The sequence below is a fragment of the Rothia sp. 27098_8_29 genome (assembly GCF_041432785.1).
In the GTDB taxonomy this organism is placed as follows: domain Bacteria; phylum Actinomycetota; class Actinomycetes; order Actinomycetales; family Micrococcaceae; genus Rothia; species Rothia mucilaginosa.
Genome location: NZ_JAPWAI010000007.1, coordinates 1 through 56,724 on the forward strand (window position 1 = coordinate 1; position 56,724 = coordinate 56,724).

Genomic DNA, 56,724 nt, shown 5'->3' on the forward strand with positions numbered 1-56,724 from the left:
TCCGAACGGGTCAGCACAATATCGGCTGCCTCCGCGGCAACGTCCGTACCCGAACCCATCGCAATGCCCAGCTCAGCAAGAGCCAGCGCCGGGGCGTCATTCACGCCATCGCCGACCATCGCCACGCGGTGACCGGCAGCCTGCAACTTCTCAATCACCTGCGACTTACCCTCCGGGGTCACGCCGGCGTACACGTTCTCAGTCGAAATACCGACCTGCGAGGCGACCGCCTGCGCAACCTGCGGGGCGTCACCGGTGAGCAGGATCGGCTCCATGCCGAGCTCACGCAGCTGCGCCATGGTTTCTGCCGCCTCCGGCTTGGGGGTGTCAGCAACCGAAATCATGCCGACCGGCTGCAGAGCGGAGGTGCTGCTCGGGGCCTCATCAGGGGCCTCGTCAGGGGCCTCGCCGCGGGCGACAACCACCGTCGTCAGACCTGCCCGGCGAGCCTGATCCAGCAGAGCCAACTGAGCCTCGCTCAGCTGCGCACCCGCCGCCTGCAGGTACTCGGGAGTACCCACCACAACCAGCCGGGAGGCGCCGCTCTCGGCACCTTCACCCGCGCCGCTCAGTACGCCGCGCACGCCTCCGGGGATACCCTCGAAGTCGCTCACGCTCGGTGCCGATGCGCCCTCCGCCAGCACGCCCTGCTCACGGGCAAAACCGGCAATCGAGCGAGCAATCGGGTGCTCACTCAGCGCCTCCACGGCGGCAGCATCACGTAGAACAGACAGGGAACGTTCATTCTTGGAACCGGTGGATTCCGGCGAAATACCGGACAAGTCACCCACCGACTCATAATCACCAAACGTGCCGTAGAACGCCACAGACATCTCGCCGGTCGTCACGGTACCGGTCTTATCCAACACCACGCGATCAACCGTGCTCGTCGCTTCCAGAACCTGAGCATTACGAATCAAAATGCCCAGCTGCCAGCCGCGGCCCGTACCCGCCAGCAGAGCCGTCGGGGTCGCCAAACCCAGGGCGCACGGGCAGGCCACCACCAGCACCGACACCGCTGCGTTGAACGCCGCCGCACCGTCACCGGAAATCAGCCACCAGCCGACCAGGGTCAGCGCCGAAATCGTCAAAATCACCGGCACGAACACGGCAGAAACACGGTCCGCCAGGCGAGCAATAGGAGCCTTCGTCTCCTGCGCGCTCGCCACCAGCTCACCCATCTTCGCCAAGGTCGTCTCAGTGCCCACACGGGTGGCGCGCACCGTCAACGAACCAGACGTATTCACCGTCGCACCCGTGACCGCATCACCCGGATGCACCTCCACCGGCACAGACTCACCCGTCAGCAGGGACGCATCCACCGCCGACGACCCCTCAACCACTACACCATCCGTGGCAATCTTCTCGCCCGGGCGCACCAGGAACAGGTCGTCCGGCATGAGATCCTCCACCGGAACCTGCACCTGCTTGGTCACGCCCTGCTTGTCGGTGCGCAGCAGAGTCGCCTCTTTCGCGCCCATGCTCAGCAGGGTGCGCAGCGCCTCCGAGGAGCGGTGACGGGTGCGGTGCTCAATTGCGCGGCCAATCAGCAGGAACAGCGTCACCATGGACGCCGAATCGAAGTATAGCGGCGCGTGGTGGCCGGTAAACATCGACCAGAAACTGCCGCCCGCATGGTGTACGTGCGCCGTCAGTGCCGGGTTCATGAGCAGCTGCGCCAACGAGTAGAAGTACGCCACGACCACGCCGAGGGACACGAGCGTATCCATCGTGGAGGAGCCGTGACGGGCATTGATGAGCGCGGCGCGGTGGAACGGCGCGGCGCACCAGAACGCGACCGGCGCGGTCAGAATCGCCACGACCCAGCCCCAGTTCGGGAACTGGAACGACGGGAACATCGAAATCAAGAAAATCGGCACACCCAAAATCGCCGCATAAATAATGCGGTCAGTGAAGCCGCCCTTCATGCTCGGGGTGCTGTGCTGGTTGCCGCCGCCGGATGCGCTCGCGTTCGTTCCAGCGCCCGCGCGCGGCCCGTTCTTGAGGTGCGCCGTGTAGCCGGCATTGTTGATGGTCTCAACAATCTGCTCGTCGCTCACACCCTCAGGTACGATGACGCGCGCCGACTCCAGCGGCAGGTTCACCGCCGGGTCAACGCCGGGGATTTTGCGGAGCTTACGCTCCACGCGACCCACGCAGGATGCGCAGGTCATACCCTGAATATCCACGTGGATGATTCGGGTTGACTCCGTTGATTTTACGGTCGTTCCGGCGGGATTAAAAAGAGAGCGCTCACTCTGTGATGAGGGCTCACGGGTGCTTGTTGAAGGCTGTGTAGAAGACACAATACTTCCTCAAAACTCAAAAACGGGAGGGTAGAAAAAAGGTACACCAAGCCGGGGGAGGGGCCCCGAAGGACCCCGCCCCGGACGGTGTATGGTGCAGTGTTTAGGGTGCAGTACTGAGGGCGTCGCGGGAGTGAAAGCCGCGGGTAAAACCGCGAGGCCGTAAACGCGGCGGCGGGAGTAATACTGCGGCGGCTCAGTGGTCGCCGGGCAGCCCATCCGGCCTGCTCGTATGCGGACGAATACCGGTCACCTTCGCACCACGATCAGACACACCGTAGGCACGCTTCACGGCAGCCCGCGGGAACGGCGAAGCGTTCGCCTTCTCACGCGCCTTCACGCCCTGCTCATGCTCGGCGGAACGCTTATTCGCGCTCGTGCCGCTACGTCGCGCCGCACCGGGTGCATCCTCACGCGCCGTATATTCGGGGCTCTGCTTCACCCACGAATCGACCAGCGCCGCATCCAGATTCATCTGCCTGGCCACGCGCGCAATCGCGTCGCGCAGGTGCATGTTTTCGACGCCGACAAGGGTGCGAACCGCGCCAACAACCATCGCAATGTACTGCGGAGGGTAAGCCATGATGACTCCTAATCGAGCCGGCTACCGCGCTAGACGGCGGGGGTGAAGCCAGCCTCCACGATAGCGTCTGCAACAGCCTGAGTGTTGAGGGTGCCCTCGTGTTCAATGGTCACGGTGGAGACGCCGTCCTTGACGACGTCCACGTTCACGCCGGTCACGCCGGGAACTTCGCTGACCTCTTCGCTGACGCTCATAGCGCAGTGGTTGCAGGTCAGGCCGGTTGCCTTAACGGTGGTGGTGCTCATGATGATTTCCTTTCGGTAATGGGTTGAAAACTTGGGGCCGCCGAGTGGTTTGCGGCGCGTTTAGCTACGCATGAGGCGCGAGATCGCGGCGGTTGCCTCTTTGACCTTGGCCTCTGCGATGGTCGGGTCGCCGGTGCGTTCGGACTCGACGGCGGCGCCGGTCACGCAGTGGCCGATGTGCTCTTCGAGCAGGTTCAGGGAGACGGCGTGGAGCGCCTTGGAGACCGCGGCAACCTGGGTGAGGATGTCGATACAGTACTTGTCTTCATCGACCATGCGGGCGATGCCGCGGACCTGCCCTTCGATGCGGCGCAGTCGCTTGAGGTGCGCCTCTTTGTTGGAGGCGTAACCGTGCTGGGTTTCGGGCGCCTCACCGCTGCAACATGCGCCGGTGTGTGCCTTGGTGGGCTCCTCAATGGGTTTTTCAGTAGGGGCGCCGGATGCGGTGCTGACCTGGTCGGATGTGCTGTGGCAGCACTGGTTGCTAGTGGTTTCCATGGCTCCAGTATATACCCTAGGGGGGTATACCGCAAGGGGGTGTTACGAGTTGTTACGCGGTATGGGGGCGGGGGTTTGTCGATAGGGGGATTCTTCGATAGGTTACGGCCCTGTCGATAGGTTAGTGTTTTCACTGCGGGTTAAAGACCCACGGCGAAGACACTAACCTATCGAAAACCTCTGTCTAAAAAGTAGGCGACCCCGAATACACCAGGTAGGCGGGTGCTGGTTATGGTTTAGGTTTTTCGGTAATGGGTTAGTGACTTCAGGCTGGGGTTTTAACCATTACCAAAGACGCTAAGTCATGACTGAAATTGCTAGGTCATTACCGAATTTTCACCTGTGTGGAGGTGGAGCCTTCGCAGAAATTTGGTCGTAGTTTAATGTCTTCGACCATGGTTTTTAACTACGACCAAAGACGCTAACCTATGGCACAAATCCGTAACCCATGACCGAATCTCCGGATGCACCAGGTAGGTGTGGGCCGGTTATGGTTTAGCTTTTTCGGTAATGGGTTAGTGACTTCAGGCTGGGGTTTTAACCATTACCAAAGACGCTAAGTCATGACTGAAGTTGCTAGGTCATTACCGAATTTTCACCGGCACTGAGTAGTCCATATGAAACAGGCGGCCCTGAATGTTCAAACATCCGGGGCCGCCTGCTGCGGTTATTCAGCGCCTACGAGGCAATCTTCGCGATCTGGAACATGGACGCCGGCATCGGCCGGTCCAACGACCAGCGAATATGCATCGGCTTAGAACCCTCGTGAGACATGTATTTCACGGTGCCCAGGCACATGTAGGGCTCGGGGCCGAGCCTATTCTCCCTGTGCTGGCGGGCGAAGAGCACGATGCGTCGACCTCGCTCCTCGTGATGCTGGAAGAGCTGACCCGTCGGACTTTCGGGGGTGGTTGCGCTCTGAGAGTCCCACGCGAACTCGTCAGTGCTGATGGCATAGTCCTTGTACATGGTGGCCGGGGAGAAGTGCTTCTCAGATTTCTCCAGCGTCACCAGTAGTGCGGTGGTGTTTGTCGGGTCGAAGGGCACAACACCGTTGACCACGCCGCCGGGTACCTTGAAGTTCTCCTCCTGGCCGCCCAGTCCGGCGAACAGTTCCTCGCGGGAGTAGAGGGCGTGAGTGCGCAGGGGGACGCCTTCGCCCTCAAAGAGAGGCAGGGTGGAGGTGGTATCCGTACCGGCGTTGAAGTTCCAGACGCTCTCCATCTCCTGTAGCATGCCGCGGTTCTTACGCAGAGTTGCCAGGCCCTCGTCGAGGCTGAACTTCTCAGAGGAACCATCCCACTTGGCCTTCGGCCAGATGGAGAACAGTAGCATCCATGCGTGGCGGCGCTGTTCTTCGGTCATGTCCTGCTCCAGGATGTCCGTGTTCAGAAGCTCCAGGTAGGCGTTAATGCGGAACGCGTCGTGCACGTGCGTGAGTGCCTTGACGCGCTTATTCGTCTCGACGGCCACGTTGTCCTGGAAGGGGACCACCAGGTCGGGGTACAGTCCACTTGCGGCCTGGAGGCTGGTCCAGGTCGTTGCGACGGGCTTAGCTACATCGGGCAGGGTCACCTTGCTGCTACGGCCGTAAATCTGCGGCAGTCCCAACCCGTAGCGGTTGATGAAGTCAATGACGGTGGGGCGAATATCGGGTTCCGTGGAGTTTCGGCGCATATCTTCCAGGTAGCTCTTTGCGGTGTCGATGAGGGCGTTCTGGTTCATGCGTAGGGACTCGCGAATCTTCTGGATGACCTGCTTCTGAGTCATTTCGTCCAGGTGGAAGTGACAGCCAGCCGGCAGTTCAGGACTCTCAATGTCCTGCTCGGTCAGGGTACCCTGTCGTGCAAAGGCGCGGTACTTGCTGTGAATCATGAAGTTCTTGTTCTGGTGTCCCACGAAGTCGAGGACCGTCAGAACAGACTTCAATGGTGCACGGCGCAGACCGCGGCCCAACTGCTGCAGGAAGAGGGTGAGCGACTGGGTGGGGCGTAGCATCAGGAGGGTGTCGACGCTCGGAATATCGACGCCCTCGTTGAACAGGTCCACGGTGAAGATCGTGGTCAGCTCGTGCGCTTCGTCTGCAAGGTTTTTCATGACCTCGGCGCGGCGCTCGGCGGAATCTGTACCGACCAAGAAGTCGGCGGGAATACCCACCTCGTTGAATTTCTGCGCCATGTATTCGGCGTGCTTCACGCTCACGCAGAAGCCGAGCGCCTTCATGCGCAGGGGGTTGTCGACCTTCTCGCGTAGCTCCTCCACGATGATGCGCAGGCGGCGTTCAGCCTCGTCCTTGGTGTACAGGTTCTCAAGGGCGTTTTCGTCGTATTTGCCGCCCCGAACGTTGATGCGGCGCAGGTCGGTGCCATCGGCAATACCGAAGTACTGGAAGGGTACGAGGAGGTGGTCTTCGAGTGCGTCCCACAGGCGGATTGAGGTCGCCACGTAGCCGTCAAAGTACTTGTCGGCGATGTTCACCCCGTCTTCTCGCTCGGGTGTTGCGGTCAGGCCGATAAATTCGCGGGGCTCAAAATAGTTGAAGACTTTGTCCCAGCTGGCAGCCTTAATATGGTGGCATTCGTCCATGATGATGACGTCGAAATAGTCCGGCGCGTAACTTTCAAGGGCGGCACCCGACAACGTTTGAATGGTCGCAAAAACAGCCTCGTTATATTCGGGCTTTTTGCCGCCGGTCAGAAGTTCACCAAAATTACCTTTAAGCATGACGTCGCCGAAAGTGCGGCGCGCCTGGTCAAGAATTTCTTTTCGGTGCGCAATAAAAAGCAGCTTCAGCTTTTTGCCGTACTGCTCGCAGAGGCGCCTGTAATCGAGAGCCGAGAACACGGTTTTGCCGGTGCCGGTTGCGGCCACGGCGAGGTTGCGGTGACGACCCTTAGAACGAGCGTTCTGCATTTCTTCAAGCATGCGCACCTGATGCGGGAACGGGTGCACATCCAGCAGGGACGAGTCGATATCGTACTCCAGGCCCTTGCTTTTACGGCCGGTAATATCGGCCTTGGCTAGGGCGGTGTCGAGCTCCTGCTTCTCCTTGTCAGAGGCGGTGTAAGAGGTGAAATCACCGCTCTTCCAGTAGCTTTCAAACAGGCCTTCAAACTGGCGGATCAGGCCGGGCGTAATCGGGTTAGAGATGCGAACATTCCACTCCAGGCCGTCAGTGAGCGCGGCACTGGACAGGTTCGAGCTGCCCACATAGCCGGTGGACATGCCGGTATTGCGGTGGAACAGCCAGGCCTTCGCGTGTAGACGGGTGCTGTCGCCCTGGTAGCTGATTTTCACCTCGGCACCGTACTCTTCAACGAGGCGGTCGATAGCCTTGCGGTCGGTCGCGCCCATATAGGTGGTGGTAATAATACGGAAAGGAATACCGCGATTTTTAATAGCTTTAAGCTGCTCACTCAAACTATTAACACCGGACATTTTAAGAAATGAGCAGAGCAAATCTACACGGTCTGCACTTTCTAATTCTTTCTGAATTTCAGTATTGAGATTCAGGTCTTTAGAAGTATTCGTCATCAGAGCAACGTCGCTCAGAGGAATATCGGGGCGCGTAGTTTTTGCGTCAGTGAGGGCGAGCTCGCGCACCTGAATTACGTTGCTGTCGTCATCGGTCAGCAACGAATCGTTCTGCTCTTCGGCATCCTGCGGCAGGAGCTCCATCATGCGGTTGATGAGTTCCACCTGGTCGGCAGGGGTTTTGAGGCTTTCGAGGGCGGGGACCAGCTGGGTGGCGAAGAACTGGGTGAGCAGTTCGGGGATGTTGTAGTCGTCCTTTTGGAGGATTTCTTCCTGCCATTGCGCGCCTTCGGGGATGGTGCGGCCCATGAGTGAGGTGCTCTTGAGGTGTTCGTAGAGCCCCAGGGGGAGAGTTTCGTCAGTCGTGGTCATAGCAGCAGCCTAGCAGCCCGGGCGGTTTGCCGCTGTCCGGGTGGTCACCGGCTCACGGGGTCGGGGTGGTGGAATCCTGTAATTACAAAAATTCTCTACCCGTCTTCTCCTCGAAAAGCCACATGTGTTTCGAGAAGCCACGTAATATGTTGCTTTTCGAAACACATGTGGCTTCTCGGCGATTAAACTCGGCGCACCAAACACCCCGCCCCGCACGCAGAACACACCAGCCCAAACGCTATTGATTCGCATCACAGGCCGGCGTTCTTAGGTATCCTTGGGGTAACACCCAGACAGAAGCCCGCCCTCCACCTCGAAAGGGGCCGCATGAAAACCTTCTGGACCAACCTACCCCTTACCATCCGCGCGGCAGTCATCTTCTGCTACGCCTACGCCGCGGTGCGCATCCTCAACCTCTTCTCTGAGGCAGGCACCGCACCGTTGACCCCGCGCACGCTCCTCGACGGTGCCCTCACCGCCGCGGTCGTCGTCGGTGCTCTCGCCCTGTATCTGGGTAACGCCCTGGGTGCCGCTCTGCGCGCCCGGCGAGAAGGCTACGAGCCCCGCCCGGTCGGCATCATTGTCGCCTACGCGCTCTTCGTGGCGGTGTGTACCTACCTTGTCTGCCGCCTCATCGCCTACACCGTGGAGGCGGGGCTCACCTGGCTCTTCCCGCCCGCCCTCGACCCGGTACTGGTCGCCGTGGGTATGGCTGTTCTTGGCGTGATCAACTATGTGCGCCTTGACCGCACCCGCAAGGACTAACCGGGGGGGGAGCTGCACCAAAACCCCTCCTTGAGAAGCCACATGTGTTTCGAGAAGCCACGTAATATGTTGCTTTTCGAAACACATGTGGCTTCTCGGCGCATAGAATCGGCGCAATAAAAACAGCACAAGAAACCGCCCCGTCCACCGCACCCACACGGGGGTGCAGCGGCCGGGGCGGCCTCATTCAGCGGTCAAAAACCGGCTTACAGGCTCTGTGCCTGAATTGCGGTGATCGCAACGGTGTTGATGATGTCCTCAACGGTGGTACCGCGCGACAGGTCGTTCACGGGCTTACGCAGACCCTGCAGAACCGGGCCCACAGCGGCAGCACCCGAAGACTGCTGAACAGCCTTGTAGGTGTTGTTACCGGTGTTCAGGTCGGGGAAGACGAACACGGTAGCCTGACCAGCAACCTCGCTGCCGGGCAGCTTGGTCGACGCAATGGACATGTTCGAAGCAGCGTCGTACTGGATCGGGCCCTCAACCGCGAAGTCGGGGTTCGATGCGCGCACGAGCTCGGTTGCCTCACGCACAACGTCTACGTCTGCGCCAGCGCCGGAGGTGCCGGTCGAGTAGGACAGCATAGCAACCTTGGGGGTGACGCCGAACTGGCGTGCAGTCTCCGCGGATGCCTTCGCGATGTCGGCGAGCTGCTCTGCGTTGGGGTTCGGGTTCACTGCGCAGTCGCCGTAGACCAGAACGCGGTCTTCCATCAGCATCAGGAAGACGGAGGAGACGATCTTGGTGCCGGGGCGGGTCTTGATGAACTCGAGCGAGGGGCGGATGGTGTTCGCGGTGGTGTTCACTGCACCGGAAACCATGCCGTCGGCGATGCCCTTGTAAACGAGCATGGTGCCGAAGTACGAGGGGTCGGTCATGCGCTCGCGAGCAGCCTCAATGGTGACGCCCTTGTGTGCACGCAGCTCAGCGTAGGTTGCTGCGAAGTCCTCGGTGTACTCGTTGTTTTCGATGTCGATGATACGAACGGTGCTGGGCAGTTCGATACCTTCGGCCTGGCAAATCTCTGCGATCTTGGCGGGGTTGCCGAGCAGGATCAGGTCGCAGAAGTCGCGGCGAGCAATGATTTCGGATGCACGCAGGATTCGCACGTCGTAACCCTCGGGCAGGACCACGGAGCGGCGGTTTGCGCGTGCGGTCTCGATGAGGTTGTGCAGGAAGCGCAGCGGGGTCATGGATGCGGGGCGCTCAATTTCGAGGCGTGCGAGCAGTTCGTCCTTGTTGACGTGCTCGTCCCAGCCGCCCATTGCTGCTGCGAGCTTGCGCTGGTGGCCGCTTTCGAGGGCGCCGCGGACGCGGGAGACTGCGCGTGCAGACTTGAAGGTGTCCTTGGTGGTGGACAGCACGGGGAACGGTGCGTTGTCGATGAGGGAGCCGACTGCGGTGTTCTTGCCGGGCAGTGCGTCCAGACCGCCGGTGAGCAGCACGCCCGAGGGTGCCGGGAAGGTCGGTGCCAGTGCGGATGCGAGGGTTGCTGCAACGATGTCTGCACGGTCGCCGGGGACGATAACGAAGTCGCCGTCGACGAACTGGTTCAGGAAGTTGGAGACGTTCATTGCTGCGACCTTGATGCCGTGAATATCGCGGCTGAGGTCTTCTGCCTTGATGCCTTCGGTGTCGAGCTTGAGGGCTTCGGCAACTTCACCGACGGTGGGTGCGTTCAGCTCGGGGATTTCGGGCAGTACGTAGACGGGCAGGTTTGCGTCGCCGCGCTTGACGGACTTCTCGATTTCGTCGCGCAGTTCGGGCTCGGCGCGGCCGACGATGATGGCGAGCAGGTCTGCCTTGGAGGCGAGCAGCTCGGTGCGTGCCACGTCAACGGCGGTGACTGCTTCCTCAACGGTTGCTTCCTGTGCGCCGACGATAGCGACGACGGGCAGGCCCAGGTCGCGTGCAATCTGGACGTTCAGGTCGAATTCGACTGCGAGCGCGTTGGCGGGCAGGTAGACGCCGTCAACGATTACGACGTCGCTGTTTGCAGCGACCTTCTCGTAGGCGGAGACCGCACGTGCGGAGATTTCTTCGGTGTCGCCTTCTGCGATGAGTGCGAGTGCGTCGGTCATGGAGACTGCGCCGCCGACCTGCTCTTCGGTCAGGCCGAAGTGTTCACGGATGAGGCGTGCCATGGGGTCGTCGGAGATGGTTGCGCCGTCGAAGACGGGGCGGAAGAAGCCGACGCGGTCTGCGCGCTTGATGAGGGAGTCTGCTAGACCCAGGGCTACGAGGGACTTGCCCGAGTTCTGGGACATAGCGGAGAGGTAAAGACCGGTGGTCATTGTTTTACTGTCCTTCTATGCGATGTTCGGCGCTGGGTCCCGCGGTTGCGCAGGGGTGTATGTGCTCCTGTGCGCGGGTGCGTCGAGCTTATAGGTCTCTTCTATCTTAAGGCGTTGTGGGGGTGGTGCCTAACAGGGGTGCGGTGCGCTGCGTCATGTGGGCGGGCTGTTTCCCTGTTGTGGTGTGCCGTTTAGAGGTTGGGGATGCGCGCGTACCGCACGCTGTGGCCGGGCGCCCAGATGCCGCGTGCCTCAAATTCGATGCTGTTGCGCTGGTAGCCGAGCCGCTCGTAAAAAGAGAGCGCTCGTTCGTTTTCTGCCATGACCCACAGGTAGGAGTTTTCATCCGGGTAGATGACGGACTCGTAGAGTGCCTGACCGAGCCCGGTGCCGTGCGTGTGGTTGAGGGTGTACAGGTGCACGAGTTTGCGGGTGCCTGCGGGCAGCTCGGGGAGGTCGTCGGCGCGTTCGAGTTCCCAGGAGGAGGGTTCGCATAGGGAGAGCGCCAGGCCGACCGGCTTATCCCAGTCGATGCGGGCGCCGATGGAGCAGGAGAGCCCGCCGTCGGGGGTCCAGCCGGGCACCTCATAGGCGAAGAAGCCGCGCACGGTGGGAGAGGAGAGGTGGCGGCGGAAGTCTTCGAGGTATTCGTTGCGTTCGGCGCGGTGGCGGGCGGTGAAGCTTTCCCCGAGCGCGTCGAAGTAGATCGGGTCGTAGGTTTGCTCCATGCAGTCCAGCTGCAGGTTGACGTATTTTTCGGCGTCGGTCGGTTCAATTGGTGCGAGCGCGTAGCGGCCCTGACATACAAATCCCATGGGTTCTAGTCTACTCAGCTGACCTCTGTGGAGGCGGTTTGCCGCGGGTGCGTACGCTAGGGGCGTGCGGGGCTGTTGCAGAGCGCTCTGTTGCCTTGAGGCTTGTCGGCTAGTCTAGTGGGTATGGCGAAAAAGAGCAGGGCACCCAAGAAGTCCCAAAAGGCGCAGAAGAACCAGAAGAACCGCATCGACGATACCGAGAACACCCCCGTGCAGGGTGCCGCCGCTGGCGTGTACCCGATTTCTACGGGTGAGGCGGAGCTGGTCCCTGACGGCTATCACGCTGACGGCTGGCTGCTGCTCATTAATGGTGTGCAGTCTTCCCACGTGATTGTGGGTGAGCCTCGCCAGCTGGATTTTGAGTACATGCGCTGGATTGCGGCGGTCGTCTCCTCGCATGTGGAGGAACACCTGGACGCCGCGAAGCTGCGCATCACCCACCTGGGCGGCGGCGCGTGCTCCATGGCGCGCTATTTCGCTGACCTGTACCCGACCAGCCGCAACACCGTTGTTGAGCTGGATGCCAAGCTCGCCGAGTATGTGCGCGCCTGGTTCGACATCCCCAAGGCGCCGCGCGTGAAGATTCGCGTGGGCGAGGCGGGTGCCGTCACCGCGACCTTCGCGCCCGCATCCCGCGACGTGCTGATTCGTGACGTATTCGCCGGGGACACCACCCCCGAGGCGCTCACCACCGTCGAGTTCACCCGCACCGTTGCCGAGTCGCTGGCACCCGGTGGCCTGTACATCCTGAACTGCGGTGACGGGCCTGCGCTGACCGGTGCCCGCGCGGAGGCGTCCGCCCTGCTTGAGGTGTTCGAGTACGTGTGCATTGTGGCGGATTCCGCCATGTTGAAGGGCCGCCGCCGCGGCAACGTCATTATCGCCGGTTCGCACGCGCCCCTGCCGGAGGCTGGTTCCGTGCAGGCCGCCGCTATCGCCCGTGAGCTCATGGGTGGAGGCGTGCCCGCCCAGTACTGGGACACCGCGCGGGTACGCCAGTTCGTGAGGTAACGGTTTTCGGTAATGACTTAAGTTTTTCGGCCATAGGTTAGTGACTTCGGTAGGGGTTTTTAACTACCGCCAAAGACCGTAACCTATCACCGAATTCGGCGCCCCCTCCACGGCAGACGCTACTATAGTGGCATGCGATACACCTACCTTGGCCCCTCCGGCACCTTCACCGAATCCGCCCTGCTGAGCGTCCCCGGCGCATCCGACGCCGAACGGATCCCCGCCACCAGCGTGCCCGACGCGCTCGCACGCCTCAACGTGGGCGAGGCGGACGCCGCCATGGTGCCCATCGAAAACTCCGTGGAGGGCGGCGTGAGCGCCACCCTGGACGCTATCGCAGCCAGCGAGGGTGTACGCATCATCCGCGAGGTGCTCGTACCGATCCGCTTCGTGCTGGTCGCTGCGAAGCCCCTCAGTATCGAAGACGTCAAGACCATCTCCACCCACTCGCACGCCTGGGCGCAGGTGCGCGGCTGGGCACAGGAGAACGTACCCGCCGCCGCCTACCTGCCCGGCTCCTCCACCGCCGCGGCGGCTGTCGGCCTGCTCGAAGAGGGGTGCACCTACGATGCGGCAATCTGCTCCCCGGCGCTGCTGAACTACCACCCGGAACTGCACGTACTGCAGGACAATATCGGCGACAACAAGAACGCCGTAACCCGCTTTGTGCTGCTCTCCCGCACCGCCGACATCCCCGAACCGACCGGCTCCGACAAGACCACCCTGACCGTGCCGCTGCCCGCCAATCGCGCCGGCGCCCTGCTCGAACTGCTCGAACAGTTCTCCGTGCGCGGCGTGAACCTCTCCCGCATCGAATCGCGCCCCACCGGCGAAGGCATGGGCTCCTACTCGTTCAGCATCGACGCCGACGGCCACATCTACGAGGCACGCATGCGCGATGCACTGCGCGGCCTGCACCGCGTCTCCCCGACGCTGAAATTCCTCGGCTCCTACCCGCGCGCCGACCACGAAAACACCGAAGTCGACGCCATCCACTCCGATGGCTCCTTCGACGCCGCACACGAATGGGTTGAGTCGCTCTTCCCGAACGGCCGCCCCGCACAGCTGCAGCGCCACTAGCCGGCCGCCGCTAGATACCCCCGCACCTACCCGCGCCCCACCAGCGCAAACCCCACCCACAACCCACCGCAAGATTAGGTAGGATAAAACAGTGATTGATATTAACCTCCTCCGCGAAAACCCCGACGTCTTCCGCGCCTCCCAGCGAGCACGCGGCAAGGACGAAACTCACGTCGACCGCATCCTCGAAGCCGACACCGCACGCCGCGCACTCATCGGCGAATACGAGAACCTGCGCGCCGAACAGAACGCCTTCGGCAAGACCGTCGCAAAGGCACCCAAGGAAGAAAAGCCCGCCCTCGTCGCACAGGCGAAGGAACTCGCAGCCCGCGTCAACGAAGCAAAGGCAGCCTCCGAGGCGAAGACCGCCGAATACGAGGAACTGATCAGCAGCATCGAAAACCTCATCATCGACGGCGTACCCGTCGGCGGCGAAGACGACTACGTAGTCGTCAAGGAAGTCGGCACCCCCCGCGACTTCACCACCGAAGGCTTCGAACCGCGCGACCACCTCGAAATCGGCGAACTCGTCGACGGCATCGACATGGCACGCGGCGCAAAGGTCTCCGGCGCACGCTTCTACTTCCTCAAGGGCCAGGTAGCACGCCTCGAGCAGGCACTCATGTGGATGGCGCTCGACCTCGCAACCGAGCACGGCTTCACCATGATGACCACCCCCACCCTGGTACGCCCCGAAATCATGAACGGCACCGGCTTCAACGTCAAGCACGACGACGAAATCTACCGCCTCGAACGCGACGACCTGTACCTGGTCGGCACCTCCGAAGTGGCGCTCGCCGGCTACCACACCGACGAAATTCTCGACTTCGAGAAGGGCGCGAAGAAGTACCTGGGCTGGTCCTCCTGCTACCGCCGCGAGGCAGGCTCCGCAGGTAAGGACACCCGCGGCATCATTCGCGTGCACCAGTTCAACAAGGCTGAAATGTTCGTCTACTGCCCCGTCGAGCAGGCAGAAGAGATGCACGAGAAGTTGCTGTCCCTCGAAGAGGAAATGCTGCAGCGCTGCGGCCTCGCATACCGCGTGATTGACACTGCCGCAGGCGACCTGGGCACCTCCGCAGCCCGCAAGTTCGACTGCGAGGCGTGGGTCCCCACCCAGGGTACCTACCGTGAGCTGACCTCCACCTCGAACTGCACCACCTACCAGGCGCGCCGCCTGAACATCCGCGAGCGCACCCCGGACACCGTGGACGAGGCAGGCAACGTGCGTAAGGGCCGCACCCGCTCCGTAGCGACCCTGAACGGTACCCTGGCGACGACTCGCTGGGTGGTTGCCATCCTGGAGACTCACCAGCAGGCAGACGGCTCCGTGCGTATCCCGGAGGCGCTCCGCCCGTACATGGGTGGCGCCGAGGTTATCCCGGCAGTAGCTGCTGAATAAAGGATGCCTGCTGGAGTGAGTCTCCACTCCGGCGGGGGATTTGGTGCCTCGCGCGCTCGGAATCCCCCGCCTCCGTCCCACCAGCAGGCTGATGGTTCTGTTGTGATTCCGGAAGCACTCCGCCCCTACATGGGTGGTGCCGAGGTCATCCCGGCAGTAGCTGCTGAGTAATCTCACAACCAGCTGAAAAACCCGCTCACCGCGTAAACGGTGGGCGGGTTTTTGCGTATCCCGGTAGTCTAAGAACTATGCCTCTTTACCGTAAACTCCTTGGTGTTTCTGCGGCGGCGGCTCTGACCGCCTCCGTCACTCGTGCCCGCCGTGAAGCGCGCCGACGCGCTATCGAACTGGGGGCACCCTTCGGCGTTCTGCCGACCTTGCTCACCGGTGAGGCGCAGCGCGTGGGCGTGGTGTACAACCCGAGTAAGCCCGGAGTTGCGGCGGCTATTGAGATTCTGGAACGTACCCTCGCGGCGAACGGCCACCCGCAGGCGCTGGTGCGCACCACCCGTGTGGACGAGCCCGGTTCTGAGGCGGCCCGCGAGCTGATTGCTGAGGGTGTTGACCTGCTGATTGCTGCCGGTGGTGACGGTACGGTGCGTGCTGTGGCGGCGGCGCTGGCGCATCATGAGGGGCGCAAGCCGCGTCTGGGTATTCTGCCGATGGGTACCGGTAACCTGCTGGCGCGTAACCTGTATATTCCGGTGAGTGACGTGGCGGCGTGCGTGAATATTGCGCTCAACGGTGCAGGTCAGAGCGTTGATGCGATTGAGATGACGACGACGAGCACCCCCGGCGAAGAAACCGAACACACGTTCTTTGTGATGAGTGGTGCCGGCTTTGATGCGCTTGTCATGAATGATACGAACGAGGAGATTAAGGCGAAGTTCGGCTGGGTTGCGTACGTGCAGTCCGGCATGAAGCACATGCTGGGCAGGTCGCACCCGGTGCGTATTAGTGTGGACGGTGGGGAGCCTCGTATTTTGCCGATGCGTTCGGTGCTGATTGCGAATTGTGGCCGCCTGCAGGGTGGTATTCGTCTGGCGGATATGACGGATGTGAATGACGGCAACCTTGAGGTGATTGTGGCGTCGCCGCGTGACCTGGTGGAGTGGGGCCTGTTGATGGCGAAGGTTACGCGCCGCACGATTTTGGGTTCGCCGCGCATTGAGTTGCCGGTGATTCGTCACCTGGTGGGGTCTGAGGCGGTGTTGGAGTTCCCGGATGGTGCTCAGCCGGTTGAGGTGGATGGTGACCCGGCGCCGTCGGCGTATCGCATTAGCGCGCGCGTGCTGCCTGCCGCCGTGGAGGTGGCGGTCCACCCGGACGTGCTCTAGCCGTCTTAAACGTATAAACGCGGTGGGGCACGACCTAATGAAAGGTCGTGCCCCACCGCGTTTTATTGCCCGTACGGGCTGTTAGCTTTTAGGAACCCCAGGTGATGAACTCGTCGGGGTCAGCCTTGCCAACTTCAGTAGGAGTAGTAGGAGCCCAATAGTGCCAGTCACCATCGTGCCACTCCATCACCATATCGGCAGACCAGTACGTAGCCGACGGGGTCTTGATCAGCAGTCGCACCGTTGCACGCTCCGGGGTGTAGGAGATGTAACGGTAACCGGAAATGTGGAGAACCGGAGCGGTCGTAGTGTCCTTCTTGCGGAGTTCGCGGAGCGTATCGGCACCGGGGCCAACAATAGTCGGCAGGAAATCCTTCGGGGACTCAACCATCTGAATATAAGCCCAGGTCGCGGCGTACAATCCGCCCTCAGCCGAGTGCTCAAAGCAGTTACGAATCGGGGAGTTCGCCATCGGACCGGCGGTCTTCGATACCGGACCCATCCAACCCCCATCAGTGGTTATCCACGTGGTGTCCTTGGGGGCTGCATCCAGTACTGCCTGGTCGTCTGAGGCGCCAGCGCCGCAGGTGCCTGCCGCTACCGTTGAGGTGGCCTTCGACTGAGCCGCACCGTTCGAACCGCCCGCGGCGGAGGTATTGGAATTATCGCCGCCGCGCGGAATAAGCACGATGACCAGTACGACGAGGAGGGCAACGACAGCTGCAGCCAGTCCGAAAGCCCAGCGGGGGATAGTGACTCCACCCTTGTTCTCCATAACAATCTCCAAAATACGTAGACCCCACAATTCGGGGCGCGACAAACCCACCCCCAGCAGGAGGGCAGAGATTGAATGAGTGATGAGAAACTATGCGGTACCGCAGGAAAAGCATCTGAGCCAGAACACAACATCGAGGACTGCAAGACGCAAAAACACGGCGGCACATATTTATCGGTGTCAAAAGATACCCTATCATGCCTACAGATATCCTGCAGGCGCTCGCCCTGAGCTACCATGATATGAGCTGGACTGCACGAAAAAGAACCGAATTCATACCGCTAATCCGGTACCTAACCGTGCACCCACTATGCGTCAACGCCCGACGCAGACACCAACCGCAGGCGGTCGCAACGCTACACAGCCCAGCATATGCCCCGCCTAGACGCATCACACCGATACATAGATACCGTTCATCAGAGAAAGCCCCTCTCCATGACCCGCAAAATCACCGCAACCGCCGCTGCCCTCGCACTGCTCGCTACCGGCTGCTCTGCTAGCACCGATAGCTCCGCACCGGGCGGAACCCTCATCACCAGCGGAACCTCTACCGCCACCAGCACCCCCACCCCCAGCTCTACTACTCCTGCACCCGCAACCACCACCGCAGGCCGCACCCCCACCGTCACCGAGGTGACCGCCTCCCCGAGCGCGACGGAAAGCACCACCGCGGCATCCACCACTGCGGCAGCGACCCCGACCCCGACCCCGACCGTGAGCCTTGACCCTTCACCCCTGGCGGGAACCGGTGGTGGACCCCAGCAGCCCTCCAGCGTTCCTACCCTCAATAGCATCACTGACGAAGACCGTGGTCGCGCGCTTGAAACCGCGAAAGCAATTGTCACCGCCTACACCAGCGGCAAGCCGTACAAGGAATGGTCAGAAGAGCTTTACCCCATGATTGATCCCAAACTGCAAAACCAGTATGGACCTAACTCTCGTATTGATATTTTCAAGGGAACCGTCACCAATGCTGAACTGGTTGATGACCCGACCCTGAAGGTTCCTGGTGGCGACAACCCCTACTGGCTCACGGTTTGTGTGAAGGTCGAAGGAAGTATCAGCCCCGCCTACTATGTGCGGTTGCACCGTACCGCGGAGCGGCCCGACAAGTGGAAGGCGTCTCATATCCTTGAGCCGCAGGGCTTCAACAGCTTTGTGAAGGAACGAATGAAGGAACAGAACAAATAAGCGGTGGGTGCGGCTTCCCACTAGGATGCGCCCCTGCAGGGGTCTAAATCGGGGGAGCCCATCCGGCACCCTAACTGCCTATATGTGACATGGATTATGAAAGAAATCGCGGATTTTTTCACTATTTCCTGAAAATTGGGAGGATAATGAAAAAAACCGCGATTTTTTACACCATCAAGGAGGGCACAGGTGAACACCACCGGCACAAGGTACCGCACCCTCAAAAGCATCTTTCACGAACGCGGCAAAGCCGCCGTACAGGCGGAACTGCAGGCACGCCGTAGCGGCCACTCCACCTACCTCCTCAACGAATTCACGGTAGGGGAGCACCCCCTGTTCTACCTGGCAGACCGCACCGCGCTCGCAGCCTTTGAACGCATTATGCGCCGTGAACGGCACATCGAACAGCTGAGCTCCCAACTGCCCAGCATCGCCATGCAAAGCTACCTACTCGACCTGGCAGTACGCAGCATCGTGGCGTCCGACCGTATCGAAGGTGTGCACACCACACGCCAGCTCATCTCTGAGGCACTCACCTCCGGCGACAGCGAGGACCCCCGCGCCAAGCGCGCCGTCGAATTCGTGAACCTCCTCAAGGATCTGGGGGCAGGCCGCCCACCCGCCACAGTCGAGCAGGTGCGCAGCCTCTACGACACGCTACTCGAAGGGCACCTCGCGGAAGAAGACCGCCCAGACGGGGCTCTATTCCGTACTAAACCTGTGGTTATCCACGACAACACCCGCGAAATTCACCGCGCCCCCGGCAGCGAAGCAACCATCACCGCCAACGTGCAGGCGGCGCTCAACCACGCCCTCAACCCGAACGTGCCGGCGCTATTCTCCGCAATCGCCACGCATTTCATGGTGGAGTACACGCACCCTTTCTACGACGGCAACGGCCGCCTGGGCAGGTACCTGCTGGTAGCCCACCTGGGGCAGACGCTCACCCGGCTGACGACCCTCACCCTGCCGAGCACGCTCAACATTCAGAAGAGCCGCTACTACAAGGCGTTTAGCGCGGCGGAAGAACCCCTCAACTACGGTGAGGTGACCGGTTTTCTGCATGTTTTTCTGGGGCTGATCGAGCAGGCTCAGGAGCACCTGGTAGACGAACTGGAGTCACGCGACCGTGCGTGGCGTGCCCTTGGCAGGCGTATCGCTGAGCTGGAGGGCAACCGCACCTGGACGGGTGGCACCCCCGGGCTGACTTCGAAGAAGTTTGATGATGTTCTGCGGCTGCTGTACCTGCTGGGGCAGGTGCAGATTTTCCGTGCGCCAGTCGCCCCCACTTCGAGCGAGTTGCAGGAGGCGCTGGGGGTTACGGCGCCGACTCTGCGCGATAGGCTCAAACTGCTGCAGGGGCTCGGCTTTGTTAAGGGCGTCAAGGCTGGCCGTACGATGCGCTGGTCCCTCACCGAGGCGGGAACCGCCCTGCTGGGCTTGCCCGCCGTTGATGACGACGAAGAATAGCCCGCAAACGTAGAAACAGGGGAGGGGCCGCACCGGAATGTATCCCGCCTATAACTGGCAGAATCGTGGAATCCATCTTTGCAGTAGCGGAACGGGCCGGTTGCAGACATAAGTATCGGTATGTGGTAATCCATCTGCTCACGCCACCATTGTGTAAGGCTCCTGTAGCCGCCGTGTGATTCATCCCATGTCTGCTACATTAGGGTCAGGCGACATAATGCTTCCGGGTGCTTCCACCACTCAGAACACCAGAAAGTATTCTGGCTATCTATTTTGCGGTTTAACGAGGCCGTACACCTGAACTCGAATACCGAATGACTGGAAACATAATGGTGATTAATCACAAGCGACGGGGCGAAGCACAGAGCGCTCCTAGCCTGCATCTGAGAGACATGCCCATCGAGCACTTGTATGTACGCTATCAAAGGATAGCGCGGAACCTGCCGAGACGGATCCGCTGGCTTGCTTTGATATTCGCGCCAACGAGCACGAGTTTCACCGTCTTCACCGCTGGCCTACTGAATGTTGCAGGGGCTCTGATGATTACGGCAGGTATCGGCCAGGTAACGTCAGGTGAGAGGACCCCAGGCAGTGCTATTTGGTTACTCATCTTCGCTTTCCTGGCTGAAAGCCTAGGGTACTGGGTGAAGGAACGCCAAGAGCTTATTCTCACGATCGCGGTTCGACAGCTCACATACCGCCGTTTCCGGGACATCTTTAGTAGGTCATCCCATCCGCCGGAAGCTCACGGGCATGTTCTCACATACCCAGGACAGATCAGCCAGTTTGCCTTCGTTGTTGATTTCGCCGTTTCAACCGTTCAGATTATTGCCTTTCTCGCGGCTTCGCTCGCGCTATATGGTGCAAGCGGCGCCATCGCTGCGTTGCTCATCACTGGATTGGTATTCGTCAGCGTCCGTCTCATCAACTTGGTGGGCCGACTATGGGAACAGTACGTCGCTCTAGAGGGAGAGCGTAGGCAGTGGATCCAGCGTGTAGCAAACGCGCTGCCTCGAGGGCAAAGCATCCCCAGCTGGGGTACCGCCCTGGACAAGGTCGCTAGCATCCGAAACACCGAAGAGCAGCTTCTGCGCAGACGGGTCCCGTTGCAGGTCCTGAATGGATTCCTTGAACGGGGAGCACTAACTGCGGTGCTCGCTGTGGTTGCGGTCCTCGGCGCGTGGCTCTGGCCATCCGCTCATTTCGGTATTGGAATTATTTTGGCAGCCCGGTACCTGTACGCAGCGGTGCAGAACAACATCGTAAACTATCGGGTTATTCGACTCGCTGTGCCAATGATGCGTGAGCTTGACAAGCTCGAGTCGTCTCCAAATTGCACGGTTAAACAGCAGGACTTGGTGGGGCAGCCTTCAAATTCTAGAGAGGTGCTTGCAGCTACGTCTGAGCGCGCTGAAGCATTGCGCACATCCGTGACCACCCCCGATTCCGCTTTCGTACCACGCAACCCGGAAGTGTCCCATTCGGTGTTGTCAGCGTGGCGAGCTTCTGCTTCGCCACATCAGGTATCCCGGTTCACTAGCCTCGCTTTAGGTATGGGGCTCAGTGAGGATGTGATCGGGCGGTTCTGGCAAGACGCAACAACCTTGTCGTCAGGAGAGAGACACCGTGCTGCTGTCGCTATCGTTTTGGCAGACAAACCGGACTGGCTAATTTTGGACGATACGTTCGCAGCGCTTGATCCTGTAACACGAGAAGTGGTTGCCGAGAGGATCTTAGAGTGCGTGCCAACGTGCACACTTCTGGCAAGCTCGGAGGAGTATGTACCGAGTGCCTTCACCCCCGGCAATGATGCGAGGGTAGACCCTCTTGAGTTGCAGGCTCATAGCCCCGGGGCAGCTAAGGAGGTAGATGCTGGTTCGACGGATGTGAGCGAGGGACAGGACCTTCCTGACCCTGAGCCGAAGCGTGCCACATTCCGACGATCGGCCCTGTTGTTGTTTGGACCGCATTTGGTGTGGATTACGTGTGGCGCCCTACTCTTAAGCGGATCCGAAGTTGCTTTTGCATTGACGATTGCTCACAGTGATGGGCTGTCTGCTCAGGTTGCTGAAGTGTCAGCTGCTTGCGCACTGGCAGCAATTGTTGGGTCCGTCATGTTCTTTGGCCCGCTCTACTGGGCTCCCATCGCTAGGCTGAGCGATTTGCACGACCGGGTTATACGCAGGCTCGATCGATTCGCTACTCCTAGAACAAGCGGTGCGGTCATGGGGCGGATGGGTGAAGACTTCTCCGACCTTCAGATGTCGGTGCCTAGCGCCCTGGGTTCGGTATTTATGGTCATTCTACAGACCTTTATGCTCATCGGAGGCGCAGTGGCCGGCGCCCCGCTGTTCATGATCGTTGTGTTGGCGGTAGCACCCCTAGCGATGCTTGCTATGCGTCAGGGTTCAAAGTGGATTCTCCCTGCCTCGACGACGGCTGCCAATCGCCGAGGTGACTTCATCGGGGTGGCTGGTGCCCAGGCTGGCTTACACGCTGCGCCCGTCAGTGCAGGGCTGCGTCGGGCTGGAGAAGAAGCCTACGCTCATTCGGAGGCTGCATACGTCAGCAGCTCGATTCAGTTGGCGAACGCCTACGCACTGCGTACGGGACTGATTCAGTCGCTTGTGTTGTCACTGAATGTTTCTGCAGTGGTATTGGCACTGATGGTCGAAGGATCGAACTCAGTGGTTGCTCCCGCGGTCGTAATATATTTTGCAGTAACTCTGTCATCTGGCATCCAATCTACGGTGGAGACGCTGCAACAGGTTGGTGTAGTCAGCTTGACTGCGGAGCGTGTTCGGATGCTTGAAGAGTACCGGGCCGACCGTTCTTATCCGCCCGTGCGGTCTGCTGACCTGGCTCTGCTTGAGAGTGCTCTTGACTCTGGGTGTTCTATGGTTGCCTTGATTGGACCAACTGGCGCGGGGAAGTCCGTCATGCTTGATGCTCTATACCGCCGGTATCCCCAAGGCGAAGTGGTAATCGTACCAGATATCGATCCGTTCGCATCTGAAGCATCGAATTCGAGCGGGCTCATGCTTGCGCGTTCCGTGTTACGTGAAGGCGCTGCCCGGCTTGTGTTGCTTGATGAGACCTTGAAGAGTCTCACTCCGTCAGAGGAGCGCACTGAGCTCGAATCGATGGCGTGCGCTATCGAGGGCAGTGACAAGCAGGTTGTGATTGTCCTTCACTCGCGCTCTAACCTTGATTGCTTCAAAGAAGTGGTGAATTTAGATGAGTAAGCTGACCCAAGTACTACGTTTTTCTCCAAGAACTATCGAGGACGAAATGCGAATCTATAGGGCCAAACCTATAGCCTGGACCGATTCGTCGGTGGCAGTTCTGAACGAGTACGGCGCCACACTGTGCACACCCGCCCCTCCTGCCCCCGATGTCACCCCCAGTAAAAACCCCCGTTAAAAACACAGCCGGGGCCGTCTCGCACGCAGGCTCGAAAAGTGCGAGAATGGAGCAGAAAAGAAAACTACGAAAGAAGATACTTTCATGCTTATTCTCGTTGTGAACGCCGGTTCTTCCTCCCTGAAGTACCAGGTGCGTGACACCTCCCTGCCCGAGGCAGAGCAGATGCTGACCTCCGGCCTCGTCGAAAACATCGGCACCGACGTGCCCAACCACGAAGTCGCATTCGACATCATGTCCGAGAAGCTCGAGCCCGTCCTGGCAGGCCGTGAGCTGCAGGCAGTCGGCCACCGCGTGGTGCAGGGTGCAGAGAAGTTCACCCACCCCGCCCTGCTCACCGAGGAAGTTGTCCAGCAGATCGACGACCTCTCCCCGCTGGCACCGCTGCACAACCCCGCACACGCTCAGGGCATGCGCGCAGCAATGCACAAGTGGCCCTCCCTGCCGCAGGTTGCTATCTTCGACACCGCGTTCCACTCCACCATGCCCGAAGAAGCATGGCGCTACGCGATCCCCTACGACCTGGCTGACAAGTACAGCATCCGCCGCTACGGCTTCCACGGCACCAGCCACGAGTACGTCTCCCACGTTGCAGCTGACATGCTCGGCATTGCACGCGACGAGTTCAACGGCATCGTTGCTCACCTCGGTAACGGCGCGTCCGTGACCGCTGTGAAGGGCGGCAAGTCCGTCGACACCTCCATGGGCTACACCCCGCTGGCTGGCCTGATCATGGGTACCCGCTCCGGCGACATTGACCCCTCGGCACTGACCACCATCCTGATTCGTGAGGGCATCGACGGTGCACGCCTGGACACCATCCTGAACAAGGAGTCCGGCCTGCTCGCACTGGCTGGCTCCAACGACATGCGTAAGGTCGTTGAGGCTGCACAGTCCGGCGACGAGCGTGCACAGCTCGCACTGGACATGACCTCCTACCGCCTGATGAAGTACATTGGCGGCTACAACCTGGTTGTTGGCGGCGCGCAGGCACTGATCTTCACCGCAGGTATCGGTGAGAACTCCGGCGACTTCCGTAAGCTGGTCCTGGACCGTCTCGGCGCTCTCGGCATCAAGTACAACGAGGAAGAGAACGCTAAGCGTTCCCCCGAGCCGCGCGTGATTTCCACCGAGGATTCCGCTATCAAGGTGCTGGTCATCCCCACCAACGAGGAGAAGGCTATCGCTGAGGCTACCGAGGAACTCGTCAAGAGCCTCTAAGCCCCACGCACCCCGCCGTATAGGCGGTTGAATATAGGCAGTCCGCTGCAGTTCCCGTTCCGTACGGGTGCTGCAGCGGACTTGTTTTTGAATATCCATTAGAGTAAATGCATATGATTCAACTCACTTTACAAAACAACATTACGCCAATATAGCATGTATTGCATATGTATCATTTATCACATTGAGAACAAGAATGAAATTTAATTAAAAATGTTGGCTTGGGTGCTGCATAGAGTGTAAATTTTTTGCTTGCTTGGGAAAGTTATGTAGAGGTGTGCACTGAGTGCATTGATTCGCAACATTCCAACATTGATGGCAGTTAAGGTTGAAGGTGAAAAAAGGTTGATAATCCTGGATTAATTCTGTTAGGAATTATCTATCGACCCAAGTTTTTGCACAACATGGAACAATAAATACAAATTTTTTGTGCTTTCATATAACGAGTGTTCATCGAAAAGAACTGAAGCGGATTTATAGCCGCAAAAGAATTCTGAGAGCGCACTCTGAATTACACGTTAAACACATACTGCGATAACCTTTATATCTGTATTTTTTATACAGAAATAAAGTGAATCAATGTACAAAACTCATTCCAATTGAGAGAGATTTGGTAATGGATATTCACTCGACTAAGAGCCACTCCGAACAAAGTGGAAAGCTGATGGGCCGTCGCGCCCTGGTCAAGGGTGCAGCATGGGCAACGCCCGTTGTGGCAGCAACCGCCGTAGTGCCCGCCTACGCCGCATCCAAGAACCCTTGCGAATACGGCACCATCGTATCCGTGCCCTGGGGTGAACGTGCCAACCGTCGCCGCTACAAGGGTACCGTGAATGAAGAATACGAATGGGCAGTAATGCCCACCTCCAACTGCAGCCCCCAGCCGCAGACCTACTTCATCGACAACACCACCCCCGAAAATAAGCTTGCTTACCCCTGGGGTCGTTACGAGGGTGTGAGCGACTTCCCGCCGATTTACCCCCCGAACGGCAAGGACACCCCTGACTACACCTCCAAGGACGGCGTTGGTGGCGTTGGTGGCGGCGTTATCATCAACGTTCGTGTTGAGAACGTTGCAGGTGACGTCTCCTACGCACCGACCCCCACCGGTGCGGACCGTTTCGCATTCGGTGAGTCTGACGCAAACCGCAAGAACAACATGTACTACGCCGAAGGCTACAAGGGCAAGGGCGCAAACCCCCCGGTTGTTCGCCTCAACGACAACTACAAGGGCAGCCGCTCTACCTACATCGCTCACGGTAAGTACAACTACCTGCACTTCCCGGATGGTCCCCGTCCTCCCAAGGAAAACAGCCCCCTGTGGACTTACGCATACGGTAAGCACTACACGACTGCTGAAGGCCGCGACGGCTGGTCCTGGGACATTCAGGTGATGGCTAACATTACCCACCCCAATGCTGGTCAAGACGTTGTGTCGTACATGACCTACCTGCGTAAGCACACCTACGGTGACCCCGCGCATAAGTCGGCAAAGGTCATTCCGGTGCAGTACCGCATTATTGTGACTTCCCCCTGGGGTACTGTCACTTATCTTTCGGCAGCTGTTTAATATCAGCTTGCATTAGGTCTGAATGGAGTAGTGACCCATTCGACCTACTTCAATCTTGGATTGAGATTTATATATATGTGATGTTTATTTGAGTATAAAGTTGATAGATTTTTAGTGTATTAGGGAGTGGTGTCCCTAATAAGTAGACGCTATTCTTCTGTCAGCTTTTGGAGGGGCCGGTTCCGCACACGTGGTGCGGAACCGGCCCCTCTGCATGCATCAATAGGGAGAAAAGCTAAGCATTGTATCTCTTGGCGGGCTATTGCAGGGAAGACGAGAAGTGGTGAGCGTTCCGTGAGAAAAAGCGCATTCACATTCACTAGTAAGTGCCCAAAAACGATAGAGTGGAATCAGATAACACTCGATACGAAGCGGACGAGACATGACTCAACCCCCTGAAAACCACCAGCAGCCCGGCGGACAGTTCAACGCCCAGCCCGGCCAGCAGGCATTCCGTGCCCCCGGTGAGCCCCTCCCGCAGGACCTCTCCGCCGGCTGGCTCCCCGAAGACGAGCGACAGAAGCCGGTCAGCCCCCTGCCCCAGCCAAAGCTCTTCGCCTACCAGTCGATGCTACCGCCGAAGGTGCTGCACGCACTGCGTCACCCCTCCGAAATTCCGTGGCTGGTCGCCGCCTATGCAGTCACCGCGGTCGGCTACATTGTGCTATTCATGGCGCTGGCTGACCTGTTCAGCTCGATGATGCGTTACGTCTTCAGCTCAACCGGTGAAGGCTCGGTTCGAGTACCTTCCGGTAGCACCTCCGCAAGCCTGGAAGACCTGATTTTCCAGACGGTTGGCCTGCTCATCCTGGGCCCGATTGCTATCTTTATCGTTCGTGCAATCTACTACGCGCAGCAGCGTGTTCGCGGTGTGCGCATCACCCCGACCCAGTTCCCTGAGGCGTACCAGATGCTCGCCGAAGCAGCGGAGGCGGCAGGCCTGCGCCGCGTGCCGGATGCGTACGTCGTCCTCGGTAACGGCACTATGAACGCTTTCGCGGCAGGTCACGGTTTCCGCCGCTACATCTGCCTGTACTCCGACCTGTTCGAGATTGGCGGTAAGTCTCGTGACCCGCAGGCGCTGCGCTTCATTATTGGCCACGAAGTTGGCCACATCGCCGCAGGTCACGTCGGTTATTTCCGTCTGATTTTCACTACGCTGTTCAACCAGATTCCGGTGCTGTCGAGTGCGCTGTCCCGCTCGCAGGAGTACACCGCCGATAACTTCGGTTACCGCTTCTGCCCCGAGGGCGCTGAGGGTGCCGTCAAGGTGCTTGCGGCAGGTAAGTACCTGAACAAGCAGGTTAACTTCGATGAGCTTGCCGACCGTGCCGTGACCGACCGCGGTCTTGCCGTCTGGTACGTGAACCTGCTGGCAAGCCACCCGATTCTCACCTGGCGTGCGCACGCGCTGCGTGACCGCACCCAGCCGGGCCGCCTGTTCTGGCGCCCGACGGAGAACCCGGTCAAGGATGCCGCACCGCGCGTTCCTGTGCTGATTCCGGCGTCTGAGCCGGTGCACATGTGGCCTGACCCGATTCAGTCCACCGAGTTCATGCGTGAGCACCAGGACACCTGGGCTGACCACACCCTGGAAACCGTGGACGTGTACTCCAAGCCCGAGAACGCCCCCGAGTTCGATGCGAACTCTACGCTGTTCGCTGGCTGGCTCACCGAGCAGGCTCGTGCTTTCCACGGCCAGCGTTGGGATGCGTACGCTGCCGCCGGTGGTGTGCCGGCGCCGGGTGCTCCCGGTGGCCCGCAGATGCCCGCGCCGGGTCAGCCTGCCTACGGTCAGCAGCCCGGCTTCGGTCAGCCTGCCGCAGGTCAGAACGGTGTAGCCCAGAACGGTGCAGGCCAGTCCGCCCCTGAGCAGCCCTCTAATGGCCAGCCTAACGGCCAGCCTTCTCCTGAGCAGTACGGTTACGGCCAGTACGGTAGCGGCTCCTCTGAGGGTGGCTCGTACGGTTACGGCTTTGACGGTGATAAGAAGTAGCCGCTGAGCCTACTCTGAACGCCTCATCTGAGCCGCACAGCTCAATAACCTTCACGAACCCGCCGGGGTGCTAACGCACTCCGGCGGGTTCGGCTGTTAACCGCCTCCTGCACACTCCTAAGCTCTCCCTGCGTGACCCCCAGGTGAGAAGGGGCGCCCGCCACTGCATCCGCCGCATGCCGCAGGCATAGAATGGACAGCATGCTTTCATCACTTCGCTCCATCAAACTCGACCCGCTGCTGACCATGCTCATTAGCGCGGTCATCCTCGCAATTATTGTGCCGGCGCGCGGCGACTTCGCCGAATGGTTCAGCACCGGAACGAAGTTCGCGGTCGCCCTGCTGTTCTACCTGTACGGCGCTCGCCTCTCCACCGCGGAGGCTATTCGCGGCCTGACCCACTGGCGTCTGCACCTGATGATTCTCAGCTGCACGTTCGTGCTGTTCCCGCTGGTCGGTTTGGCGCTTTCACCACTGCGTTTTGTGCTCGGTGATGGGCTGTACATGGGCATTCTGTTCTTGACCTTTGTGCCCTCGACCGTGCAGGCGTCGATTGCGTTCACCTCGATTGCGGGCGGTAACGTGGCGGCGGCGATTGTGAGTGCTTCGCTCTCTTCGATTGTGGGCGTGGTGGCGACCCCGCTACTCGCCATGCTGCTGATGAATACAGGCCATATTGAGTTCTCCGGAACGGTCTTCCTGGACATCGCCATTCAGCTGTTTCTGCCGTTCGTGCTCGGTCAGCTGACGCGCCGCTGGGTGGGGGAGTTCGCCAAGAAGCCGACGACTAAGTGGCTGGATAAGTTCTCGGTCATGATGATCGTGTATTCGGCGTTCTCCGCCTCAGTGGTGCAGGGCGTGTGGACGCGCGTGGCGTGGTGGCAGATCGTGCTGCTGGTCGTGCTCATGGCGATTATTGTGGTGTTCATGCTGTGGCTGACTGACCAGCTGGCTAAGCGTCTGGGCTTCAACCGTGCCGACCGTATTACGATTCAGTTCTGCGGTTCGAAGAAGTCGCTGGCGGCTGGCCTGCCGATGGCGATCATTATTTTTGGTGCGGGCTCGCTGGGTCTGATGATGCTGCCGATCATGATTTTCCATCAGGTTCAGTTGATGATTTGTACCTGGCTTGCGGGCCGCTATGCGCGCCTGGATGTGGTGGGTGCCGCCTCCGTGAAGGAAGCTCAGTAGGGACTTGAACTCTACCTGTCAGGGGTGCTCGGCGGGTACTATTGGGGGCCTCTGAGTCTGTGAGATAAGCCTCTGATGAGGGGTTTTAATGGGGGACTTTGGGCCGTATCAATCGGTTTATGAAGTGATGTGGCGCGCACTGCCAAAAATTCCCTGACTAGTGCATTTGTGTGCAAAATGTGGTATTTGTACTGGTCAGTTGGGTTTTTGTGGGGTATGTGCACTCCACTGCATAAAAGTGACCGAGGAGACAATCAACACTATCGGGCGTTGAGCGGCGAAAAAGCCCCAAATTTGCCCTAGAATGTTTTGTCGTGGGTTAGACAGATTCGCATCCTGTATGCAGGAATTTATGACTCACATGGGAACGGTTGAGATTCACTCCCTCACACCGCCCACGAGCGTTGATGCAGCGGATTCACTCCCCGCCCGCATCCCACATCGGAAGAGATTCACTCACTCAACCGGAAGGAAGCTCAAAACCATTTATTCACTCAAACACAACTGGATACACTCAGCTTAATGACGCGCTTAGATTCTATCTATGCGCTAATCGCTGTTTGTATCCGCCAAGAAAGAGGACACTCCATGGCTACCATCATGAGCGTGAACGTATGCGATTCCAAGTACAACGCTGACCCCACCGGCGTACGAGATTCCACTAGTGCTATCCAGAAGGCTATCGATGATGTTGCTGCGCAGGGCGGCGGCTCTGTGGAGATTCCCGGCGGTATGTACCGCGTCTCCTACCCCTTCATCGAAATGAAGCACCGCGTCGAGATCTTCGGCCACGGTCAGGCAACCCGAATCGTCGCTTTCACCGACAAGGGTATTCCCTCCACCAAGAACGGTAGTTACGAATGCACCGGCGTTTTCCACACCGGTAGCTACACCACCCCCATGAGCGGTGGCACCAACCAGAACAAGCCCATGCGTATGGGCGTGCGTGACCTGTTCATCCGCACCAACAAGTACAACCTGCCGCTGGATTCTAAGAGCAACCAGATTTTCCTGGAGAAGCACACCCAGCCCGTCGACAACGTTGCGGGCGTCATCTTCCACACCCGCATTGCGGACGCTAACCCCGGTGAGCCGGACGCAGTGCCCACCCTGTCCAACATCGAAATCTGGGACACCGCCATTGGCGTTGCGATCCTGGGCCTGGACGATCAGGGCATGAAGATTGACAAGATCCGCATCCGCCAGACCCTGCGCCAGGGCCTGCTGGTCGGTAAGCCTGTCGGCCACCCGCTGCGCCGCCGTGAGGGTGACACCCCCGGCGCGGCAGATAACAAGTTCTCCATGATTGACGTCTCTGACGCAAACATGAGCTTCGGCACCTACGCGGGTATCGAGATTTACACTTCTCAGTCCAAGTTTGAGGCGTCCACCAGCTGGTTCAACAAGCGCAACCAGGGTAAGAACGCCCTGTACGAGGTGAAGACCCGCCATGTGGGTGCAGGCTGGTTCATTCAGGGCACCCGCAACATGTTCATTGGCTGCACCGCCCAGGAGAACGCCGGTCACGGCTGGCTCGTGGAGTGGGGCAACAACCAGTTCATTGGTTGCCTGGGTGAGTCTTCCAGCTTCCAGGACGCTGTTACCGGCGGTGCTCGAGGCGACGAGGCGGCGAACTGGTACATTGGCCGTAACGCACGCGGTAGCCGCTTCGTGGCTCCTCGTTCGCACAACCCTTACAGCTGGGCGAAGGCTTCCCTGTACGGTTTCTACATTGAGAACAACATTCGCGATATGCACATTACGACTGCGTCCGCGAAGGATGACCGTATTGGTGATAACAACATGATCGGCCGCCGTGTTCACGTGACCGGTGCGATGGGCGATAACGTGCTCATCGAGGTGGACCACATCCGCCACGCGACTTTCGCGCCGAAGCAGCTGGAGAAGCGCGGCAACGGCGTGTTCATGGGCTAACCCTCGCGGGTTAGGCTCTGCGGGCTGAGGCTCGTGACCACAAAATCTTAAAACGCATACGTCCGAGGGGCGGGGAGTAATCCCCGCCCCTCGGCGTTTAACCCGCCCACAAAATGGCAGAAAAATAGCCGAAAAACCGTAGAAAAACAGGGCAGGGGAGCATGCATCACAGTGCCCGGTCGTCGCCTCCACACGCGCAATGCGGTACCCTTGAGCAGAAGGCAGGTCTGCCGGTGCACAGACCCACACACGCCAAAACACCCGCAGAAATGCGCCCAACACACCGCACCACACAAACTCAACACTGCACCCACGCAGCACCGTATTCACCGCATACTGCCGTATTCACTCAATTCACTCACCACGCCGCCTTCAGCACCGAACGCGGTATCCATCGAAAGAATTGAGCCCCTCATGCCCGATACGCCCATGAGCATCAACGCCATCAACTACGGCGCAGACCCCACCGGTGCCAAAGACTCCACCGTAGCCATCCAGCGTGCCGTCGACGCTGTCGCCGCACGCGGCGGCGGATCCGTAGAACTACCCCGCGGCATCTACCGCGTCTCCTACCCTTTCATCGACATCAAGCACCGCGTCGAAATCTTCGGCTACGGCTCCTCAACCGTCGTCATCGCGCACTCCGACCGCGCCATCCCCACCACCGCCAACGGCCACACCGAATACACCGGCGTGTTCCACGTCGGCAGCTACACCACCCCCGTCTACGGCAACTACAACGCCAACAAGCCCATGCGTATGGGCGTACGCAACCTGCACATCCGCACTAATGCCGCAAATACCCCCATCAGTAGCTACCCGCTCGATGCGCACACTGCCCCGCTGAATAACGTCGCCGGCGTCATCTTCCACACCCACCTGACCGGCGACATGCTCAACGAACCGGACATCGTGCCCGTTATCGCCGGCGTGGAAGTCTGGGACACCGCCATCGGCGTCGCCGTACTCGGTCTGGATGACCAGGGCATGAAAATTGACGACGTGACCATCCGCCGCACCCTCAACCAGGGCCTGCTGCTCGGCAAACCCGCCGGCCACCCCCGCCGCCCCAATGAAGGACAGAACTCCGGCGCGGCAGACAACAAGCTGCGCGGTATCGACGTTGCCGAGGCGAATCTCAGCGGCGGCTCCTACGCCGGTATCGAGGTGTACGCGGCGCAGGCTAAGTTCGAGAACTGCTCCAGCAACAGCAACCACCGCACCAGCAACAAGAACGCCCTCTACGAGCCCGCCACCCGCCACGCCGGCGCAGGCTGGATCGTGCAGGGTGAACGCAACATGTTCATCGGCTGCACCGCACGCTCCAACGCGGGCCACGGCTGGATTGTTGAGTGGGCGCACAACATCTTTATCGGATGCGAAGCGGAAGGCTCCAGCTGGGCTGGCACCGTCAGCGGTGCCGCAGGCGCCGACGAGGCCGCCAACTGGTACATCAGCCGTAACGCGCGCGGTACCCGCATGGTCGCGCCCGTCTCCTACAACCCGCCGGAGAAGGCGGCCTCCCTGTACGGCTTCTACATTGAGAACAAGATTTACGACCTGCGCATCACCGAAGGTACCGCCAAGGACGACCGCATCGGTGAGGGTAATATGCTCGGCCGCCGCGTGTACATTACTGGCGCAATTGGCGCAAACGTGGTCATTGAGGTTGAGGAACTGCGCCACTCCACCTCGCCCGCCGGTCAGCTCACCAAGGAAGCTTATAACGTGATGCGCGGCTAGTAGAGGCTAGTAGACACGCCCGAACCGGTCCAGGACTTTCCTGTGAATCGTGAGGGAGGCGCGTGTGCCCTAGTGGGCGCGTTATACCGCCACATGTCGGCTAAGAATCAGGGCAGCTGCGAATGGAATACATACCATTCGCAGCTGCTTTGTCGTTTAGAACAATGTTTAATTTTTAGTTGATAAAAGTCTCAATTAAATATTGAATAAAATATTAATATGTACTTTAAACTTTCTATGGCGGTGTAAAACAGTCCATTCACTGTGCACCACCATAGCCGTGCGACAGCATGCGCAACACGCACATCATTGGTACACATCAAAACCGCGTATCGCCGCACGTCAGCTCCTATTCATTGCCGCTTCTCACTATTCCTCAACGACCACTACCCTTCCCCTTTTCTTATTCGCTCCATTGGCGACCCCGCGGTCGACCCAAAAATCGGTTCCTTCCGGCCGGTTCCCAACCACAATTACATAAGGACAGCCCATGCTTCCGGTTATCTCCCGAGTCCTCACACCCACCACTCGCGCACGCCGCACCTTCGCTCTCACCCTCGCCCTCGGTGCCCTGCCCGTAGGCACCTCCGCCATCGCCTCCCACCAGGCTGTAGCTCACGCCGCCGAACCTGCCGCAGCCAACGGCCTCATCAAACTTCACCAGCCCAAGGACGACCCCAGCTACGTCGAATGCGTCGCCAACTTCCTCGGCACCATGAGCGCCACCCCCGGCGTGTGGGCGGTCTGCCACGGCTACCTCGACAGCGAAGAATACACCGTCACCCGCCGCCACAGCACCGCAACCGTCACCCGCGGCCAGCTGGTGCGCATGCTCTACCGCATGGCGGGATCGCCGACCGTCAAGAACCTGCCCAAGACCTCCCCCTACAAGGATGTGGCAACCACTAACCCGGACTACCCCGCCTACATCTGGGCGGCGGATGCGGGCATCACCTCCGGCTGGGATGACGGGCTCTTCCACCCGGACGAGTACGCCACCCGCCACACCCTCGCCGCGTTCCTGTATCGTGCCGCAGGTAGCCCCGACGGTGCCGCACGCCTGCGACAGATCCGCCGTCCACTACGTGCCGAAGCCAAGAAGGCTGAGCAGTTCAAGACCGAAAACCGCTGGGCAGCCCGCACGCTCGGCACCTACCCCGAAGTGGACCGCGACGGTGACGGCGCGGCAGACGTGGTGGACCCCGCCAGCCCCCTGTACTTCTCCGATGCCCTGTACATGCTCAAGGCGTACGGCGATAAGGGTCTGAAGGTTGTGGGCACTCCCGCTGTTGACTAGGAGTAATACCGACCAGCTCAGCGCTAACTAGATTCAGCGCTGACTAGCGCATATATTCACCGCCTGCCGGTGCGACCCAATGGGTTGCGCAGGCGGGCGGTGCGCTGTTAGGTTGCGAGCGCCCATGCCGCTGCGCAATCACCTCCATGCAATGATCTGTGCAATGAAAGGCGCCTGCGCTGCACCCGCTAAGCTAGAAGGCATGAAGATTGCCACCTGGAACATCAACTCAATCCGCGCCCGCGAGAACCGCGTCGAAGACTGGCTCGACGAACACGACGTTGACGTGCTCGCCCTGCAAGAAACCAAAACCAAGGACGAAACCTTCCCCTTCGACCTCTTCGAATTCATGGGCTACGAGGTTGCGCACTTCGGCCTGAATCAGTGGAATGGCGTGGCAATCGCCTCCCGAGTTGGCCTCGAAGACGTGCAGCGCGGCTTCGATAACCAGCCGCACTTCGGCAAGCCCGGCGAACCCGAGGTGCTGGAGGCGCGCGCAATCGGTGCGACCTGCGGCGGCGTGCGCGTCTGGAGTCTCTACGTGCCCAATGGCCGGGGCCTGACCGACCCGCACATGGACTACAAGCTCCGCTGGATGGAGGCGCTGCGTCAGAACGTGCACAACGAACTGGCTGCTAACCCGCAGTCGCAGCTCGCCCTGGTCGGTGACTGGAACGTCGCCCCCGAAGACACTGACGTGTGGGATATCGACTACTTCCTGCGCAACGAAATGACTCACGTTTCCGAACCCGAACGCCGCGCCTTCGCCGCCCTACTCGAAGAGGGCATGGTGGATGTAGTGCGCCCGCACACTCCGGGCGAGTACACCTACTGGGACTACCAGTCGGGCCGCTTCACCAAGGATGAGGGTATGCGCATTGACTTCCAGCTGTTCTCGCCCGCGCTCGCCGCACGCGTGGGACGTGCCTGGATCGATAAGGTGGAACGCGCCGGTGAAGGCGCAAGCGACCACACGCCGATCGTGGTTGAGATTGCTGACTAATCCGAGCGCATAGCTTGCCGTAGAACCGCGTGAAGCAAGGAGGCGGGGAGGGGTCCCTCGCCTCCTTGCTGTATCTGCCGGTGCTTCTGTGTGCCTGTCTCTGGGCGGCTGTTCCTATGCCTGCCCCTGGGTTTCTGCCAATATTTCGGGGTTTTCTGTGTGGCTTAGTTGAAAAGTTCGGCTAGCCGAACTATTGTTAAATTCCGCCCGGGACGACAGGCAAAAGCGCATTATGATGCCTGCGCAGACACAACCGTGTCCCTAGCGTCCCGGCGCGGCAAATTCCACACATCAACCACATACTCAAACCCGTGACTTCCAATGAAGGATGCCTCATGAACGCTTTCACCCCCGCAGGCAGCAACGCACGCCGCCTCGTCCAGGCGCTCTGCGCCGCCCTCGCACTCACCCTGCTACTCGTGCTCACCGGCTGCGGTAGCACCTCCAGCACCACCGAAGGCGCTAAGAGCAGCAGCGGTAAGAAGACCGTGCTCACCACCTTCACCGTGCTCGCAGACATCGCCCGCAACGTGGCAGGCGACGACCTGAACGTCGAATCCCTCACCAAGCCCGGCGCAGAGATTCACGAGTACGAGCCCACCCCCTCCGACCTGAAGAAGGCGCACGCCGCCGACCTGGTGCTCGACAACGGCCTGAACCTGGAATCCTGGTTCGCGAAGTTCGTTGAAGAATCCCATGCTAAGCACGTGACCGTCTCCGAGGGGGTCACGCCCATCTCCATTACCGAGGACGCCTACGCGGGCAAGCCCAACCCCCACGCCTGGATGAGCCCCAGCAACGTGCAAAAGTACGTGGACGTGATGATTCGCGAATTTAGCGCCCTCGACCCGGGCCACGCCGCCGACTACAAGACCCGCGGTGAAGCCTACAAGAAGCAGCTGCAGGGCGTGCGTGACGAGCTCGTCAAGGAAATCTCCACCCTGCCCGAGAACCAGCGCGCACTGGTCACCTGCGAAGGTGCCTTCTCCTACCTGGCGGCAGACGCGGGCCTGAAGGAAAAGTACATTTGGGCGGTCAACTCCGAACAGCAGGCGACCCCCTCGCAGATTTCCTCCGCGATCGACTACGTGCGCGAGAACCAGGTGCCCGCTGTGTTCTGCGAATCCACCGTCTCTGACAACCCGATGCGCCAGGTCGCAGACGCCACCGGCGCACGATTCGGCGGCGTGCTCTACGTGGACTCGCTCTCCGAAGCGAACGGCCCCGTGCCCACCTACCTGGACATGATCCGCTACGACGCACGCACCATCGTTGCGGGCCTCAAGGGCAACTCCTAAACCCGGCATAAACCCCGAATAAACCCGGTAGAAACCCGGGCCAAACCCGGCATCGAAAACCCCGGGTAAACCCTAAACCCCCGATAGGATAGGAGGGGCGGTCGCCTTCATGGCTCCGCTCCTCCCAGCCGTTAGCACCCGCCCACACGGCACCTACTCAGCAATACCCACTCAGCAACACGCAAGCAAGTACACCCGCCCCACGCATACGGTGACCACCAGAAAGAACACAAGGAATGAGCACTCTTCTCAGCTGCGAAAATGTGCACGTGAACTACGGGCCAGTCCGTGCCCTCACCGGCGCATCCTTCACCCTGGACACCGGGTGTATCTGCGGCCTGATCGGCATGAACGGCTCCGGCAAATCCACCCTCTTCAAAGCCATTATGGGGGTCGTGCCCATGCATGCCGGTAGCATCACTCTCGACGGGCAGCCCGTCGGCGGTAACCATGGCAGCCGCGGCAAGAACGCGCACCACCACCGCGCCGGGCTCGTCAGCTACGTGCCGCAGAGCGAAGAAATCGACTGGACCTTCCCCATCTCCGTGCGCGAGGTCGTCAGCATGGGACGCTACCGCAACCTCGGCATCACCCGCCGCCTGCGTGCCGCAGACCGTGCCGCCGTGGATGAGGCGCTCGCCCGCGTGGAACTGACCGACCTTGCCGACCGTCAGATTGGGGCGCTTTCGGGCGGTCAGCGTAAGCGCGCCTTCGTGGCACGCGCTATCGCTCAGGGCGCCCAGCTGCTGCTGCTGGATGAGCCTTTCGCCGGCGTGGACAAGCGCAGCGAAGCGATGCTCATTCAGGTCATCGAACAGTTGCGTGACGAGGGCGCGACCGTGCTGGTTTCCACGCACGACTTGGCGAGCCTGCGCCAGTTCGCCGACGAGGCACTACTGCTACGCGGCGATATTCTGATGCACGACACCCCCGAGAAGGTGCTCGCCCCCGAGAACCTGGTGCGTGCCTTCGGCATGGAAGTGGACGCCGGCGCGTCGGTCGCTACCGGTGCCGCTGCCCCCGGCGCGGCTACCTCCGGCACTACTACGAACAGCTCTGCGGAAGGGAAGAACTAAATGGACATCCTCAACTTTCTGGTGGAGCCGCTGACCCTGCCCTTCATGCTCCGCGCATTCGTGGTCACCGTCATCGCCGCCGCCGTCTGCGCCCTGCTCTCCTGCTGGCTCGTGCTGCTCGGCTGGTCGCTCATGGGCGACGCGATCTCGCACGCGGTGCTGCCCGGCGTGGTGCTCGCCTACATTTTCGGTGCACCCTTCGCGGTGGGTGCGGTCATTGCCGCGCTCGTGGCGGTGGCGCTCATCGGCGGGGTGCGGCGCAGCGGCCGCGTGCGCGAAGACGCCGCGATCGGCATCGTGTTCACGACCATGTTCGCGTTCGGTCTGGTGCTGATTTCGGTCACGCCGTCGAATACGGACCTGAACCATATCCTCTTCGGTAACGTGCTGGGTGTGTCCTGGTCGGACGTCTGGCAGGTCGCCGTCCTCGCGGTGGTGGTTGCCGCCGTGCTGATGGTCAAGCGCCGCGACTTCGTGCTGTACGCATTCGACCCGGGCTTTGCGCAGGCGGTGGGGTTGCGTCCGCGTCTGCTCGGCGCGCTGCTGCTCATTATGCTGGCGCTGACTTCCGTGGTGGCGCTGCAGATCGTGGGTGTGGTGCTGGTCGTGGCGATGCTCGTCATCCCCGGCTCCACCGCGCGCCTGATAACTGACCGGTTCGTGCCGATGCTCGCGGTGAGCGTGGGAGTCTCCCTGGTGGGCACGCTGACCGGCTTGTACGCCAGCTACTACGCGGACGTATCCCCCGGTGGTGCCGTGGTCGTCACGCAGGGCATACTGTTCGCCCTGGCGTACGTATTCGCCCCGCGCTACGGTCTGCTGGGCAGGATGCGCGCCCGCCGACTCAGCACTGCCGCAACGAAAACTGAGCCCTCAGCTTCCTAAAACTAACTCAATACAGCGCTAGGCGGAGGCCCTTCATGGGACCTCCGCCTAGCGCTATTTTCTGAAATTCTAGGGTGCCTCTACCGCCCTGTATCTAGCGCACCGTGCGGGACACGAACAGGGAGGCGGTCGCCTCCGCACCCAACGGAATAATGGTGCCGCCGGGCTTCACCGCACCGGCCGCGTCCGTCTCGTGCAGGTTGCCGGAACCGGCGCCGACCACGCTCACGTTCACCGCCTCCGAGAAGGGCGCGCCCTCCTCAATGTGCAGACGCACGCCGGGTACAAAACCGTGGCCCTGCAGGTAACGCAGCAGGCGCGGGTCATCATCGTTAATGCGTTCGAGCACGACTGTTTCGCCGGGTTCGCACTGGCTCAGCGGCACGGTCTGCGGAAAACTAATATGCCCCGAAGAGTCCGGGATCGGGTCGCCGTGCGGGTCGCGGGTCGGGTGCCCCAGCAGGGTGTCGATGCGGTCCACCATGAAGTCGGATACCGCGTGCTCCAGAACCTCCGCCTCGTCGTGCACACGGTCCCAGGTGTAGCCGAGGGTCTCCACGAGGAACGTCTCAATGAGGCGGTGGCGGCGGATCATCGCCAGCGCGTAGGAGCGGCCGGTTTCAGTGAGCTCAATAGCGCCGTAGGGCTGATGCTCGATCAGGTCGGCGGCGGCGAGGCGCTTGAGGCCGTCAGATACCGAAGAAATGCGCAGGCCCATGCGCTCTGCCAGGGCGGATGCGGTGGCAGGGGTTTTGGTCCATTCTTCGAGGCTCCAGATTTCCTTGAGGTAGTTCTGGGTGCTGACGGAAAGTTCTGAAAGAGGCATAAAGATAAGTCTACCTTTTCTCTGGTTTTGCCCGCCGAGCTACAGGGTATTCAGCGCGGGCTTAAAAAGCGTCCCGCCCGGATAGTTCACCCCTGGCAGGGGGGGGCGACCATCACGGGCGGGATCAGGTGTTCGGTTCCGCGCTGGCAGCTACGAAAGGCTGGCAGGTACGAGAGGCTGGCAGGCGCGAAAGAATGAGGGATGCGCGGCGGCGGTTAGGTGGCGGCGCGGCGGCGCGAACGGTCAATACGGGTCAGCAGCTCGATGAGCGCACCGCGTGCCGCCTGCTCCTCGTGCCAGAGGGAGCGGACGAGGGTGCGGCTGACCGCCTGGGTGGTGATGCCGAGTGCGGTTGCGGCGGCTTTCTGCTGGCCGCGCACGCCGGGTACGAGCAGGTTTACTACGCGCCATTCGGCGTCGGTGCGGTCGGCGCATACGCGGTAGAGCAGGCGTGCGGAGCCTGCGGCGAGGTCGGCGAGGTGGCGGTTGTCGGCGCTGACGCTGATGCAGCGTACGGGTGCGCCTCCTTGTGCTTCTTCGACGGCGAGGCGTGAGAATTCGAGGGCGTCGCCGGTGCAGTCGGTGGTGCTGACGGCACCGAGTGCGCCTGCGAATCGGGGGATGTTGAGCTCGCCGATTCCGATGCCGACCCAGAAGCCGTTATCGCGCGCGGCAATGAGCGCCGCGTGGAGTGCGTCGCTGGCGCGGTCGAAGGCGCCCTGAATTTCGTCAGGGTATGTCTGGGCGAAGGCAACACGCGGGTTGAGCTTTGCGAGTTCGTCCGACAGTGCAGTGAGTGAGTGCTGTGCGGAACGTTGAATAAAGGTTAGAACGAACACCTTCCTATTATGCCGTAAAACCTTCAACAAGCGGCGTAAGGTTCGCCGTAATACCGGCAACATTTAAACCCCTAAAAATACGCATTGATAAGGGGAATTATCGCGAGCGTGCACTGTGTGCAGAAATCCTCGAAAGGACATAGAACACCCCCGAAAGGAAAATAATTTTCATGCAAGTGCACGTTGAATTATTCGCTTTCGGGGGCGTTGAGTGGAGTTGATAGACGGGGCTACAGTGGAACTACTGTGCGTTCGTTACCTGCGAGATATGCGGCAGCTGACGCAGCGGCTTCTGGAATACCATCACCACCAGCGACAGGAAAATGAACACCGCGTAGAACAGTGCCGTGTACGTAATACCCCAATCAACAATGAGGAACCCTGCCAGCAGAACAGCCAGCGGGGTGAGCGCCATGTTCGGGATGCCCTGCACCGAGTGCACGCGACCAATCATGTGCTCCGGGGTGGAGGCGTTAATGTACGCAATGATGCTCGAATTGAAGGAGGGGAGCACAATACCCGCCAGCACAATCAGCAGGCACACCGCCCACAGCATCGAATGAACCGCCGGCAGCAACAGATAGCAGGCTGACATGATGGCCAGGGAGGTGATACCGAGCGGGCCGAGCGCAAACTTCTCGGTCAGCGGGCCGACCAGGAACGAGCCGAGCAGCACGCCCACACCGAAGGCGCTCGCGAAGATGCCGATGAAGAGCGGGTGTGCGCCCTCCAGGGTGTAGTAGTAGATGAAGGTGAGCGGAATACCGACCGTTCCAAAGTTCGCAAGCGTTGAAACGAATGCAATGGACACCAGCACCTTGTTCTTCAGGATGTACTCGAAACCGGCTTTTGAGTCCTGCCAGAAGCTGGTTTTCTCGCCTTCCTCCTCTTCTGCGGGCTGCCGACTAGCGCCGTAGGTCTTGGGTGCGACGATGAACGCCAGTAGGTTCACAATCGCGTGAACGGCAGTCATGAGCACAGTGGAGAAGCCGATGATGATGCCCGCGACCGGGCCACCCAGCAGGTTGGCGGTGGACTCGCGCGTCTCGCCCATACCGGAGGCGTACCCCAGGTGTTCCTTGGGGACTACACGGGTGATGATGGACTGTTCGCTCGGGTAGTCGAAGGTGGAAATGACGGCGGCGAGAGAAATCGTGACCACCAAAACGTAAATATTGGTGACGTTGAAAACGAGGTAGAGAAGAATCGCCACCCAGGACAACGCCTGGCCAATGCAGGACAGCGCCAGGCACTTTGAGGGGCCGATTCTATCAACCCACGTTCCGGATATCGCCCCGGCACAGGTGGCAAGAACGCCCGCGACAAAGAGGGTGATGCTCGCGGCCTCGGGGGAGCCGGTCAGCGCCAAAATGATGATGGGCGTGGTGATATAGCTCATCGAGTCTGAGAGCTGGTTGGCTCCAATGGCGAAGAGAGTATTTCGAAAATCTCTATTCTTGAGTAGCTCGGTGTTGACACTCATGGGGGACCTCCACGATGGGGTTGGGTGTCGCGCGGCGTGCAGTCCGTCGTGCGTAGTTCATTGTGCGCAATTCGTAGCGCGCAATCGTATGAGTGAATACCCCGACAGCCGGCTGTGCCTGCCTGTATTCGCTTGTTTTCGCTTGTTTTCGCCTGTGCCCGCCGGTCATGACGGGCCCGCCGGTCATGACGGGCCCGCCGGTCATCACGGGGTGGTTGAGGATGCACTGGGCGGCTCATCGGGAGCCACCCCCGCACAAGAAGTGTGTCGCGCGATACTTTAGATTCTATAAGAGATATGAATCATATACATGAACGCTAGTTGGAAAACTTTCCTCATTTTGAGTATTGACATTAGGGTTAGTTTGACTATAATTCATTCTTGGTGCTTCCACCCAACTAAACCTCGGCTGAACCTCAGCTAAACCCGATTCCGGGCGCACCAAAGACGCCCCCCCGCAATGTAGCTGGCGGGGGAGTGTAGAAGAGCGCAGAATAAGGGCTGCACTAGGTGCTACTCCACCAGGCCCGCGAAGCCCGACAGAGCCAGCACCTCCTCAACATCCTGCGGCACCGAACGCGCCACCCACGGCGAATGCACCAACACCGCCTGCCACTGACCGCGCGACACCGCCACATTCAAACGATTCGGCGACAGCACAAACCCGGCACCGCGCCCAGAATCAACCCGCGACGACGCCAACGACACCAACACCACCGCAGCCTCCTGACCCTGGAACTTATCCACCGTGCCCACACGCACACCAGCACCCGAAGAATCCGCCAAACCAGCAGCAATCAGCGCCTCACGCACACAATCAACCTGCGCGTTATACGCCGCCACCACAATGCAATCCTCCGCCGCCAGAGGGCGCGGCTCAGCACCAGCCGCCGGAACCCACTCACGACCCAACAACTCGCGCACGCAATCCACCACCGCCTGCGCCTCCTGCACCGAACGCACCGAACAACCCGCATGCTCCACCGGATACGACACCACACCCGGCGCAACACCCCGCAGGGCGCGACCAGCCGTCGCCGCCGCGCTCGCCAATGCGCCATCATACGACAGCCACGAAACCCGCTCGCACAACGCCGAATCCATACGCCACGACTCACCCAAGAAATAGCCAAAACGAGGATCCAACGCCGCCGCACCATCAGACAACCAACCCAGCGCCGAAACATCCACCGGGTACGGGTGCACACCCGTCGACACCTGCGGCAACTGCTGCGGATCGCCCAACAGCAGCACCGAACGAGCCGCACGAGCCGCCGCCACCGTATTCGTCAGAGAGAACTGGCCCGCCTCATCAACCACCAGAACATCCAGCGACCCGGCAGGCACACGACGCTCACTCACGTAATCCCACACCGTGCCGCCAAACAGCAGGCCGCCCGCACCAGAAATCAGCTCCACCAGCTCAGAATCAGACACCTCAGACCACGGGGCGTCCGGAATCACCGACTTGCCGCGCAGACGCACCGCACGCGAAACATCAAAACCATCACGGGCACAGCACGCCAACATAAGATTCTCAATCACCGCATGCGACTGAGCCACCACGCCCACCTTCGCACCCTCAGCCACCAGACGCGCAATCACATGCGAGGCGAGGAAGGTCTTACCCGCACCCGGAGGGCCCTGAACCGCCACATAGGAATGGTCGAGAGCGCGAACCGCCGCGTGCACGGCATCCACCGTGGGCAGGTCAGAGCCGGAAAAATCAACCTCATGGGGTAGATTTTCTGCATTTTTGGCGTTCGAGGCGCCCTTCTTCAGGCGCGGCGCGCGGCGGAACAGCAAATCCGTGGAGGCGCTCTTCACCCCCGTCAGCGAAGCCGCCGCATCGAGCACGCTCGGCAGAGCGCGGGACGGGTCAGGGGTCTCGGCGGACTCGCTGGAAGCTTCGGAATCCTCGCCGGGCACGGGGCCATTAAGCACGGGGTCGCTAGGCATGAGAGCGCCGCCGAAAAGCAGCGCGTGCACATCGGCCTGCAGAGCCGCCTCAATCGTCGCCGTAGACACCGGATCGCCAGGACCAATACCCGAAGGCAGGGCGCCGTGCGGCTCATCCTTCACGCGGATGCGCTCCTGCAGAAGCACCTCCAAGAACTCGCCAGCCGACTCTGCGCCAGTCGACTCTTCGGCAGTCTCTTCGGGGTCCGCAGAATCCTCGGAACCGGCACCGAAACCGCCCTGCGCCACCGCCAGCACACGCACGCCAAAGAAACCTGTCGCCGCCAATTCGGCGGGCACACGCTCACCCGGATTCGATGCACGGAAATAATTCACCTGCGACTCCATACGGTCCAGTGCAATCTGCGGGCTCAACCCCGCCTCATACGCACAAAAAACCGCACGGTCAGAGGGCGCAATCACCAGGCTCGGGTCAGCCTCAATTCGCGTACGCAACAGGCGCACCTGCGCGCCGCGCACACGATACCAGCCGGGGGCGCCCTCAACCTCGGCGGGCTCCTTCATGGCGGCGGCAAGCGCCTCCAGGTCTGCGGGGGTGTTCAGAAGAGCATGGGCATGCTCCACCGAAAGCACCTGCACCCGGTCAAGATACGCGTAATCACGGCTTGCCACCCACGCCGTCGGGCCGTCCTCCAGGCGGCGAATGTGCTCACGCCAGAACGGGGCACGCTCGCGGCGGTGATAATTCGTCATGGACAGTAGCATCGCCGCCTCAAGCGCACCGGCACCCCAGCCGTGCTCCGCCGCGTGCTCCTCCAGGGAGGCGAGCTGGGCATCCAGCAGGCACTGCAGGCGGTACTGTTCGCTGTCATTCTCCACCGCGGCGGGTACCCGGTACATGACCGGATGCTCCTCAGTTTCCGGATTCTCGGCGGTATCTTCGGCAGTGTCTTCGGTGACGAGCTCCGGGGCGTCGGTCGCGAGGGCAAGAGAAGCCGCCGCGTTCAGACACACCGGGCACTCGTCGCAGGTCAGAAAATACGGGATGCGCTCGGCAAGTTCCGCCGGTTCTACGCCCTCGTTCAGCGCCTCGGTGAGCTGCAGGAGGCGCTGCTCCTGCAGGCGAATCAGCGGCAGAATACGCGCCGAATCAACCCTGTGAGGTTGAGGAACGGGGGAGTGGTGCTCAGCGGGCTCAGTGGGCCCCGATTCGGACCCCGCGCTGTACTCATTTGCGCCGTACTCATCCACGCCGTGCCCCAGGTGAAGGTCGAGGCGCGCGGCATTCTCGGTTGTACTAGCGGTCAGCAGGTGCGCCGCCAGGGCACCGCGCAATAGTGCCCGATGTGCCGCCTCACCCAGGTGCGGGGTGCAGACGATCCGGGCGGTATTGCTCTCGGCGGTGCTGTCCGCAGCCGGGCGCTCCAGGCGGTCAAGCTCCACCGTGTAGGTCAGCCCCGCCGCGGAGGTCGCCACCAGGGGTACCGGGCGCGCTGTACCACCCGCATGCTCACCGCTGACTACTCCACTGCCGACCATGCCACCTTCGGTTAGTACTTGCAGGCACTCGCGGTACGCTTCGTGGGCGCGCTCGGACTTCTCGGGGGTCGGGTGGGCAGACTGCTTCTGCGCACGCTCCCGAAGCTCGGTGTAGAGCCGCAACTCGCAGGTGGAGGTGGCGGTCAGATCAGCGAGGGTGAAGGTAAGGTCCATGGTGACTTTTCTGCTGGAGGAGAGAGAAATAGGGCGGGAGTGAAACCCCGCCGTAGGGAGCGGGTGCGAGTCCCGGTTGAGGAGTCTATCGGCACCCCGTGCCCCCTCGCCCCGAGAGGTTGATTTTCAGGTTTCACGTGAAACACTACAGAAAATCAACCTGCACGGGGTGATTCAGGGGGCTTTCGGGGCTATCCGGGCATACACGCTAGGAGGCTGCACCCGCCGCAGCCGCGGTAGAAACTGCCGCCGAAGCAGCCGCAGAAGCCGGGGCGCTTGCCCCGTCCGAAGCGGGTGCCGAAGCACTCGCTGCTACCGCAGAGGGAGCAACAGAAGCACTCGGCGCGGTCGAACGGTTCGCAATCGCCGCCGCGGCAGCGTCCACGCGTTCCTTCGCGGCGGGCAGCGCATCCGAGCCGCCCAGATCGTTCAGAATAATCGCGAAAATCAGGCGGGTGCCGTCGGGTCGGATCGCCACACCGCACAGCGAAGACACCGTGTACAGGGTGCCGGTCTTCGCCTGCACAAAAGTGCGCGCGTGCACGGCATTCGCCGCACCAAAACGATCAGACAGGGTGCCGCTCACGCCCGCGACCGGGAACGTGCTCATCAGCTGCTCCGCATGCTCATCAGCATTCAGCAGAGCCACAACCTGCACGAGGGTTCGGGCGGTCACGCGGTCCGTCAGCGACATGCCGCACACGTCTGCCTGCACCAGGTTTTCAATGTTCACGCCGGCATCCACGAGTGCCTGGCGCACGGTCTGCTGTGCCGCTTCGCCGCTACCTTCCTTACCTGCGGCAATGGCGGCGCAACGGCCGAGCACCTCAGCGAGGGCGTTATCGGATTCGAGCATCATGTGTTGTGCCTGCTCCAGCAGGGTTGCCGATTCGACTGCCGCGATTTCGGCTGCTTCCGCGGGGGCGGTGCGGCGCTCCGCGAGGGTGAAGCTCATGCCGGACTCCTTGCCGGCGGTGTTGAGCGCATCCACGAACGCCTGCTGGGCAGCAACTGCCGCATCGTCCGGGCGTACCGGGTTGCTTGCGGTGGACTTGCCCGGCACCGTGTGCGATTCGAGCGCAATCGGGTGAATGGGCGTGATCTGGCCGGACGCCACGTCCGCGGCATCCCAGCCGGGGTTCACGCCGGGGCCGGTGAAGAAGGTGCCGTCAAGGTAGACGGGCAACGCAGCGGTCGGCTTCTCGCCCTCGTTCAGTGCCTTCACGGTCAGCTCGGCGAGGGTGGTGAGGCCTGCGCGTCCGACGATTTGCTTCGGGTCGGAGGCGCCCGCACCGAGCAGGGTGTCGCCGCCTGCCATGAGGTACAGTCCGGCGGCGTCGCGGGTGACGCGGGTGCGCAGGCGCGCCTGCAGGTTCGCGTAGTGGTTGAGCGCGAACAGGGTCAGCACCTTAAAAGTGGAGGCGGGTACGCGCGCGGTGTCGGCGTTGGCAGCGTAGAGGTCGGCGGGCACGGTGGTTGCCTTGATGCTGGGCAGGTTGCCGTCCATGCCGGTGACGAGCAGGCTGTACTGCGGGTAGGTGCCGTCCGCGAAGAGCGCGGTGAGGGCGGCACGTAGCTGTTCCTGTTCCGCTTCGGGCAGTGCAAGTGCGAGGGTCAGGGTGGCACTAGGGGTTGCGGAGGTGGTCGCCTCGGCGGTGCCGGTGGGGCTGCCGGTTGCGCTGCCGGTGGGGCTTGCGGAACCTGCGGGGCGTTTCTGTTCGGTTGCGGCGGATCCGCAGGCGGTGAGGAGGAACATGCCGCCGAGGGTGAGGGCGGCGCGGCGGGTGAGGGTGGTGGTCTGGGTGTTGTGCTTGTTGGAAGGCATCTTTTGAGCATAGCGGGCGGATGGGGTGCCTATCGAATTTACGCGCCGGTGCTGGGATGCTCATGCCGCGCTTCTGCTGCCCCTTATAACCCCTATCTGACCTGTCCGGCATAGTGGCGGGGTGCGGCGGCGGGGTGTGCTGGCGGGCGCGGGACTAGGCGGAATGTTAACAGTGGTGTGAGCGTGGTAAATTACGCTGGTTTTGGCGCCAAATACGCGGTTTCGGTGTGCGTGAACGGGTTACAATGGGTGAGTTCAACACCTAACTTTCGCACCTTGCGCGCCGAAGTCGCCGCGAAAGTGACTCTAACTCACGAGAAAGAAGGTTCCGATGGAACTCGACGTCACTATTGAAATTCCCCGCGGCTCCCGCGTGAAGTACGAAGTGGACCACGAGACCGGCCGCCTGCGCCTGGACCGTGTGCTGTTCACCTCCATGCAGTACCCCACCGCTTACGGCTACTTCGAGAACACCCTCGGTGAGGACGGCGACCCGCTGGACGCAATGCTGATCCTGGACGTTGACGTTGTTCCCGGCGTGCTGGTTGAGTCCCGCCCGGTCGCAGTGTTCAACATGACCGATGAGGCTGGCGGCGACGCTAAGGTTCTGTGCGTTCCCACCGACAAGCGCTACGACCACATCAAGTCCCTGGCTGATGTTCCCGAGCAGCTGAAGGCTGAGATTCAGCACTTCTTCGAGCGTTACAAGGATCTGGAGCCCGGCAAGTGGGTTAAGGGCGAGGGCTGGGAAGACCTGGCTGCTGCTGAGAAGATGGTCCAGGAGGCTATCGACCGTTTCGCAGCTGAGGGTCACTAAGCTGCCGCACCGTTAGGTGCACCCGGTTTTTTGTAGGGGGCGTGTTCCCTGCGTCTGGTTCGTACGATTTTTCGTGCGTGCTGGAGGCGGTGGGCACGCCCCCTTTTGTTGTGCTCGGAGTTGTTGCCCAGGGCTTTGTTGAGGTCGATTTCAACAAGTACTTTGCGCGGTGGGGCTTGTAATATTTCTGAAAGTTCAGATTTTAAAGATATTTCTAAAGTTCTAGTTGCATAAATATTCAAGTTTAAAGTGAGATTTTAATAAACTTAAGGTTTACATTTATATATATTTTTTCACGAGAATGAAATATTTGCTTGTGAATACTCGAAACGGTGAATTTTCAGAGTAGGGTTGAAGGAGTGCGGTGTAAGAGCGTCGACGAAGCGTAAACGCCACACACTATTTTCATCACTCAACTCAATTTAAGGACTATAATGTCTGAACTGTCACGCCGGCATGTGTGCCGGCTTTCGTCATTTGCCCTGGTAAGTTTCTTCGTAGCACCTCAGAGCGCGGCATGGGGTATTCAGGGCTCTGTTGGGTCTCCCCAGCAAATAGATGGATGCACTGTTGCCCCGCTTCGTGAAGCATGGGTGCCGACTAATGGTGCAGATAATGTCATTCTGTGGTTTCAGCTTCTTCCCTTTTCGGGCCCTTTTGTAGGGGTGCATGCGCTTCCGTCGGTAGAACTGATGGGGAATCAAGAAGAGTCAGCCTTATATGAGGTAATTCGTCCCCATATTCACCGTGATACAGGGCAGTGGCTGTCTAAAATTCCTTCGGGTCAGCAGATTGTGGTTGAGCTTGAACAGCTGAGTGGATCGCAAGAATACATGGTGCAGATGAGCCGTTGGCAGCCGGGTTCTATGGGATTGACAAGCCATTCTCCTGAGGGGTACCCGGCTGCACCATCACTGACAGTGCGTGAAGACTCGGGTCTGAAGGTGGTTCGTGCGCGTGGTGCCTCAACGGAGAGCACTGAGTATTTTTGTGGTGTCTACCAAGGGGAGATGAAGGGAAACGCATCCCTTGGAGAAGATGACGGTGCGTTTATTCAAGCTCAGCGCTGGGAATGGGGTCTTGAGGTAGATAAAGATATTTCTCAGCCGGAAGAGTTGTTTCAACGAGGGTGCTTTGGCGTGTATTTCCCGGGTCGTAGCGAATACGGCGGATCTACTGTGTCGGCTTCCTATCGGATTAGTGTTAGGACGCCGGGAGGCGTGTTGACATGTACCACAATAGCTGCCCCATAAAACAATTATGGGGGTAATCGCAGGGTTGTGGATTCGGGAAATCTTGCTCTGCAAAAAGAGATGATTGATAGGGGGTTGGTACAGATTTAATAGAATTAAACATCAAATCATCTTTATGTATAGATATTCAGGGAAAATTGGTGGGTTGGCATTCAAACTATTTGAATGCGTTTGAACTACATGGCTTAAGAAAGGAATACAATATGGTTGATTATAGTAAATCAAAGCATGTGAATGTTTTGGATTTTGGTGCAGACCCAACCGGTACGAAGGATTCCGCACCAGCAATTCAAAATGCCATTAACTCGGTGGCCGCTGTTCCCGGTGGTGGTTCTGTCGAGATTCCTTCGGGAATCTATCTTGTGAGTAATGATTTTATTAATCTCAGGGATAGGGTAGAGGTGTATGGTCATGGATTCTCAACACAAATTATTGGGTTTAATAAAAACCCGAAGATTTTAAGAGATGTTGATGGTGACGATATGGAGTGTCAGGGGGTATTTCATATGGGGTCATACAATACCTTTGTGGGTGATATGGGAACAAATATACCAATGCGTTTTGGGGTACGGGATATGTTTATTCGTGCCGCCAATCTTAATCTTTTGAATCCTAATATTCGTAAAGGATTTTTTGAGTATCAAATTGCTCAGGGTAAGCACGTTGCTGATAATTATATACCGGATAATATTGCGGGCATTATTGTTCATACAAGATATGATATTTTTAATGAACCTGAAGCTGCCCCTATTATTTCAAATATTGAAATCTGGGATACGGCAATCGGAATTGCCATCCTGGGTGAACATGATCGTGCTATGAAGGTTGATAAGGTCCGCATTCGTAAAACTCGCAGACAAGGGCTCTTGGTGGGAAAGCCGGTGGGTCATGTTCAGCGTAGAACAGAGAGTTTGAACTCTGGAGCTGCGGATAATAAGTTTGTGATGGTTGAGGTCTCTGATGCCAATCTTGGTGGCGGATATCATGGGGCAATTGAGGTGTACGGAGCTCAATGTAAATTTGTGGCATGTACCGCCTGGTTTGCTATTCGCAATAAGCCAAATTCCGACCTTTATCACGATAGAGATCAGTACCGCAGAAAGTCTGGTGCCGGGTGGGCGATTTTTGGCGAACGGAATATGTTCATCGGATGTACCGCTCAGGAGAATGGCGGGCACGGGTGGGTCGTAGGTTTCAAGGATAATCAGTTTATGAATTGTCTAGGTGAGTCCTCGAGTCTCGAGAATTCACTTATTCTTAAGGGAACTGCACGCACTGATGAAGCAGCTAATTGGTATATTGGACGAAATGCTTCTGGAGCACGCCTAGTATCGCCGCGTTCGGCTAATCCGAAAGTTGGCCAGCGTTCCTCGCGTTACGGGTTTTATCTGGAGAATAAGCTGGATGATATTAGTATTGTGGCCGGTTCATCGCGTAATGCCCGTGATGGTAATAAATTGACTTCGAATGACGGTCGGCACCTTTTCTTTAGGAGAGATCGCAGTGTCCCCTGGGGCAATTTCTATATTGATATTAATTTTGTGGTCTATAGGACCTCGCAAGATAATGAGATTAATCGGAATAGTCAAAATGACGTAAAAGTTTAATCATTCTGAAATAATTGCGCGGAGAGTGAATCCTGAGTACCTTCAAAGGGATTCACTCTTCTTCTACTCTCACACCTTTCACCGAGGATAGAAAATGAAGAAAAACCTTTCGACCCGCGGCGCGGCGGCACTGTTGGCACTAGCTATGGGGTACATGGGTCAGGGTGTAGCCCAGGCGGCATACATTCAGCCGAAATCTGCACAGCCTATTGAAGAGCTGGAATTTGATGTTAATTGTTTTGACATGCACTTCTATTACGGCAAGAACGTTATAACCAATTTGCACTGGGCGGAGTGTACCGGCCTGATTACGAAGAAGCAGGTTGTCGGGCTGGCTACAACCGATGAAGATAAGTTGCCGAACGGGGTCATGACTATCTCGCGTGGCCGCTTGCTGGAGCACCTGTACCATCTGGCAGGTTCACCCGAGGTGAAGAACCTGCCGGAGAAGTCCCCGTACACCGACCTGACTCCGGGCGATGCGCGCTATAAGGTTGCTATTTGGGCGACCCGTGTGGGCTTGACTACTGGTTGGTCTGATGGTTCCTTCCACTACGACACTCCGGCGAGCCGTGGCGCCTACTTTACCTTCCTTTATCGTGCTGCGGGTAGCCCCAAGGTAACTCTGGAGCCCCTGGGTAAGGCGAATGCTGCACGATATAAGAAGCGTTTTGCCCCCATTAAGCGGGGAAGTGAGTTGCACCGAGCAATGAGCTGGGCGTACCAGCATGCAATGGCGAAGCGGGAGGATTATGACCTGCCCATGAACTTCAACTACCCCAGCGCCGATTACGTGACATGGGACGCCTACAGGGTGCCGGACTACTACTTCGCTTCGCACCGCACTATTTTTATTCCTCTTATGATTCTGGACAGTCATGAGGAGCTGGCACCGATTGTGGCTCGTCTGCAGTCGCTGTCCTAGCGGCAGGTGAGCGGAGGGCTTGCTGGGGGCGTGTTCCCCGCGTCTGGTTCGTGCGATTTTTCGTGCGTGCTGGAGGCGGTGGGCACGCCCCCCTTTTTTTGTGTTCCTTGGCTGTGTTCGGAGGTTCCGGGAATGGTGTGTGCGACCGAACTATTCTTCGGAAAACAGCTTCAGAGCACCCCTGGGAGTGCTAATATATGCATATTACGAAGAATAGTTCGTATAACCTGAGGTTCTGCAGCGGTGAGGAGGAAACCCCTATGGCATTCGACGCAACGGGGTTCGCACAAGAATTTGGTGCGCAGGTTCGTGCCGTCCGCAAGTACGAAAAAATCACCCAAATGGAGTTGGCGTGGATGGTCGGGCTCAGCGATAAAACAATCCGCGACATTGAGCGTGGGCTGCCCGGCCCGTCAATTGGTGCGGTCCTCAAGGTCGCCCAAGAGCTCGGCATTGAGCTGGCCATTACTAACCCTCTCACCTAACCCCTCCCGCACGCCTATATAAAGGAACCACCATGCAGAATGGACGCGCAGGACGCCTGCACCCCGCCGTCGGCACTGCCCGCCGCCACCTCGCCGCCGCCCTCGAAAAGCTCCTCGGCGCCGGAAGCATCAAAGCCACCGGACGCTCCCGCACCGCCTCCACCGCGGACGCCGCCGACCTGCCCCTGCTCCTGGTCGCCTGCAGTGGCGGCCCCGACTCCCTCGCCCTGGCGGCAATTGCCGCGCACTTCGCCCGCCGCAGCGACGTACGCGTAGGCGCCATCATCGTCGACCACGGCCTGCAAGAAGACTCCGCCGCGGTTGCCACGCAGACCGCGCAGACCCTCACCGACCTGGGGCTTCACCCCGTCATTACCGAAAAAGTACAGGTTCCCGTCGGCAACATGGGACCCGAAATGGCGGCGCGCACCGCCCGCTACACCGCCTTCACGAAAGCCGTCGAAGCCACCGGCGCCCGCGCCGTACTACTCGGCCACACCCTCGACGACCAGGCAGAAACCGTGCTGCTCGGCCTAAGCCGCGGCTCCGGCACGCGCTCCCTTGCCGGTATGCCGCCCGTGCGCGTCGAAGGGGGTGTCACCTACCTGCGTCCCTTCCTTGGCCTGCGCCGCACCGACATGCTCGACATCTGCGATGCCGAAACCCTCACCCCCTGGATCGACCCGACCAACACCGACGAAACCCTCATGCGTGCCCGCATCCGCCACAGCGTGCTGCCCTACCTGGAGGAGCACCTCGGCGGGGACGTCGCCCGCTCCCTGGCGCGCACCGCCTCCGTAGCTGGCCCCGACGCCGAATACCTCGACGAGCAGGCACAGGCCGCCTACGAGCAGGCGCTCCTACCAGCCGGAACCGCCGTGCGTGGCATCGAACGTGAGGACGCCGTGCTACTGGACCGTGCGCAGGTGGCGGCGCTGCACCCGGCGCTTCGATTGCGTGTGCTTGCGACCGCCTGCAAGGCTGCCGGGGGAGAGAACCCCGGCTTCGAGCGACTGCAGGCGCTGGACTCTTTCACCGCCGAATACGCGATAGCTGGGCCCGTTCAGATGCCCGGTCACGTGAGCGCGTACCGCCGCCGCAAAATTGTGCATCCGGCAACCGGTGAACGCCTGGACGTGCTCGTATTAGTACCAACTCGGCCCTAACTAGGTGCCCAGCTAGGTGCCCGCGGAGCCCCCTCAGCACACACTATCTGCGTGGTGAGGTGCGCCGCGGCGCCGTTTTAAGCCATACTTAAGGCGAACACCATCCACATTGTCCGCTGTGGGAAGGCATGAAACCCCTCACCCGGGGCCCCCGGCGGAGGCGCAGAGCGTCTAAAAGAATACGAAGGAATACATCGTGCAGGCTATCGACGTGCAGGACGATATCAAGAACGTTCTCTTCAGCAAGGAAGAGATTAATGCGAAGGTCGCCGAACTGGCGGCGCGCATCGACGAAGACTACGCCGGTAAGGACGTGCTGTTGGTGGGTGTTCTCAAGGGCGCCATCATGATCATGGCTGACCTTTCCCGCGCTCTCAAGGGCCACTACACCATGGACTGGATGGCTGTTTCTTCGTACGGTTCCGGCACCAAGTCCTCCGGCGTTGTGCGTATCCTCAAGGACCTGGACACCGACCTGGTGGGCCGCAACGTCCTGATCGTTGAAGACATCATTGACTCCGGCCTGACCCTGGCATGGCTGCAGCAGAACCTGATTTCTCGCGGCGCAGCTTCCGTTGAGATTTGCACCCTGCTGCGCAAGCCCAAGGTCGTCAAGGCTGATGTTGAGGTCAAGTACGTCGGCTGGGACATCGAGCCCGAGTTTGTTGTTGGTTACGGCCTGGACTTCGCTGAGAAGTACCGCAACCTGGACTGCGTCGCAACCCTGCACCCGCACGTTTACTCCTAAGCCTTCACCTCAGCAACCATGCTGTAGGTGGTGACGCCCCGCCTCCTCACGCTTGTGGGGGAGCGGGGCGTTGCTGTACCCGGAGGTGGATGTACCCGACGCAGAAGATGCACTTTCACCCCCGCCGAGTGCTACAACCCTTTAGCCCGCAGGTGAAATAGAGAAGCTCGGTACCTAGCCGCCCGCCGGGGTAGGGTACATTTAAGGTTGCACCGTTGGGTGTTCCGGCAGGCATGCCGCACCCCAACGGGTCACAGCCGCAACGTAAGGACAAAGCATTGGCGCAAAACCCCAATACTCCGCAGAAAGGCTCGGAGGGCTTCCTGAAGAAGCTGATTAACGGCCCCTGGTTCTGGCCGGGTGCAGCTCTCGTAATCATGCTGGCTTTCCTCATGGCCTCCTTCTTCACTCAGCCCTCGCGTCAGGTGGACACCAACGTGGGTCTTCAGCTGCTCAACGACCACCAGGTCAAGAGCGCAAAGATCTATGACGGCGACCAGCGCGTCGAGCTGCAGCTTAAGGACGACTACAAGAAGGGCAACGACAACTACGGTAAGTCGGTGCGCTTCTACTACGTGCAGCCCCGCGGCGACGAAGTTGCTAAGGCAATGGAATCCGCCGAGCTGGAAAGCTACACGGACCAGCCGGTTGAGCACAGCTTCCTGGGCTCCCTGGTGTCCCTGCTCCTGCCGATTCTGCTCTTTGGTGTGCTCTTCTGGTTCCTGATGGGACGCGTCGGAGGCGGCTCCTCCGTCATGAGCTTCTCCAAGTCCCGCGCAAAGAAGTTCACCAAGGACAAGCCGGAAGTCCGCTTCAGCGACGTCGCTGGCGTGGACGAGGCGCTCGCCGAACTGGAAGAAGTCCGCGAGTTCCTGGCTGAACCCGAAAAGTTCACCCGCCTGGGTGCAAAGATCCCCAAGGGCGTGCTGCTGTACGGCCCTCCCGGCACCGGTAAGACCCTGCTCGCCAAGGCTGTGGCGGGCGAGGCTGGCGTGCCGTTCTACTCGATTTCTGGCTCTGACTTCGTTGAAATGTTCGTGGGTGTGGGTGCGTCCCGCGTGCGCGACCTGTTCAAGGAAGCGAAGAGCGACCCCGCCGCCATCGTCTTCGTCGACGAGATTGACGCTGTTGGCCGCCGCCGCGGCGTCGGCATGGGCGGTGGTAATGACGAGCGTGAGCAGACCCTGAACCAGCTGCTGGTTGAGATGGACGGCTTCGACGGCAACTCGAACGTCATCGTCATTGCGGCAACGAACCGACCCGACGTTCTGGACCCGGCGTTGCTGCGTCCCGGCCGTTTTGACCGTCAGATTGGTGTGGACGCCCCCGACATGCAGGGCCGCGAACACATCCTGCGTGTTCACGCCGCAGGCAAGCCGATCGCTAACACCGTTGACCTGGCACAGGTCGCTAAGCGCACCCCCGGCTTCACCGGTGCTGACCTGGCGAACGTCATGAATGAGGCGGCTCTGCTGACCGCCCGCGATAACGGCAACGTGATTGACGACCGCGCTATCGACGAGGCAATCGACCGCGTCATGGCTGGTCCGCAGCGTTCCTCGCGCATCATGAACGAGCACGAGCGTAAGGTCACCGCATACCACGAGGGCGGTCACGCCCTGGTCGCGGCGGCACTGCGTAACTCCGCGCCGGTCACCAAGATTACGATTCTTCCGCGCGGTCGCGCCCTGGGTTACACCATGGTCATGCCGCAAGACGACAAGTACTCCACGACCCGCCACGAACTGCTTGACCAGATGGCGTACGCGATGGGTGGCCGTGCCGCTGAGGAAATCGTCTTCCACGACCCGTCCACCGGTGCGTCTAACGACATTCAGAAGGCAACCGACACCGCCCGCAAGATGGTCACCGACTACGGCATGAGCGCCGTGATTGGTTCCGTGAAGCTCGGCGGCGAAGACACCGAACCGTTCCTCGGTGGCGGTGGCGCTTCGGCACGCAACTACTCCGATGCGACCGCGGCAAAGGTCGACGCTGAGATTCGCGCCCTGCTGGATCAGGCACACGATGAGGCGTTCCAGATTCTGCTGGAAAACCGCGATATTCTGGACCGCCTGGCGTTCGCCCTGCTGGAGAAGGAAACCCTGCTTGAGAATGAGATAGCCGAAATCTTCAAGGATGTTCGCAAGCGCCCCGAGCGTGAGCACTGGTACTCCAAGCCGACCCGCGAGCGTACCGATATCCCGCCGGTGAAGGCACCGAGCGAGCTGGCGAAGGAAGCTGAAAAGGCTGAGGAAGCACCTGCCGAGGCGCCGACTGTTCCGGTAGCACCGGCTACACCCGCGCAGCAGGTTCCGGTAGCACCTACGCAGCCGTTGCCGCCTCAGGCGCCCCTCAGCGACCCGGACGCCGACCCGACCGTCGCAATGCCCACCCAGCAGTACCCGAACTACCCCGCCCCTCCGGCGCAGCGCCCGGAGAACGGCACCCCGAACCAGAATGGAGCAGAGAATGAGCGAGGTTAAGAACGCCGTTGACCAGCCGCGTATTGAGGCTGCCGTCCGTGAGATTCTGCTCGCGATTGGTGAGGATCCGGACCGTGACGGTCTGCAGCAGACTCCGGCTCGTGTGGCGCGCGCCTACGCGGAGTTCTTCTCGGGCCTGCACCAGGACGCCGGCGAGATTCTGGGTACGACCTTCGACATCGCCCACTCTGAGATGGTGCTGGTGAAGGACATCCCGTTCTACTCGACCTGTGAGCATCACCTGGTGCCGTTCCACGGTGTGGCGCATGTGGGTTACATCCCGGGCCCGGACGGTAAGGTGACCGGCCTGAG

43 protein-coding genes are annotated in these 56,724 nt (G+C 60.0%); 29 read left to right on the forward strand and 14 right to left on the reverse strand.

The window, feature by feature from the left end; translation table 11 throughout:
- From O3649_RS08220 to O3649_RS08240, 5 genes are all read right to left on the reverse strand, one after another.
- On the reverse strand, positions 1-2,174 hold a 2,174-nt coding region (locus tag O3649_RS08220; RefSeq protein ID WP_371573706.1), incomplete at its 3' end, for a heavy metal translocating P-type ATPase.
- A 328-nt stretch (positions 2,175-2,502) separates the two neighbouring features.
- Positions 2,503-2,889, reverse strand: a complete 387-nt coding sequence (locus O3649_RS08225) for a chorismate mutase (RefSeq protein ID WP_371573709.1) — start codon at positions 2,887-2,889, stop codon at positions 2,503-2,505.
- Positions 2,890-2,918: 29 nt separating this feature from the next.
- Positions 2,919-3,134, reverse strand: coding sequence for a heavy-metal-associated domain-containing protein (locus O3649_RS08230; protein ID WP_049360056.1), 216 nt, complete (start codon positions 3,132-3,134; stop codon positions 2,919-2,921).
- Between the two features lie 60 nt (positions 3,135-3,194).
- Positions 3,195-3,632: a metal-sensitive transcriptional regulator gene (locus O3649_RS08235; protein WP_371573711.1), complete on the reverse strand. Its 438-nt coding sequence runs from the start codon at positions 3,630-3,632 to the stop codon at positions 3,195-3,197.
- Between the two features lie 678 nt (positions 3,633-4,310).
- On the reverse strand, positions 4,311-7,538 hold the full coding sequence (locus O3649_RS08240) for a DUF3427 domain-containing protein (RefSeq protein WP_371573713.1): 3,228 nt from the start codon (positions 7,536-7,538) through the stop codon (positions 4,311-4,313).
- Positions 7,539-7,865: 327 nt separating this feature from the next.
- On the opposite strand from O3649_RS08240, the gene O3649_RS08245 reads away from it, so the two are divergent.
- On the forward strand, positions 7,866-8,303 hold the full coding sequence (locus O3649_RS08245; RefSeq protein WP_303950103.1) for a hypothetical protein: 438 nt from the start codon (positions 7,866-7,868) through the stop codon (positions 8,301-8,303).
- Positions 8,304-8,509: 206 nt separating this feature from the next.
- Here O3649_RS08245 and pta read toward each other — a convergent pair whose 3' ends face one another.
- Positions 8,510-10,600 carry a phosphate acetyltransferase gene (gene pta, locus O3649_RS08250; protein WP_371573715.1) on the reverse strand — a complete coding sequence of 697 codons (2,091 nt, stop codon included), beginning with the start codon at positions 10,598-10,600 and terminating at the stop codon, positions 8,510-8,512.
- A gap of 191 nt (positions 10,601-10,791) precedes the next feature.
- Entirely contained in the window at positions 10,792-11,415 is a 624-nt protein-coding gene (locus O3649_RS08255) for a GNAT family N-acetyltransferase (protein WP_371573717.1), read from the reverse strand.
- Positions 11,416-11,538: 123 nt separating this feature from the next.
- Here O3649_RS08255 and O3649_RS08260 point away from each other — a divergent pair, with 123 nt between their 5' ends.
- From O3649_RS08260 to O3649_RS08280, 5 genes are all read left to right on the forward strand, one after another.
- Positions 11,539-12,426, forward strand: coding sequence for a spermidine synthase (locus O3649_RS08260; protein WP_070819235.1), 888 nt, complete (start codon positions 11,539-11,541; stop codon positions 12,424-12,426).
- Between the two features lie 132 nt (positions 12,427-12,558).
- Positions 12,559-13,506 carry a prephenate dehydratase gene (gene pheA, locus O3649_RS08265; RefSeq protein WP_371573719.1) on the forward strand — a complete coding sequence of 316 codons (948 nt, stop codon included), beginning with the start codon at positions 12,559-12,561 and terminating at the stop codon, positions 13,504-13,506.
- Positions 13,507-13,597: 91 nt separating this feature from the next.
- Positions 13,598-14,908 (forward strand): serine--tRNA ligase, encoded by a 1,311-nt coding sequence (gene serS / locus O3649_RS08270; protein ID WP_049357452.1) that lies wholly within the window; start codon positions 13,598-13,600, stop codon positions 14,906-14,908.
- Positions 14,909-14,923: 15 nt separating this feature from the next.
- Positions 14,924-15,079, forward strand: a complete 156-nt coding sequence (locus O3649_RS08275; RefSeq protein ID WP_193389033.1) for a hypothetical protein — start codon at positions 14,924-14,926, stop codon at positions 15,077-15,079.
- Between the two features lie 77 nt (positions 15,080-15,156).
- The gene (locus tag O3649_RS08280; RefSeq protein WP_371573722.1) at positions 15,157-16,245 is read left to right on the forward strand and encodes a diacylglycerol kinase family protein; all 1,089 of its coding nucleotides are present in this window, start codon (positions 15,157-15,159) and stop codon (positions 16,243-16,245) included.
- A gap of 88 nt (positions 16,246-16,333) precedes the next feature.
- Here the strand turns inward: O3649_RS08280 and O3649_RS08285 are convergent, their stop codons facing one another.
- A complete protein-coding gene (locus O3649_RS08285) occupies positions 16,334-17,020 on the reverse strand; it encodes an acyl-CoA synthetase (protein ID WP_371573724.1) in 687 nt (228 codons plus the stop codon).
- Between the two features lie 435 nt (positions 17,021-17,455).
- Here O3649_RS08285 and O3649_RS08290 point away from each other — a divergent pair, with 435 nt between their 5' ends.
- Both O3649_RS08290 and O3649_RS08295 read left to right on the forward strand, forming a co-directional pair.
- On the forward strand, positions 17,456-18,211 hold the full coding sequence (locus O3649_RS08290) for a carbonic anhydrase (RefSeq protein ID WP_070593248.1): 756 nt from the start codon (positions 17,456-17,458) through the stop codon (positions 18,209-18,211).
- 189 nt (positions 18,212-18,400) lie between these two features.
- Positions 18,401-19,681: a Fic family protein gene (locus O3649_RS08295; protein WP_371573726.1), complete on the forward strand. Its 1,281-nt coding sequence runs from the start codon at positions 18,401-18,403 to the stop codon at positions 19,679-19,681.
- Between the two features lie 194 nt (positions 19,682-19,875).
- On the opposite strand, the gene O3649_RS08300 is transcribed toward O3649_RS08295, so the two are convergent.
- Positions 19,876-20,064 (reverse strand): DUF4913 domain-containing protein, encoded by a 189-nt coding sequence (locus O3649_RS08300; protein WP_141753508.1) that lies wholly within the window; start codon positions 20,062-20,064, stop codon positions 19,876-19,878.
- Between the two features lie 9 nt (positions 20,065-20,073).
- Between O3649_RS08300 and O3649_RS08305 the strand changes: the two genes are divergently transcribed.
- From O3649_RS08305 to O3649_RS08360, 12 genes are all read left to right on the forward strand, one after another.
- Positions 20,074-22,926, forward strand: coding sequence for a hypothetical protein (locus O3649_RS08305; RefSeq protein ID WP_371573728.1), 2,853 nt, complete (start codon positions 20,074-20,076; stop codon positions 22,924-22,926).
- A gap of 262 nt (positions 22,927-23,188) precedes the next feature.
- Positions 23,189-24,325, forward strand: coding sequence for an acetate/propionate family kinase (locus tag O3649_RS08310; protein WP_005507659.1), 1,137 nt, complete (start codon positions 23,189-23,191; stop codon positions 24,323-24,325).
- A gap of 616 nt (positions 24,326-24,941) precedes the next feature.
- Positions 24,942-25,895 (forward strand): hypothetical protein, encoded by a 954-nt coding sequence (locus O3649_RS08315; protein ID WP_371573730.1) that lies wholly within the window; start codon positions 24,942-24,944, stop codon positions 25,893-25,895.
- Between the two features lie 382 nt (positions 25,896-26,277).
- Positions 26,278-27,891 carry a M48 family metalloprotease gene (locus O3649_RS08320; RefSeq protein ID WP_371573732.1) on the forward strand — a complete coding sequence of 538 codons (1,614 nt, stop codon included), beginning with the start codon at positions 26,278-26,280 and terminating at the stop codon, positions 27,889-27,891.
- A gap of 192 nt (positions 27,892-28,083) precedes the next feature.
- Positions 28,084-29,082 (forward strand): bile acid:sodium symporter family protein, encoded by a 999-nt coding sequence (locus tag O3649_RS08325; protein ID WP_371540491.1) that lies wholly within the window; start codon positions 28,084-28,086, stop codon positions 29,080-29,082.
- Positions 29,083-29,670: 588 nt separating this feature from the next.
- Positions 29,671-31,017 carry a glycosyl hydrolase family 28-related protein gene (locus O3649_RS08330; RefSeq protein WP_314360850.1) on the forward strand — a complete coding sequence of 449 codons (1,347 nt, stop codon included), beginning with the start codon at positions 29,671-29,673 and terminating at the stop codon, positions 31,015-31,017.
- A gap of 414 nt (positions 31,018-31,431) precedes the next feature.
- Entirely contained in the window at positions 31,432-32,760 is a 1,329-nt protein-coding gene (locus O3649_RS08335; RefSeq protein ID WP_371573735.1) for a glycosyl hydrolase family 28-related protein, read from the forward strand.
- 490 nt (positions 32,761-33,250) lie between these two features.
- The gene (locus tag O3649_RS08340) at positions 33,251-34,057 is read left to right on the forward strand and encodes an S-layer homology domain-containing protein (RefSeq protein ID WP_371573737.1); all 807 of its coding nucleotides are present in this window, start codon (positions 33,251-33,253) and stop codon (positions 34,055-34,057) included.
- 202 nt (positions 34,058-34,259) lie between these two features.
- Positions 34,260-35,060 (forward strand): exodeoxyribonuclease III, encoded by an 801-nt coding sequence (locus O3649_RS08345; RefSeq protein WP_371573739.1) that lies wholly within the window; start codon positions 34,260-34,262, stop codon positions 35,058-35,060.
- Between the two features lie 335 nt (positions 35,061-35,395).
- Positions 35,396-36,358, forward strand: a complete 963-nt coding sequence (locus tag O3649_RS08350) for a metal ABC transporter substrate-binding protein (RefSeq protein WP_049349880.1) — start codon at positions 35,396-35,398, stop codon at positions 36,356-36,358.
- 236 nt (positions 36,359-36,594) lie between these two features.
- Entirely contained in the window at positions 36,595-37,434 is an 840-nt protein-coding gene (locus O3649_RS08355) for a metal ABC transporter ATP-binding protein (RefSeq protein ID WP_371573741.1), read from the forward strand.
- Positions 37,435-38,319: a metal ABC transporter permease gene (locus O3649_RS08360; RefSeq protein WP_303986828.1), complete on the forward strand. Its 885-nt coding sequence runs from the start codon at positions 37,435-37,437 to the stop codon at positions 38,317-38,319.
- A 94-nt stretch (positions 38,320-38,413) separates the two neighbouring features.
- Here the strand turns inward: O3649_RS08360 and O3649_RS08365 are convergent, their stop codons facing one another.
- The 5 genes from O3649_RS08365 to dacB form a co-directional block, all read right to left on the reverse strand.
- Positions 38,414-39,145 (reverse strand): metal-dependent transcriptional regulator, encoded by a 732-nt coding sequence (locus tag O3649_RS08365; protein WP_005504316.1) that lies wholly within the window; start codon positions 39,143-39,145, stop codon positions 38,414-38,416.
- 215 nt (positions 39,146-39,360) lie between these two features.
- Positions 39,361-39,984, reverse strand: a complete 624-nt coding sequence (locus O3649_RS08370) for a recombinase RecJ (RefSeq protein WP_303980945.1) — start codon at positions 39,982-39,984, stop codon at positions 39,361-39,363.
- 241 nt (positions 39,985-40,225) lie between these two features.
- Complete coding sequence (locus tag O3649_RS08375; RefSeq protein ID WP_371573744.1) at positions 40,226-41,467, reverse strand: MFS transporter; 1,242 nt, start codon at positions 41,465-41,467, stop codon at positions 40,226-40,228.
- A 513-nt stretch (positions 41,468-41,980) separates the two neighbouring features.
- Complete coding sequence (locus O3649_RS08380) at positions 41,981-45,100, reverse strand: DEAD/DEAH box helicase (RefSeq protein ID WP_371573746.1); 3,120 nt, start codon at positions 45,098-45,100, stop codon at positions 41,981-41,983.
- 208 nt (positions 45,101-45,308) lie between these two features.
- Complete coding sequence (dacB, locus tag O3649_RS08385) at positions 45,309-46,925, reverse strand: D-alanyl-D-alanine carboxypeptidase/D-alanyl-D-alanine-endopeptidase (protein WP_371573748.1); 1,617 nt, start codon at positions 46,923-46,925, stop codon at positions 45,309-45,311.
- Positions 46,926-47,256: 331 nt separating this feature from the next.
- On the opposite strand from dacB, the gene ppa reads away from it, so the two are divergent.
- From ppa to folE, 9 genes are all read left to right on the forward strand, one after another.
- Entirely contained in the window at positions 47,257-47,742 is a 486-nt protein-coding gene (gene ppa, locus O3649_RS08390) for an inorganic diphosphatase (protein ID WP_005504328.1), read from the forward strand.
- 434 nt (positions 47,743-48,176) lie between these two features.
- Complete coding sequence (locus O3649_RS08395; RefSeq protein ID WP_371573750.1) at positions 48,177-48,995, forward strand: hypothetical protein; 819 nt, start codon at positions 48,177-48,179, stop codon at positions 48,993-48,995.
- Positions 48,996-49,198: 203 nt separating this feature from the next.
- Positions 49,199-50,602: a glycosyl hydrolase family 28-related protein gene (locus tag O3649_RS08400; protein WP_005507633.1), complete on the forward strand. Its 1,404-nt coding sequence runs from the start codon at positions 49,199-49,201 to the stop codon at positions 50,600-50,602.
- Positions 50,603-50,696: 94 nt separating this feature from the next.
- The gene (locus O3649_RS08405) at positions 50,697-51,527 is read left to right on the forward strand and encodes a hypothetical protein (protein ID WP_371573752.1); all 831 of its coding nucleotides are present in this window, start codon (positions 50,697-50,699) and stop codon (positions 51,525-51,527) included.
- Between the two features lie 260 nt (positions 51,528-51,787).
- The gene (locus O3649_RS08410) at positions 51,788-52,012 is read left to right on the forward strand and encodes a helix-turn-helix domain-containing protein (protein WP_005504337.1); all 225 of its coding nucleotides are present in this window, start codon (positions 51,788-51,790) and stop codon (positions 52,010-52,012) included.
- A gap of 32 nt (positions 52,013-52,044) precedes the next feature.
- The gene (gene tilS / locus O3649_RS08415) at positions 52,045-53,178 is read left to right on the forward strand and encodes a tRNA lysidine(34) synthetase TilS (RefSeq protein WP_371573754.1); all 1,134 of its coding nucleotides are present in this window, start codon (positions 52,045-52,047) and stop codon (positions 53,176-53,178) included.
- Positions 53,179-53,374: 196 nt separating this feature from the next.
- Complete coding sequence (hpt, locus tag O3649_RS08420) at positions 53,375-53,926, forward strand: hypoxanthine phosphoribosyltransferase (protein ID WP_005504342.1); 552 nt, start codon at positions 53,375-53,377, stop codon at positions 53,924-53,926.
- A gap of 278 nt (positions 53,927-54,204) precedes the next feature.
- Positions 54,205-56,412 (forward strand): ATP-dependent zinc metalloprotease FtsH, encoded by a 2,208-nt coding sequence (ftsH, locus tag O3649_RS08425; RefSeq protein WP_371573756.1) that lies wholly within the window; start codon positions 54,205-54,207, stop codon positions 56,410-56,412.
- Positions 56,399-56,724: GTP cyclohydrolase I (gene folE / locus O3649_RS08430; protein ID WP_371573758.1), on the forward strand; the 326-nt coding region annotated here is incomplete at its 3' end. The genes ftsH and folE, both read left to right, overlap by 14 nt.

Excerpts from the sequence above, each read along its gene's own strand:
- O3649_RS08225 (WP_371573709.1), bottom strand. The coding sequence starts at position 2,889 with ATGGCTTACCCTCCGCAGTACATTGCGATGGTTGTTGGCGCGGTTCGC.
- O3649_RS08230 (WP_049360056.1), bottom strand. The coding sequence starts at position 3,134 with ATGAGCACCACCACCGTTAAGGCAACCGGCCTGACCTGCAACCACTGC.
- O3649_RS08235 (WP_371573711.1), bottom strand. The coding sequence starts at position 3,632 with ATGGAAACCACTAGCAACCAGTGCTGCCACAGCACATCCGACCAGGTC.
- O3649_RS08240 (WP_371573713.1), bottom strand. The coding sequence starts at position 7,538 with ATGACCACGACTGACGAAACTCTCCCCCTGGGGCTCTACGAACACCTC.
- O3649_RS08245 (WP_303950103.1), top strand. The coding sequence starts at position 7,866 with ATGAAAACCTTCTGGACCAACCTACCCCTTACCATCCGCGCGGCAGTC.
- pta (WP_371573715.1), bottom strand. The coding sequence starts at position 10,600 with ATGACCACCGGTCTTTACCTCTCCGCTATGTCCCAGAACTCGGGCAAG.
- O3649_RS08255 (WP_371573717.1), bottom strand. The coding sequence starts at position 11,415 with ATGGGATTTGTATGTCAGGGCCGCTACGCGCTCGCACCAATTGAACCG.
- O3649_RS08260 (WP_070819235.1), top strand. The coding sequence starts at position 11,539 with ATGGCGAAAAAGAGCAGGGCACCCAAGAAGTCCCAAAAGGCGCAGAAG.
- pheA (WP_371573719.1), top strand. The coding sequence starts at position 12,559 with ATGCGATACACCTACCTTGGCCCCTCCGGCACCTTCACCGAATCCGCC.
- O3649_RS08280 (WP_371573722.1), top strand. The coding sequence starts at position 15,157 with ATGCCTCTTTACCGTAAACTCCTTGGTGTTTCTGCGGCGGCGGCTCTG.
- O3649_RS08285 (WP_371573724.1), bottom strand. The coding sequence starts at position 17,020 with ATGGAGAACAAGGGTGGAGTCACTATCCCCCGCTGGGCTTTCGGACTG.
- O3649_RS08290 (WP_070593248.1), top strand. The coding sequence starts at position 17,456 with ATGACCCGCAAAATCACCGCAACCGCCGCTGCCCTCGCACTGCTCGCT.
- O3649_RS08300 (WP_141753508.1), bottom strand. The coding sequence starts at position 20,064 with ATGCAGGCTAGGAGCGCTCTGTGCTTCGCCCCGTCGCTTGTGATTAAT.
- O3649_RS08305 (WP_371573728.1), top strand. The coding sequence starts at position 20,074 with ATGCCCATCGAGCACTTGTATGTACGCTATCAAAGGATAGCGCGGAAC.
- O3649_RS08310 (WP_005507659.1), top strand. The coding sequence starts at position 23,189 with ATGCTTATTCTCGTTGTGAACGCCGGTTCTTCCTCCCTGAAGTACCAG.
- O3649_RS08315 (WP_371573730.1), top strand. The coding sequence starts at position 24,942 with ATGGATATTCACTCGACTAAGAGCCACTCCGAACAAAGTGGAAAGCTG.
- O3649_RS08320 (WP_371573732.1), top strand. The coding sequence starts at position 26,278 with ATGACTCAACCCCCTGAAAACCACCAGCAGCCCGGCGGACAGTTCAAC.
- O3649_RS08325 (WP_371540491.1), top strand. The coding sequence starts at position 28,084 with ATGGACAGCATGCTTTCATCACTTCGCTCCATCAAACTCGACCCGCTG.
- O3649_RS08330 (WP_314360850.1), top strand. The coding sequence starts at position 29,671 with ATGGCTACCATCATGAGCGTGAACGTATGCGATTCCAAGTACAACGCT.
- O3649_RS08335 (WP_371573735.1), top strand. The coding sequence starts at position 31,432 with ATGCCCGATACGCCCATGAGCATCAACGCCATCAACTACGGCGCAGAC.
- O3649_RS08340 (WP_371573737.1), top strand. The coding sequence starts at position 33,251 with ATGCTTCCGGTTATCTCCCGAGTCCTCACACCCACCACTCGCGCACGC.
- O3649_RS08345 (WP_371573739.1), top strand. The coding sequence starts at position 34,260 with ATGAAGATTGCCACCTGGAACATCAACTCAATCCGCGCCCGCGAGAAC.
- O3649_RS08350 (WP_049349880.1), top strand. The coding sequence starts at position 35,396 with ATGAACGCTTTCACCCCCGCAGGCAGCAACGCACGCCGCCTCGTCCAG.
- O3649_RS08355 (WP_371573741.1), top strand. The coding sequence starts at position 36,595 with ATGAGCACTCTTCTCAGCTGCGAAAATGTGCACGTGAACTACGGGCCA.
- O3649_RS08360 (WP_303986828.1), top strand. The coding sequence starts at position 37,435 with ATGGACATCCTCAACTTTCTGGTGGAGCCGCTGACCCTGCCCTTCATG.
- O3649_RS08365 (WP_005504316.1), bottom strand. The coding sequence starts at position 39,145 with ATGCCTCTTTCAGAACTTTCCGTCAGCACCCAGAACTACCTCAAGGAA.
- O3649_RS08375 (WP_371573744.1), bottom strand. The coding sequence starts at position 41,467 with ATGAGTGTCAACACCGAGCTACTCAAGAATAGAGATTTTCGAAATACT.
- O3649_RS08380 (WP_371573746.1), bottom strand. The coding sequence starts at position 45,100 with ATGGACCTTACCTTCACCCTCGCTGATCTGACCGCCACCTCCACCTGC.
- dacB (WP_371573748.1), bottom strand. The coding sequence starts at position 46,925 with ATGCCTTCCAACAAGCACAACACCCAGACCACCACCCTCACCCGCCGC.
- ppa (WP_005504328.1), top strand. The coding sequence starts at position 47,257 with ATGGAACTCGACGTCACTATTGAAATTCCCCGCGGCTCCCGCGTGAAG.
- O3649_RS08395 (WP_371573750.1), top strand. The coding sequence starts at position 48,177 with ATGTCTGAACTGTCACGCCGGCATGTGTGCCGGCTTTCGTCATTTGCC.
- O3649_RS08400 (WP_005507633.1), top strand. The coding sequence starts at position 49,199 with ATGGTTGATTATAGTAAATCAAAGCATGTGAATGTTTTGGATTTTGGT.
- O3649_RS08405 (WP_371573752.1), top strand. The coding sequence starts at position 50,697 with ATGAAGAAAAACCTTTCGACCCGCGGCGCGGCGGCACTGTTGGCACTA.
- O3649_RS08410 (WP_005504337.1), top strand. The coding sequence starts at position 51,788 with ATGGCATTCGACGCAACGGGGTTCGCACAAGAATTTGGTGCGCAGGTT.
- tilS (WP_371573754.1), top strand. The coding sequence starts at position 52,045 with ATGCAGAATGGACGCGCAGGACGCCTGCACCCCGCCGTCGGCACTGCC.